53 protein-coding genes and 4 pseudogenes (2 of these 57 only partly in view) are annotated in these 57,032 nt (G+C 61.3%); 27 read left to right on the forward strand and 30 right to left on the reverse strand.

Annotated features, from left to right (window positions below; genetic code table 11):
* The 3 genes from AB7M23_RS07985 to AB7M23_RS07995 all read left to right on the forward strand — a co-directional run.
* Positions 1-487, forward strand: the final stretch of a protein-coding gene (locus AB7M23_RS07985) for a glycogen/starch/alpha-glucan phosphorylase (protein WP_454240571.1). Its footprint begins 1,964 nt before the window's first position; the window shows 487 of its 2,451 coding nt (coding positions 1,965-2,451); the start codon falls outside the window, past its left edge; it ends in the stop codon at positions 485-487.
* Positions 488-629: 142 nt separating this feature from the next.
* Complete coding sequence (locus AB7M23_RS07990; protein ID WP_065760634.1) at positions 630-1,640, forward strand: class 1 fructose-bisphosphatase; 1,011 nt, start codon at positions 630-632, stop codon at positions 1,638-1,640.
* A gap of 4 nt (positions 1,641-1,644) precedes the next feature.
* On the forward strand, positions 1,645-2,241 hold the full coding sequence (locus tag AB7M23_RS07995) for a DUF924 family protein (protein WP_065760635.1): 597 nt from the start codon (positions 1,645-1,647) through the stop codon (positions 2,239-2,241).
* Positions 2,242-2,277: 36 nt separating this feature from the next.
* Here AB7M23_RS07995 and AB7M23_RS08000 read toward each other — a convergent pair whose 3' ends face one another.
* Both AB7M23_RS08000 and AB7M23_RS08005 read right to left on the reverse strand, forming a co-directional pair.
* Entirely contained in the window at positions 2,278-3,108 is an 831-nt protein-coding gene (locus AB7M23_RS08000; RefSeq protein ID WP_371918252.1) for a methyl-accepting chemotaxis protein, read from the reverse strand.
* Positions 3,109-3,132: 24 nt separating this feature from the next.
* Positions 3,133-4,170, reverse strand: a pseudogene (locus AB7M23_RS08005) (HAMP domain-containing protein); the annotation flags it as partial.
* Between the two features lie 225 nt (positions 4,171-4,395).
* Between AB7M23_RS08005 and AB7M23_RS08010 the strand changes: the two are divergent.
* Positions 4,396-4,650: a hypothetical protein gene (locus tag AB7M23_RS08010; protein ID WP_065760637.1), complete on the forward strand. Its 255-nt coding sequence runs from the start codon at positions 4,396-4,398 to the stop codon at positions 4,648-4,650.
* Positions 4,647-5,219 carry a lipocalin family protein gene (locus tag AB7M23_RS08015; RefSeq protein WP_099773356.1) on the forward strand — a complete coding sequence of 191 codons (573 nt, stop codon included), beginning with the start codon at positions 4,647-4,649 and terminating at the stop codon, positions 5,217-5,219. Before AB7M23_RS08010 ends, AB7M23_RS08015 begins: the two co-directional genes overlap by 4 nt.
* Positions 5,220-5,255: 36 nt before the next feature.
* Here the strand turns inward: AB7M23_RS08015 and AB7M23_RS08020 are convergent, their stop codons facing one another.
* On the reverse strand, positions 5,256-6,620 hold the full coding sequence (locus AB7M23_RS08020) for a formimidoylglutamate deiminase (RefSeq protein WP_454240572.1): 1,365 nt from the start codon (positions 6,618-6,620) through the stop codon (positions 5,256-5,258).
* A 143-nt stretch (positions 6,621-6,763) separates the two neighbouring features.
* On the opposite strand from AB7M23_RS08020, the gene hutC reads away from it, so the two are divergent.
* From hutC to AB7M23_RS08090, 14 genes are all read left to right on the forward strand, one after another.
* On the forward strand, positions 6,764-7,474 hold the full coding sequence (gene hutC, locus AB7M23_RS08025) for a histidine utilization repressor (RefSeq protein ID WP_176717445.1): 711 nt from the start codon (positions 6,764-6,766) through the stop codon (positions 7,472-7,474).
* The gene (locus AB7M23_RS08030) at positions 7,471-8,043 is read left to right on the forward strand and encodes a HutD/Ves family protein (protein ID WP_454240573.1); all 573 of its coding nucleotides are present in this window, start codon (positions 7,471-7,473) and stop codon (positions 8,041-8,043) included. Before hutC ends, AB7M23_RS08030 begins: the two co-directional genes overlap by 4 nt.
* 369 nt (positions 8,044-8,412) lie before the next feature.
* Complete coding sequence (gene hutU, locus AB7M23_RS08035) at positions 8,413-10,077, forward strand: urocanate hydratase (protein WP_176717446.1); 1,665 nt, start codon at positions 8,413-8,415, stop codon at positions 10,075-10,077.
* Between the two features lie 67 nt (positions 10,078-10,144).
* Positions 10,145-11,677, forward strand: a complete 1,533-nt coding sequence (gene hutH, locus AB7M23_RS08040) for a histidine ammonia-lyase (protein WP_065760642.1) — start codon at positions 10,145-10,147, stop codon at positions 11,675-11,677.
* An 85-nt stretch (positions 11,678-11,762) separates the two neighbouring features.
* Positions 11,763-13,166, forward strand: a complete 1,404-nt coding sequence (locus AB7M23_RS08045) for an amino acid permease (protein ID WP_330522250.1) — start codon at positions 11,763-11,765, stop codon at positions 13,164-13,166.
* Positions 13,167-13,181: 15 nt separating this feature from the next.
* Positions 13,182-14,387 carry an imidazolonepropionase gene (gene hutI, locus AB7M23_RS08050; RefSeq protein ID WP_099773360.1) on the forward strand — a complete coding sequence of 402 codons (1,206 nt, stop codon included), beginning with the start codon at positions 13,182-13,184 and terminating at the stop codon, positions 14,385-14,387.
* Between the two features lie 11 nt (positions 14,388-14,398).
* Positions 14,399-15,202 (forward strand): N-formylglutamate deformylase, encoded by an 804-nt coding sequence (hutG, locus tag AB7M23_RS08055; protein ID WP_330522251.1) that lies wholly within the window; start codon positions 14,399-14,401, stop codon positions 15,200-15,202.
* Between the two features lie 101 nt (positions 15,203-15,303).
* Complete coding sequence (gene pip, locus AB7M23_RS08060; protein ID WP_102052686.1) at positions 15,304-16,275, forward strand: prolyl aminopeptidase; 972 nt, start codon at positions 15,304-15,306, stop codon at positions 16,273-16,275.
* Entirely contained in the window at positions 16,272-16,709 is a 438-nt protein-coding gene (gene dtd / locus AB7M23_RS08065; RefSeq protein ID WP_330522252.1) for a D-aminoacyl-tRNA deacylase, read from the forward strand. Before pip ends, dtd begins: the two co-directional genes overlap by 4 nt.
* Positions 16,710-16,972: 263 nt before the next feature.
* Entirely contained in the window at positions 16,973-18,685 is a 1,713-nt protein-coding gene (locus AB7M23_RS08070) for a glucan biosynthesis protein G (RefSeq protein ID WP_454240574.1), read from the forward strand.
* Positions 18,678-21,251: a glucans biosynthesis glucosyltransferase MdoH gene (gene mdoH, locus AB7M23_RS08075; protein WP_454240575.1), complete on the forward strand. Its 2,574-nt coding sequence runs from the start codon at positions 18,678-18,680 to the stop codon at positions 21,249-21,251. Before AB7M23_RS08070 ends, mdoH begins: the two co-directional genes overlap by 8 nt.
* A 229-nt stretch (positions 21,252-21,480) precedes the next feature.
* Positions 21,481-22,278 (forward strand): transporter substrate-binding domain-containing protein, encoded by a 798-nt coding sequence (locus AB7M23_RS08080; RefSeq protein ID WP_176717448.1) that lies wholly within the window; start codon positions 21,481-21,483, stop codon positions 22,276-22,278.
* A 74-nt stretch (positions 22,279-22,352) separates the two neighbouring features.
* Positions 22,353-23,315 (forward strand): amino acid ABC transporter permease, encoded by a 963-nt coding sequence (locus AB7M23_RS08085; RefSeq protein ID WP_065760651.1) that lies wholly within the window; start codon positions 22,353-22,355, stop codon positions 23,313-23,315.
* Entirely contained in the window at positions 23,308-24,042 is a 735-nt protein-coding gene (locus AB7M23_RS08090; RefSeq protein WP_065760652.1) for an amino acid ABC transporter ATP-binding protein, read from the forward strand. The genes AB7M23_RS08085 and AB7M23_RS08090 overlap by 8 nt, the downstream gene beginning before the upstream one ends.
* A 183-nt stretch (positions 24,043-24,225) precedes the next feature.
* Here AB7M23_RS08090 and AB7M23_RS08095 read toward each other — a convergent pair.
* From AB7M23_RS08095 to ubiE, 13 genes and pseudogenes are all read right to left on the reverse strand, one after another.
* Positions 24,226-24,976 (reverse strand): annotated as a pseudogene (locus AB7M23_RS08095) (methyl-accepting chemotaxis protein); the annotation flags it as partial.
* A pseudogene (locus tag AB7M23_RS08100) lies at positions 24,959-26,059 on the reverse strand (methyl-accepting chemotaxis protein); the annotation flags it as partial. The pseudogenes AB7M23_RS08100 and AB7M23_RS08095, both read right to left, overlap by 18 nt.
* 236 nt (positions 26,060-26,295) lie before the next feature.
* A complete protein-coding gene (locus tag AB7M23_RS08105) occupies positions 26,296-27,168 on the reverse strand; it encodes a methyl-accepting chemotaxis protein (RefSeq protein ID WP_454242157.1) in 873 nt (290 codons plus the stop codon).
* Positions 27,151-28,212, reverse strand: a pseudogene (locus AB7M23_RS08110) (methyl-accepting chemotaxis protein); the annotation flags it as partial. The gene AB7M23_RS08105 and the pseudogene AB7M23_RS08110, both read right to left, overlap by 18 nt.
* Before the next feature lie 78 nt (positions 28,213-28,290).
* Positions 28,291-28,998, reverse strand: a complete 708-nt coding sequence (locus AB7M23_RS08115; RefSeq protein ID WP_330522257.1) for a 16S rRNA (uracil(1498)-N(3))-methyltransferase — start codon at positions 28,996-28,998, stop codon at positions 28,291-28,293.
* Positions 28,995-29,786, reverse strand: coding sequence for a twin-arginine translocase subunit TatC (tatC, locus tag AB7M23_RS08120; RefSeq protein WP_065761271.1), 792 nt, complete (start codon positions 29,784-29,786; stop codon positions 28,995-28,997). The genes AB7M23_RS08115 and tatC overlap by 4 nt, the downstream gene beginning before the upstream one ends.
* The gene (tatB, locus tag AB7M23_RS08125; protein ID WP_099773364.1) at positions 29,783-30,169 is read right to left on the reverse strand and encodes a Sec-independent protein translocase protein TatB; all 387 of its coding nucleotides are present in this window, start codon (positions 30,167-30,169) and stop codon (positions 29,783-29,785) included. Before tatB ends, tatC begins: the two co-directional genes overlap by 4 nt.
* Positions 30,170-30,172: 3 nt before the next feature.
* A complete protein-coding gene (locus AB7M23_RS08130; RefSeq protein WP_065761269.1) occupies positions 30,173-30,430 on the reverse strand; it encodes a twin-arginine translocase TatA/TatE family subunit in 258 nt (85 codons plus the stop codon).
* A 17-nt stretch (positions 30,431-30,447) separates the two neighbouring features.
* Positions 30,448-30,789 carry a phosphoribosyl-ATP diphosphatase gene (locus AB7M23_RS08135; protein ID WP_065761268.1) on the reverse strand — a complete coding sequence of 114 codons (342 nt, stop codon included), beginning with the start codon at positions 30,787-30,789 and terminating at the stop codon, positions 30,448-30,450.
* Between the two features lies 1 nt (position 30,790).
* Positions 30,791-31,183 (reverse strand): phosphoribosyl-AMP cyclohydrolase, encoded by a 393-nt coding sequence (gene hisI / locus AB7M23_RS08140; protein WP_065761267.1) that lies wholly within the window; start codon positions 31,181-31,183, stop codon positions 30,791-30,793.
* A gap of 72 nt (positions 31,184-31,255) precedes the next feature.
* Positions 31,256-32,863 (reverse strand): ubiquinone biosynthesis regulatory protein kinase UbiB, encoded by a 1,608-nt coding sequence (ubiB, locus tag AB7M23_RS08145; protein WP_454240576.1) that lies wholly within the window; start codon positions 32,861-32,863, stop codon positions 31,256-31,258.
* Positions 32,860-33,483 carry a ubiquinone biosynthesis accessory factor UbiJ gene (locus AB7M23_RS08150; RefSeq protein WP_065761265.1) on the reverse strand — a complete coding sequence of 208 codons (624 nt, stop codon included), beginning with the start codon at positions 33,481-33,483 and terminating at the stop codon, positions 32,860-32,862. Before AB7M23_RS08150 ends, ubiB begins: the two co-directional genes overlap by 4 nt.
* Complete coding sequence (ubiE, locus tag AB7M23_RS08155) at positions 33,483-34,253, reverse strand: bifunctional demethylmenaquinone methyltransferase/2-methoxy-6-polyprenyl-1,4-benzoquinol methylase UbiE (protein ID WP_065761274.1); 771 nt, start codon at positions 34,251-34,253, stop codon at positions 33,483-33,485. Before ubiE ends, AB7M23_RS08150 begins: the two co-directional genes overlap by 1 nt.
* A 130-nt stretch (positions 34,254-34,383) precedes the next feature.
* Here ubiE and AB7M23_RS08160 point away from each other — a divergent pair, with 130 nt between their 5' ends.
* The 3 genes from AB7M23_RS08160 to AB7M23_RS08170 all read left to right on the forward strand — a co-directional run bounded on the left by AB7M23_RS08160 (position 34,384) and on the right by AB7M23_RS08170 (position 36,035).
* The gene (locus AB7M23_RS08160) at positions 34,384-34,659 is read left to right on the forward strand and encodes a polyhydroxyalkanoic acid system family protein (RefSeq protein ID WP_065761264.1); all 276 of its coding nucleotides are present in this window, start codon (positions 34,384-34,386) and stop codon (positions 34,657-34,659) included.
* Positions 34,660-34,846: 187 nt separating this feature from the next.
* A complete protein-coding gene (locus tag AB7M23_RS08165; protein WP_065761263.1) occupies positions 34,847-35,269 on the forward strand; it encodes a phasin family protein in 423 nt (140 codons plus the stop codon).
* Positions 35,270-35,279: 10 nt separating this feature from the next.
* Entirely contained in the window at positions 35,280-36,035 is a 756-nt protein-coding gene (locus AB7M23_RS08170) for a phasin family protein (protein WP_099773366.1), read from the forward strand.
* Positions 36,036-36,102: 67 nt separating this feature from the next.
* Here the strand turns inward: AB7M23_RS08170 and AB7M23_RS08175 are convergent, their stop codons facing one another.
* The 14 genes from AB7M23_RS08175 to gshB form a co-directional block, all read right to left on the reverse strand.
* The gene (locus AB7M23_RS08175) at positions 36,103-36,717 is read right to left on the reverse strand and encodes a TetR/AcrR family transcriptional regulator (RefSeq protein WP_454240577.1); all 615 of its coding nucleotides are present in this window, start codon (positions 36,715-36,717) and stop codon (positions 36,103-36,105) included.
* Between the two features lie 13 nt (positions 36,718-36,730).
* A complete protein-coding gene (phaC, locus tag AB7M23_RS08180; RefSeq protein ID WP_330522259.1) occupies positions 36,731-38,413 on the reverse strand; it encodes a class II poly(R)-hydroxyalkanoic acid synthase in 1,683 nt (560 codons plus the stop codon).
* A gap of 122 nt (positions 38,414-38,535) precedes the next feature.
* Positions 38,536-39,387: a poly(3-hydroxyalkanoate) depolymerase gene (phaZ, locus tag AB7M23_RS08185; RefSeq protein WP_065761259.1), complete on the reverse strand. Its 852-nt coding sequence runs from the start codon at positions 39,385-39,387 to the stop codon at positions 38,536-38,538.
* Between the two features lie 61 nt (positions 39,388-39,448).
* Positions 39,449-41,128 (reverse strand): class II poly(R)-hydroxyalkanoic acid synthase, encoded by a 1,680-nt coding sequence (phaC, locus tag AB7M23_RS08190; RefSeq protein ID WP_454240578.1) that lies wholly within the window; start codon positions 41,126-41,128, stop codon positions 39,449-39,451.
* Positions 41,129-41,477: 349 nt separating this feature from the next.
* A complete protein-coding gene (locus tag AB7M23_RS08195) occupies positions 41,478-41,855 on the reverse strand; it encodes a gamma-butyrobetaine hydroxylase-like domain-containing protein (RefSeq protein ID WP_065761257.1) in 378 nt (125 codons plus the stop codon).
* A gap of 45 nt (positions 41,856-41,900) precedes the next feature.
* Positions 41,901-43,238: an ATP-dependent protease ATPase subunit HslU gene (gene hslU, locus AB7M23_RS08200; protein ID WP_099773368.1), complete on the reverse strand. Its 1,338-nt coding sequence runs from the start codon at positions 43,236-43,238 to the stop codon at positions 41,901-41,903.
* Between the two features lie 77 nt (positions 43,239-43,315).
* The gene (gene hslV, locus AB7M23_RS08205; RefSeq protein ID WP_065761255.1) at positions 43,316-43,846 is read right to left on the reverse strand and encodes an ATP-dependent protease subunit HslV; all 531 of its coding nucleotides are present in this window, start codon (positions 43,844-43,846) and stop codon (positions 43,316-43,318) included.
* Between the two features lie 234 nt (positions 43,847-44,080).
* On the reverse strand, positions 44,081-45,352 hold the full coding sequence (locus AB7M23_RS08210; RefSeq protein ID WP_065761895.1) for a dihydroorotase: 1,272 nt from the start codon (positions 45,350-45,352) through the stop codon (positions 44,081-44,083).
* Complete coding sequence (locus tag AB7M23_RS08215) at positions 45,349-46,353, reverse strand: aspartate carbamoyltransferase catalytic subunit (RefSeq protein ID WP_065761896.1); 1,005 nt, start codon at positions 46,351-46,353, stop codon at positions 45,349-45,351. The genes AB7M23_RS08210 and AB7M23_RS08215 overlap by 4 nt, the downstream gene beginning before the upstream one ends.
* Before the next feature lie 12 nt (positions 46,354-46,365).
* A complete protein-coding gene (gene pyrR / locus AB7M23_RS08220) occupies positions 46,366-46,887 on the reverse strand; it encodes a bifunctional pyr operon transcriptional regulator/uracil phosphoribosyltransferase PyrR (protein ID WP_065761897.1) in 522 nt (173 codons plus the stop codon).
* 51 nt (positions 46,888-46,938) lie between these two features.
* Complete coding sequence (gene ruvX / locus AB7M23_RS08225) at positions 46,939-47,379, reverse strand: Holliday junction resolvase RuvX (RefSeq protein WP_163935928.1); 441 nt, start codon at positions 47,377-47,379, stop codon at positions 46,939-46,941.
* Positions 47,379-47,948, reverse strand: a complete 570-nt coding sequence (locus AB7M23_RS08230) for a YqgE/AlgH family protein (protein WP_330522263.1) — start codon at positions 47,946-47,948, stop codon at positions 47,379-47,381. The genes ruvX and AB7M23_RS08230 overlap by 1 nt, the downstream gene beginning before the upstream one ends.
* Positions 47,949-48,000: 52 nt before the next feature.
* On the reverse strand, positions 48,001-48,906 hold the full coding sequence (locus tag AB7M23_RS08235) for an energy transducer TonB (protein WP_099773369.1): 906 nt from the start codon (positions 48,904-48,906) through the stop codon (positions 48,001-48,003).
* A 101-nt stretch (positions 48,907-49,007) separates the two neighbouring features.
* Positions 49,008-49,961, reverse strand: a complete 954-nt coding sequence (gene gshB, locus AB7M23_RS08240; protein WP_065761333.1) for a glutathione synthase — start codon at positions 49,959-49,961, stop codon at positions 49,008-49,010.
* 201 nt (positions 49,962-50,162) lie between these two features.
* Here gshB and pilG point away from each other — a divergent pair, with 201 nt between their 5' ends.
* The 5 genes in view from pilG to AB7M23_RS08265 are tightly spaced (at most 45 nt apart) and all read left to right on the forward strand, a layout consistent with a single transcriptional unit that may run on beyond the window.
* Positions 50,163-50,573, forward strand: a complete 411-nt coding sequence (pilG, locus tag AB7M23_RS08245; RefSeq protein WP_065761331.1) for a twitching motility response regulator PilG — start codon at positions 50,163-50,165, stop codon at positions 50,571-50,573.
* Between the two features lie 45 nt (positions 50,574-50,618).
* Positions 50,619-50,984, forward strand: coding sequence for a twitching motility response regulator PilH (gene pilH / locus AB7M23_RS08250; protein WP_065761330.1), 366 nt, complete (start codon positions 50,619-50,621; stop codon positions 50,982-50,984).
* Positions 50,981-51,535, forward strand: a complete 555-nt coding sequence (locus AB7M23_RS08255; protein WP_065761329.1) for a chemotaxis protein CheW — start codon at positions 50,981-50,983, stop codon at positions 51,533-51,535. Before pilH ends, AB7M23_RS08255 begins: the two co-directional genes overlap by 4 nt.
* 15 nt (positions 51,536-51,550) lie before the next feature.
* Positions 51,551-53,584, forward strand: a complete 2,034-nt coding sequence (locus tag AB7M23_RS08260; RefSeq protein ID WP_454240579.1) for a methyl-accepting chemotaxis protein — start codon at positions 51,551-51,553, stop codon at positions 53,582-53,584.
* Positions 53,585-53,604: 20 nt separating this feature from the next.
* Positions 53,605-57,032, forward strand: the 5' portion of a protein-coding gene (locus AB7M23_RS08265; RefSeq protein ID WP_454240580.1) for an Hpt domain-containing protein. The gene runs 1,885 nt beyond the window's last position; only the first 3,428 of its 5,313 coding nucleotides appear in the window; the start codon lies at positions 53,605-53,607; its stop codon lies beyond the right edge, outside the window.

Below are 57,032 nucleotides of genomic sequence, written 5' to 3' on the forward strand. Positions count from 1 at the left end.
CGGTTATGAGGCGTCTGGCACCAGCAATATGAAGTTCGGCCTCAATGGCGCCTTGACCATCGGCACGCTGGATGGCGCCAACGTCGAGATGTCCGAGCAGGTCGGTGCCGAGCACATGTTTATCTTTGGCCTCACCGCCCAGCAGGTCGAAGCACGCAAGCGCAGTGGCGATTTCAGCGCCCATGCCACTGCAGCCGCCTCACACCGCCTCAATGATGTGCTTCATGCCATTCGTGGCGGAGTGTTTTCGCCGGATGATCCATCGCGGTACGTCGGGTTGATCGACTCGCTGCTGGCCTATGACCGCTTCCTGGTGTGCGCTGATTTTGACGCCTACTGGGAGGCGCAGCGGCGCGTAGAGGCGTTGTGGCGCGAACCTGAGCTGTGGTGGCGTTCGGCGGTACTCAACAGTGCGCGCATGGGCTGGTTCTCTTCGGATCGGACCATTCGCGAGTACGCCACCGAGATCTGGCATGCGCTGGAGTGAGTGGCTGCATGTGGCCCGAGGGGATGAACTCTCGGGCCAATGTGCCGTCTGATCAGTCGAGCCCGTCCTATTGCTCGCTAGCGCTTCACTCTCCCTGTAAACTGCGTGGGTTTTTTACTACCCCCTTCCTTCGGAGCCTTACATGTCCCGCGTTACCCTGAGTCGCTATTTGATTGAGCAGACCCGCAGCAACAGTACCCCTGCCGATCTGCGCTTCCTGATCGAAGTGGTGGCGCGTGCGTGCAAGGAGATCAGCCACCACGTCTCCAAAGGCGCCCTGGGCGGCGTCCTCGGCAGCATGGGCACTGAAAACGTGCAAGGCGAAGTCCAGAAGAAACTGGACGTGATTTCCAACGATATCCTGCTTGAGGCCAACGAGTGGGGCGGCCACCTGGCCGGCATGGCGTCCGAGGAAATGGACAACGCCTACCAGATCCCGGGCAAATACCCGAAGGGTGCCTACCTGCTGGTGTTCGACCCGTTGGACGGATCTTCGAACATTGACGTCAACGTGTCGGTCGGCACCATCTTTTCGGTACTGCGTTGCCCGAATGAGTACCTGAGCCAGAACGAAAGCCTGAACGAGAAAGCCTTCCTTCAGCCAGGCACCAAGCAGGTTGCTGCCGGTTACGCGATCTATGGCCCGCAGACCATGCTGATCCTGACCCTGGGCGATGGCGTCAAAGGTTTCACCCTGGATCGCGAGCTGGGCAGCTTCGTCCTGACTAACGAGAACATCAGCGTGCCGGAAAGCACCGCCGAGTTCGCCATCAACATGTCCAACCAGCGTCACTGGGAAGCCCCGGTACAACGCTATGTCGGCGAGTTGCTGGAAGGCGAAACCGGCCCGCTGAAAAAGAACTACAACATGCGCTGGATCGCGTCGATGGTTGCCGATGTGCACCGCATCCTGACCCGTGGCGGCCTGTTCATGTACCCACGTGACTCCCGCGAGCCTTCCAAGCCGGGCAAGCTGCGCCTGATGTACGAAGCCAACCCGATGTCGTTCATCATCGAGCAGGCCGGTGGCGCCGCCACTGACGGTCATCAGCGTATCCTCGACATTCAGCCAGACAGCCTGCACCAGCGCGTTGCAGTGTTCCTCGGCTCCAAGCAGGAAGTCGAGCGCGTGACCGGCTACCACAAGGAGTAATTCCATGCTCGCACCTTGGCAGCCGTTACTGGAGTGGTGGTTCGGTTGGGGCACCAGCCCTCAAGACGTGGCTGACGAGAAGAGCACCTTGTGGTTCGGCAAGCACCACGATGCCGAGGCGCATGAGCGCTTCGGTGATCTGGTCGAGCAGGCACTGGCTGGCGGCCTGGATGAGTGGTTGCAAAGCCCTCAGGGGTGGTTGGGCCTTGTGTTGTTGCTGGATCAACTGCCGCGGATGATCTATCGCGATACGCCGCGAGCTTTCGACGGCGACCGGCGCGCACAGGTGCTGGTGATGCAGGGCCTGGACAAGGCCTGGGATTATCAGCTGTTGCCGATCCAGCGGGTGTTCATCCTACTGGTGCTGGAACATGCCGAAGTGCTGGACTGGCAGAATATCTGCGTCGAGCGTTACCGGCTGTTGCTGGCGGCCCAGCCTGAGTCTGATCGTCGCCTGTTCGAGGGTTTTCTCGATTATGCCGAGCAGCATCAGCGCGTCATAACCCGTTTCGGGCGCTTCCCGCACCGCAACCTGGTACTCGGTCGGCCCAGCACCGACGAGGAAATGGACTTCCTGCTGGAGCCGGGCTCTCGGTTCTAAGGCACATCGCCGGCCTGGCCGGCGATGCAGCGCTGTTTAGATCCTGAAACTGCCGACCAGATGCTTCAAGCGCGTGGCCTGGTGTTCCAGGTCATTGCACGCCTGCAGAGTGGTTTGCAGGTTTTGCACCCCTTCCTGATTCAGCGTGTTGATCTCGGTGATGTCGACGTTGATCGATTCCACCACGGCGGTCTGCTCCTCGGTGGCCGTAGCGACCGATTGATTCATGCCATCGATCTCGCTGATCCGCTGGGTCACGCTGCCCAGGCGCTCACCGGCCTGGTTGGCGATACCGACACTGCGTTCACTCTGGCTCTGGCTTTCGGTCATGGTGTTGACCGCATCCCGCGCCCCGCTCTGCAGTTCTTCGATGATGCGTTGTACCTGCTGTGCTGAGTCCTGGGTACGGTGGGCAAGGTTACGCACTTCATCGGCCACCACCGCGAAACCACGCCCGGCTTCACCGGCACGCGCTGCTTCGATGGCAGCGTTAAGCGCCAGCAGGTTGGTCTGTTGGGAAATGCCACTGATGACGTCGAGGATTTGCCCGATGTTCACCGTGTTGGCGTTCAGGGTTTCGATATTGCCGCAGGAGTCGCTGATCTTCGTCGACAGCTGATTCATCACCGAAATGGTTTGATCAACCACCTGCTGACCGTCTTCGGCCAGGTTGCGCGCTTCACTGGAGTGTTGCGACGCTAGCGCGGCGTTTTGCGCGATCTCCTGTGCGGCGGCGCCGAGCTGGTTGATGGCCGCAGCAACACTGTTGGTCCGGCTGGCCTGCTGGTCGGCATTCTGAATCGAGGCGTTCGAGGCGCTGACCACGCGGGTGGCTACTTCATTGACCTGACCGGTAGCCGAGGACACTTCGCGGATCGACTCGTGGATACGTTCGACAAAGCGATTGAACGACTGCCCCAATGCACCGAATTCGTCCTGAGCATGGATGCGCAGCCGCTTGGTCAGGTCGCCTTCACCTTCGGCAATGTCGTGCATCGCACGGCCCATCACATGCAACGGCTCCATCAGCACGCGAATCAGCATGCCGAGCAGGCCGATGATGATCAGCACGGCAATCGCCATGGCAATCATCGCCGAGGTGCGGAACTCGCCGAGCATGGCAAAGGCCGCCTCTTGGTCCAGTTCCAGTGCGACGTACCAGTTGACCGACGGAATGCCGCTGACCTGTGTGAAACTGATGAACTTCTTGTGCCCATTGACTTCAACCTCCTTGAGCCCGCTGCCAATAGTCGGTGCACCTTGTGGGTACACATCGGCCAGTGTCTTCAGGTTCAACGAGCTGTCCGGGTGGATCAGGATCTTGCCGTCGCTGCCGACGATGAACGCGCGGCCATGCCCATCGAAGTTCAAGGCGTTGATGATCGAGCTGATGGTGTCCAGGCCTGTATCGGCACCCGTCACCCCAACCCGCCGGCCATCATGCTGCACCGGGGTCGCAATGGTAATGACCAGCTTGCCCATGGAGGCCGATACATAGGGCTCGGTGATAATGGTGCTGTTGGCGTTGCTGGCAGCCTTGTACCAGCCACGGGCGCGTGGGTCATAGTCGGCAGCACGGTTTCCGGCAGGCACTGACAACATGCTGCCATTCTCGCCACCGAAGTAGGTCATCAAGAAGTTATCGCCATAGACCGGCAGCTCAATGCTGCGCGTCAGGCTGTCTTTTTGGGTGCCGTCCACGGCAATTTGCTGAGCCAGAGAATTCAGGATCTGAATACGGCTGCCTAGCCAGTTCTGGATGTTGCTGGTGGTCAGGCTGCCCAGTTCCTGCATCGATGCTTCGGTGCTGTCGCGCAGGGCCTCGCGTTGCCGGTAATCGTTGAACAGGATGAAGCCGGAGAAGGCGACGACGACCACAAGGGCGGCAGCGAGAAGGATCTTGTGGCTGAACTTCAGGTTTTTGGTCATTACGAGGTCTTTTTACGCAAGGCGAATCAATGGTGAGGGCGCGGCAAAAGGTCGCAGCGCACTCTAGGTGTCGTCCAAGCGGCAAAAAAGATTAATGCTCATTTCACCTGAGCTGACCAACGTCATCGATCAATGTTCTACTGCGGGGAACCACAGGGGCTTTTCCCCTTCTAAGCTGATGGCAGGCTATCCGCCCAGCCCCCTCATGTTCAGGAGTGACCTTTCATGTCGTTGCGTTCCCTCGCTCTGTTGTCCTTGTGCGTGTTTCTGACTGCGTGCAACAAAATCAATCAGGAAAACTACTCACGGCTCAAGGCGGGCATGGCAAAGGTCGACGTTGAAAAGCTGCTCGGCAAGCCAACTGATTGCTCAGGTGCGTTGGGCATCTCCAGCTGTACCTGGGGTGACAAAGACACCTTCATCAGTATCCAGTTTGCGGGTGACAATGTGTTGATGTACTCAGGACAGGGGCTCAAATGAAACGACTCTCTCACCTGCTGGGGCTGAGCGCGGCTCTGCTTCTTGGCGGTTGCGCGCACTCTGATAGCGGGCCACTGCCGCCCAAGACAGTCGAGCGTGTCGACCTCAAGCGCTACCAGGGCACGTGGTATGAACTGGCGCGTTTGCCCATGTTCTTCCAGCGTGATTGTGCGCAATCTGAAGCGCATTACAGCCTCAAGCCAGATGGCAATGTCGGCGTTCTCAATCGCTGTCGCACCTTAGAAGGGGAGTGGCAGGAGGCAAGCGGTACCGCCACGCCACAGGTGCCAGGCAAGACTGACAAGCTCTGGGTCGAGTTTGATAACTGGTTCTCGAGACTGCTGCCGGGCGTCGCCAAGGGCGACTATTGGGTGCTGTACCTCGACGATGACTACCAGACCGCACTGGTTGGCAACCCGAACCGGCGTTACCTCTGGCTGCTCTCGCGCAAGCCGACGGTGCCGGCCTATGAGCGCGAAAGCCTGCTGGCCAAGGCACGCCAGCAGGGGTACGACACGACGCGCTTGATTTGGCGGGTGTCTGATCAGGATATTGCCAGGCAGCCGTGATTGCTTGCCTGGCTGGCCCCTGCATCAACTCCAGCGTCAGCCCAACAGTTCTCTCAGCACACGGGTAAAGGCCTGGGCGGTCTGTTCTTCGGCGGCATGATGGCCTTGGCGTACCACCCATTTGCCGTTGACCATCACATCGCGGACCTGACGATCGCCTCCGGCAAACAGCCAGCGATTGAGGATGCCATCGCCCTTGGCCGTTGCCAGGTAGGGGTCGTTGCCATCGAGCACCAGCCAGTCGGCGCGGTGACCTTCTGCCAGCGTGCCCACCGGCTGCCCTAATGCTTGTGCTCCGCCACTGAGGGCTGCATCGAACAGCGTGCGCCCAACCATCGGCTGCTCCGCGCGGTACAGTCGGTTGCGTCGCTGGTCGCGCAGGCGTTGGCCGTATTCGAGCCAGCGCAGTTCTTCCACCACGCTGAGCGAAACATGGCTGTCCGAGCCAATACCCAGGCGACCGCCACGGGCCAGGTAGTCGACTGCAGGGAAGATGCCGTCGCCCAGGTTGGCCTCGGTGGTCAGGCACAATCCAGCTACCGCGCCGCTGGCCGCCATCAGCGCGACTTCGTCGGCTTCGGCGTGGGTGGCATGGACCAGGCACCAGCGCTGATCAACCTCGGTGTTCTCGTACAACCATTGCAGTGGGCGTCGGCCGCTCCAGGCCAGGCAGTCGTCGACTTCTTTCTGTTGCTCGGCAATGTGTATGTGCACAGGGCAGTGCGGGTCGCTGGCGGCCATGACCTGAGCGATCTGTTGCGGGGTGACGGCGCGCAGCGAGTGGAAGCACAGCCCCAAATGTTGCGCGGGTTGCTGCGCCAGCAGCGGTGCCAGGCGCTCGTGTAGCCGCAGATACTGCTCGGTGCTGTTGATAAAACGGCGCTGCCCATCGGTGGGCGCTTGGCCACCGAAACCTGAGTGGCTGTAGAGCACGGGGAGCAGGGTCAGGCCGATGCCGCTGTGGCTGGCAGCCTGGCTGATACGCTGGGACAGTTCAGTCGGGTCGGCATAGGGAGTGCCATCAGCATCGTGGTGCACGTAGTGGAACTCGGCGACCGAGGTGTATCCGGCCTTGAGCATCTCGATGTACAACTGGCGGGCAATCACTTCCAGTTGTTCCGGGCTGATCTGGCCGACCATGCGGTACATCAGTTCGCGCCAGGTCCAGAAGCTGTCATTGGGGTTGCCAACCACTTCAGCCAAGCCAGCCATGGCGCGCTGGAAGGCATGTGAGTGCAGGTTTGGCATACCCGGCAGCAGTGGGCCTGCCACGCGTTCGGCGCCCTCGGCCGAGGCATCGGTATGGACGCGGCCGATTCGGCCGTCGGTACCGACCTCGATGCGGACATTGTTGGCCCAGCCGGTAGGCAGCAAAGCACGTTCGGCAAAGAAGACGGACATCGACACGGCACCTCGTTTTGTTTATTTGTATATACATATACAGACGTTTGCCTGCTGGGTAAACTCCGGCAATCTATGGAGTACTCATTTTGAACAAGGATCTCGACGTGCCGACACCACCTGTCTCCGCGCTGGTTGCCCAGATGGGCGAGGGGCCGGCGCCGCTGTATGCCCGGGTCAAGCAAATGATTGCCCAGCAAATCAAGAACGGTAGCTGGCCGCCGCACCACCGTGTGCCTTCGGAAAGCGAACTGGTCAGTGAGCTGGGCTTCAGTCGCATGACCATCAACCGCGCACTGCGCGAGCTGACAGCCGAGGGGCTGTTGGTGCGCATGCAGGGCGTCGGGACCTTTGTTGCCGAGCCCAAGACCCGTTCCGCATTGTTCGACGTCAATAACATTGCAGACGAGATCGCCGCGCGGGGGCACAAGCACACCTGCAAGGTGGTGACCCTGGCTGAAGAGGCTGCCGGCTCCGAGCGGGCGCTGGCACTGGATATGCGCGAAGGTCAGCGGGTGTTCCATTCGTTGATCGTGCATTACGAGAACGACATTCCGGTGCAAATCGAAGACCGCTTCGTCAATGCCCAGGTTGCACCTGACTACCTCAAGCAGGATTTCACCGTGCAGACCCCTTATGCCTACCTGTCCCAGGTGGCACCCCTGACCGAGGGCGAGCATGTGGTCGAGGCGATTCTGGCTGAGCCGGAGGAATGTCGCCTGCTGCAGATCGAGCAGGGCGAGCCGTGCCTGCTGATTCGCCGTCGCACGTGGTCCGGCCGTCAGCCGGTGACGGCGGCACGTTTGATTCACCCTGGTTCCCGTCATCGTTTGGAAGGACGTTTCAGTAAATGAGTCAGATGCAGGTACTTCGCGCGGTCAATTATCCCCGCATGCCCTGGAAGAATGGTGGTGGCAGCACCGAAGAAATCGCCCGTGACGCCGGAGAGGGGCTTGAGGGCTTTGGCTGGCGCCTGTCGATTGCCGATATTGCCGAGTCGGGTGGCTTCTCCAGCTTTGCCGGATACCAGCGGATCATCACCGTGCTGCAAGGTGATGGCATGGTGCTGCAAGTCGATGGCGAGGCAAGTCGTGCACTGCTGCCCTTCGATGCCTTCATGTTCTCGGGTGAAAGTCAGGTGAGCTGCCGCTTGTTGGGTGGGCCGATCCGCGATTTCAACCTGATCTATGCGCCGCAGCGTTACCGCGCACGCCTGCAATGGCTTGATGGCGAGAGTCGTCTCTTCAGTTCGGCGCAGACGCTGTTGGTCTTCGCTGCTGGCGAGCAGGTTCGTGCCGCGTTGGGCGGGCATGCGGTGCAGACGCTGTCGCGCCACGACTGCGTGCAGGTCGAAGGAAATGCGGGGTTGCAGGCGCTTGAGCTGAGTGGCCACTGCTGCCTGATCGAGCTGAGCCACTGCTGAGATTGTTACCGCGGTTACTGATGAGTTGCGCGCGGGTGTGTTACTGATTGACCCAAGGTGGTGCAACGCCACCTTGTCTGACGGCGTTGTTCTGCACCCCTGTCCCCCTCCCATACGTTTTCTTTTGCTGCCATAACCCCGGATTTCTTGCGCTGCGTTGGCCGTGGCGTGCCTCTGTGGCAGTTCGTCGGAGAAGTTGGCACTTCAATTGCCTATGCTTGTACATACAAGTAAATATGTGTTTGTATGAGTGTGCATGGCAGCCCTGCTGCCATCCCGAATTTGCCTGCCACCGCTGGCACGCTCGCCCACAGCCTGGGTTGGGCGGGATCGATCGCTTGAGGAGCCGTTACCGTGACTGACAAGAACATGAACAAATTCCGTGACGTCGAAATTCGCGCCCCGCGCGGCACTACGCTGACCGCCAAAAGCTGGCTGACCGAAGCGCCGCTGCGCATGCTGATGAACAACCTCGACCCTGAAGTCGCGGAAAACCCGAAAGAGCTGGTGGTGTACGGTGGCATTGGCCGTGCGGCGCGTAACTGGGAGTGCTACGACAAGATCGTCGAGAGCCTGACCAACCTGAACGACGACGAAACCCTGCTGGTGCAGTCCGGCAAGCCGGTCGGCGTGTTCAAGACCCACGCCAACGCCCCACGCGTGTTGATCGCCAACTCCAACCTGGTGCCGCACTGGGCCACGTGGGAGCACTTCAACGAACTGGATGCCAAGGGCCTGGCCATGTACGGCCAGATGACTGCTGGCAGCTGGATCTACATCGGTAGCCAGGGCATCGTTCAAGGCACCTATGAAACCTTCGTCGAGGCCGGCCGCCAGCACTACAACGGCAGCCTCAAGGGCAAGTGGGTACTGACCGCCGGCCTGGGTGGCATGGGTGGCGCGCAGCCGCTGGCTGCAACCCTGGCCGGTGCCTGCTCGCTGAACATCGAATGCCAGCAGAGCCGCATCGACTTCCGCCTGAGCACCCGCTATGTCGACGAACAGGCCAACGACCTGGACGACGCCTTGGCGCGCATTGCCAAGTACACCGCTGAAGGCAAAGCCATCTCCATTGCCCTGCACGGCAACGCGGCTGAAATCCTGCCCGAACTGGTCAAGCGCGGTGTGCGTCCAGACATGGTCACCGACCAGACCAGCGCCCATGACCCGCTCAACGGCTACCTGCCAGCAGGCTGGACCTGGGAACAGTACCGTGACCGCGCACAAACCGAGCCGGCTGCCGTGGTCAAGGCGGCCAAGCAGTCGATGGCCGTACACGTGCAGGCCATGCTCGATTTCCAGAAGCAGGGCATTCCGACCTTCGACTACGGCAACAACATCCGTCAGATGGCCAAGGAAGAAGGCGTAGAAAACGCATTCGACTTCCCAGGCTTCGTACCGGCCTATATTCGCCCGTTGTTCTGCCGTGGTATCGGCCCGTTCCGCTGGGCGGCCCTGTCGGGTAACGCCGAAGACATCTACAAGACCGACGCCAAGGTCAAGGAACTGATCCCGGACGATGCGCATCTGCATAACTGGCTGGAAATGGCCCGTGAGCGCATCAGCTTCCAGGGCCTGCCAGCACGTATCTGCTGGGTTGGTCTGGGGCAGCGCGCCAAGCTGGGTCTGGCCTTCAACGAGATGGTTCGCCGCGGCGAGTTGTCGGCACCGATCGTGATTGGTCGTGACCACCTGGACTCAGGATCTGTGTCGAGCCCGAACCGCGAAACCGAATCGATGATGGATGGCTCCGACGCTGTGTCCGACTGGCCATTGCTCAACGCACTGCTCAACACCGCCAGCGGCGCGACCTGGGTTTCGCTGCACCACGGCGGCGGTGTCGGCATGGGCTTCTCGCAGCACTCCGGCATGGTCATCGTCTGTGACGGTACCGACGAGGCTGCCGAGCGAATCGCTCGCGTTCTGACCAACGACCCGGCCACTGGCGTGATGCGCCATGCCGATGCCGGTTATCAGATCGCCATCGATTGCGCCAAGGAACAAGGCCTGAACCTGCCGATGATTACGCGCTGATTGGCGCGCAATGGTTGATACTGAATTAACGACAGGCGTAATCGCCTCTCTGTAGCGGAGCAACAACGTGACTGAATTGACCCTGAAGCCTGGCACCCTGACCTTGGCTCAGCTGCGTGCCATCTACAAGAACCCGCTGAAACTGAAGCTGGATGCCAGCGCCGACCAGCAGATCGACGACAGCGTTGCCTGCGTCGAGCAGATTCTTGCGGAAAACCGTACCGCCTACGGCATCAACACGGGTTTTGGCCTGTTGGCGTCGACCCGTATCGCCAGCCATGACCTGGAAAACCTGCAGCGCTCGCTGGTGCTGTCTCACGCCGCAGGTGTCGGCGAGCCGATCTGCGATGAGCTGGTGCGCCTGATCATGGTGCTCAAGGTCAACAGCCTGAGCCGTGGTTTCTCGGGCATCCGCCGCAAGGTCATCGATGCGCTGATCGCGCTGATCAACGCCGAGGTTTACCCGCACATCCCGCTCAAGGGTTCGGTGGGGGCATCCGGTGACCTGGCGCCGCTGGCGCACATGTCGCTGGTTCTGCTGGGCGAGGGCAAGGCTCGTCATAAAGGCCAGTGGCTGTCGGCGACCGAAGCACTGGCAGTAGCAGGGCTTGAACCGCTGACCCTGGCTGCCAAGGAGGGCCTGGCCCTGCTCAACGGTACCCAGGCGTCCACGGCCTACGCGCTGCGTGGCCTGTTCCAGGGTGAAGACCTGTTCGCAGCGGCCATGGCCTGCGGTGGCCTGACCGTTGAAGCCGTGCTCGGTTCGCGTTCGCCTTTCGACCCGCGGATTCACGCCGCCCGTGGTCAGCGCGGTCAAATCGACGCAGCGGCCTGCTACCGTGACCTGCTGGGTGACGGCAGTGAAGTCTCGGCGTCCCATGAGCATTGCGGCAAGGTCCAGGACCCATACTCGCTGCGTTGCCAGCCTCAGGTCATGGGGGCTTGCCTGACCCAGTTCCGTCAGGCGGCCGAAGTACTGGTCATCGAAGCCAACGCCGTATCGGACAACCCACTGGTATTCGCCAAAGAGGGCGACGTGATTTCCGGCGGCAACTTCCACGCCGAACCGGTGGCCATGGCTGCCGACAACATGGCCTTGGCCATTGCCGAGATCGGCTCGCTGAGCGAGCGCCGTATCTCGCTGATGATGGACAAGCACATGTCGCAGCTGCCACCGTTCCTGGTGGCCAATGGTGGGGTCAACTCCGGCTTCATGATCGCGCAGGTCACGGCAGCAGCGCTGGCCAGCGAGAACAAGGCCCTGGCCCACCCGCACAGTGTCGACAGCCTGCCGACCTCGGCCAACCAGGAAGACCACGTGTCGATGGCGCCGGCTGCTGGCAAGCGCCTCTGGGAAATGGCTGACAACGTTCGCGGCATCCTCGCCGTGGAATGGCTGGCCGCCTGCCAGGGCCTGGACCTGCGTGAAGGGCTGAAGACCTCGCCGAAGCTGGAAACGGCTCGTCAACTGCTGCGCAGCAAGGTCGCTTATTACGAAAAGGACCGGTTCTTCGCGCCGGACATCGAGGCAGCCAGCGCCTTGCTGGCTGAAGGGCACTTGAACGGTCTGCTGCCGGCTGGCGTTCTGCCGAGCCTCTGATCCGTTGGGCTGATATCGCCTTTGCCGTACGGGCCCGAAAGGGCTCGTACCGCTTTTCGCCTACAAAAATAATCAGGACCGCGAAATGCAATCTCAATCGCAAGGACTCAAACGCGGGCTAACGGCTCGCCATATTCGTTTCATGGCCCTGGGCTCGGCCATTGGTACGGGCCTGTTCTACGGCTCTGCTTCGGCGATCCAGATGGCGGGCCCGGCAGTGCTGCTGGCCTACCTGATCGGCGGTGCTGCCGTCTTCATGGTCATGCGCGCCCTGGGGGAAATGGCCGTACACAACCCGGTTTCGGGCTCGTTCGGTCAATATGCCTCCACCTATCTGGGGCCGATGGCCGGGTTTGTGCTCGGCTGGACCTACGCATTTGAAATGGTCATTGTCTGTTTGGCCGACGTGACGGCCTTCGGCATTTACATGGGCTTCTGGTTCCCCGAAGTCGCGCGCTGGATCTGGGTGCTGGGTATTGTCTTCCTGATCGGCGGGCTGAACCTGTGCAACGTCAAGGTCTACGGCGAGATGGAGTTCTGGCTGTCGCTGCTCAAGGTCGTTGCCATCGTCGCGATGATCCTGGCCGGCTTCGGCATCATGCTCTTCGGGCTGGGCAGCGCCAATGGCGACACGGTCAGTGGTATCGCCAACCTGACGGCCCACGGCGGCTTCATGCCCAATGGCGTGAGCGGCCTGATCGCCTCGTTTGCTGTGGTGATGTTTGCCTTTGGCGGTATCGAGATCATCGGTATCACTGCCGGTGAAGCGAAAGACCCTCAGCGCGTGCTGCCCAAGGCGATCAATGCTGTTCCGCTGCGGATACTGCTGTTCTATGTGCTGACCCTGTTCGTCCTGATGTGCCTCTACCCGTGGCCGCAGATCGGTACCCAAGGTAGCCCGTTCGTACAGATTTTCAGCAATCTGGGGATCGGTTCGGCTGCAGCTGTACTGAATATTGTGGTGATCTCGGCGGCGGTATCGGCGATCAACAGCGATATTTTTGCCGCTGGGCGCATGATGTACGGCTTGGCTCAGCAAGGTCAGGCACCGAAGGGGTTCGCCAAGGTTTCCCGTCAAGGTGTGCCATGGATGACCGTACTGGTCATGGGTGTGGCACTGCTGAGCGGCGTCGTGCTGAACTACCTGATCCCGGAAAACGTCTTCCTGCTGATCGCCTCCATTGCCACGTTCGCCACGGTATGGGTCTGGCTGATGATCCTGGTGACCCAGGTCGCCATGCGTCGCAGCATGAGCCGTGAAGAAGCCGCACAACTGAAGTTCCCGGTACCGTTCTGGCCCTATGGTCCAGCGGCAGCGATCGCCTTCATGGTGTTCATCTTCGGTGTGCTGGGTTATTTCCCGGATACACAGGCAGCGCTGCTCGTCGGCGTGGTCTGGGTGGTGTTCCTGGTTGCCTCTTACCTGCTCTGGTGCAAGCCGCGCGTGGCTGTGGCGCCTGCTCAGGTATTGTCCAACACTCAACGATAGTCACGGAGACGGTGCATGAAAACCCTCTGGCAGCACTGCCATGTGGCAAGCATGGCGCAAGGTGTTTACTCGATCATCGAGGATGCGGCGATTTTGACGTCCGGCGAGCGGATCGAATGGATCGGCCCGCGCCAGTCCCTGCCGGTCACGGCAGATGCCAGGGTGGTCGAGCTTAACGGTGCCTGGGTAACCCCGGGCCTGATCGACTGCCACACCCATACCGTGTTCGGCGGTAACCGCAGTGGCGAGTTCGAGCAACGCTTGCAAGGTGTCAGCTATGCCGATATCGCCGCCCAGGGTGGTGGTATCGCCAGCACCGTGCGCGCTACGCGCGCCGCTACGGAAGAACAGTTGTACGCCAGCGCTCGGCAACGCCTGCAGGCCTTGTTGCGCGATGGCGTGACCACCGTCGAAATCAAGTCCGGGTATGGCCTGGACCTGGCCAGTGAGCGCAAGTTGCTCCGGGTCATTCGTCGGCTGGGCGCTGAGTTGCCGGTGACGGTGCGCGGTACCTGCCTGGCGGCGCACGCCATGCCGCCGGAGTTCGCCGGTCGGGCAGACGACTACATTGAACACATCTGCACTGAAATGCTCCCGGCTCTGGCCGCTGAGGGGCTGGTCGACGCCGTGGATGCGTTCTGTGAATACCTGGCGTTTTCCCCGGCCCAGGTCGAGCGGGTGTTTATAAAAGCCCGTGAATTGGGCCTGCCGGTCAAATTGCATGCCGAACAACTGTCGTCGCTGCACGGCTCCAGCTTGGCGGCGCGCTATCAGGCATTGTCGGCGGATCACCTGGAGTTCATGACCGAGGAGGACGCCATCGCCATGGCGGCAGCCGGCACCGTTGCGGTGCTGTTGCCCGGCGCTTTCTACTTCCTGCGTGAAACCCAGCTGCCGCCGATGGACGCTTTGCGCAAGCACGGTGTGAAGATCGCCATCGCCACCGACCTCAACCCCGGGACCTCGCCAGGGCTGTCGTTGCGTCTAATGATGAACATGGCCTGTACGCTGTTCCGCATGACGCCGGAAGAAGCCCTGGCCGGGGTGACCCTGCATGCTGCCCGCGCCCTTGGGCTGGGCGACAGTCACGGGTCGCTGGAAGTGGGCAAGGTCGCCGATTTCATTGCCTGGGACATCGAGCGTCCTGCCGACCTGTCCTATTGGTTGGGCGGCGACTTACCCAAGCGGGTCATTCGCCATGGCCTTGAAACCCATTTTTGAAGAGCGTCTTTATGGATAAGGTTCTGAACTTTCACCAAGGCACCTTGCCGCTATTGATCAGCATGCCCCATGCCGGCGTGCGTTTGACACCGGCAGTCGAGGCCGGCCTGATCGAACCGGCACGCAGCCTGCCGGATACCGATTGGCACATTCCACGGTTGTATGACTTTGCGGTGAGCATGGGCGCCAGCATTGTTTCCGCCGAATATTCGCGGTTTGTCATCGACCTCAACCGTCCAGACGATGACCAGCCGCTGTATACCGGTGCCACCACCGGGCTGTACCCGGCCACCCTGTTCGACGGTACGCCGTTGTTCAAGGACGGGCTGACGCCATCGGCCCGCGAGCGAGCTGACTATCTGGAGCGTATCTGGCGCCCGTATCACGACACCTTGCGCCAGGAACTGGCGCGTCTGCGTGAGCAGTTCGGCTACGCGCTGCTGTGGGATGCCCACTCGATCCGCTCGCACGTCCCGCACCTGTTCGACGGCACGCTGCCGGACTTCAACCTGGGCACGTTCAATGGGGCCAGCTGCGACCCGCAACTCGCCGAGCAGTTGCAAGCGGTGTGCGCTTGCGCCGAGGGTTACAGCCATGTGCTGAACGGGCGCTTCAAGGGTGGGCATATCACCCGTCACTATGGTGACCCGGCCAGGCACATTCATGCGGTACAGCTGGAGTTAGCGCAGACTACCTATATGGAGGAAGTCGAGCCGTTCCATTATCGCGAGGATCTGGCGCAACCCACCCAGCAGGTGCTGGAACGCCTGCTCAACGCAGCAGTGGCCTGGGGCAAGGCGCACTACGCAGTGTGAACGGTTTTATGCGGTGTCAGATGTTGCGGGGGGCATGCTCAAAGCGCAATTCGGGTTTATGATGCCCAACGGCAGAATAATTCCCCCACACGGAGTGCGTAATGCAGACCTTGTACCCGCAGATCAAACCCTACGCCCGACACGATCTGGCCGTGGAGGCGCCGCATGTGCTGTATGTTGACGAGAGCGGTTCGCCCGAGGGGTTGCCGGTGGTGTTTATCCACGGTGGGCCGGGAGCAGGGTGTGATGCACAGAGTCGCTGCTATTTCGACCCGAACCTGTACCGCATCATTACCTTCGATCAGCGCGGCTGCGGGCGCTCGACACCGCATGCCAGCCTTGAGAACAACACCACCTGGCATTTGGTCGAGGACCTTGAGCGCATTCGCAAGCACCTGGGTATCGACAAGTGGGTGGTGTTCGGTGGCTCCTGGGGGTCGACCCTGGCCTTGGCCTATGCCCAGACTCACCCCGAACGCGTACAGGGTTTGATCCTGCGCGGTATCTTTCTGTGCCGCCCGCAGGAAATCGAGTGGTTCTACCAGAGTGGCGCCAGCCGCTTGTTCCCTGACTACTGGCAGGACTACATCGCGCCGATTCCGGCCGAGGAACGCGGCAACCTGGTCCAGGCTTTCCACAAGCGCCTGACCGGCAATGATCAAATTGCCCAGATGCATGCCGCCAAGGCCTGGTCGACCTGGGAAGGGCGTACCGCTACCCTGCGGCCCAACCCGTTGGTCGTCGACCGCTTCTCCGAGCCTCAGCGCGCGTTGTCTATTGCGCGGATCGAATGCCATTATTTCATGAACAATGCATTCCTTGAGCCCGACCAACTGATTCGCGACATGCCGAAGATCGCCCACCTGCCTGCAGTGATCGTGCATGGTCGTTATGATGTCATCTGCCCATTGGATAATGCTTGGGAGCTCCATCAGGCCTGGCCAAACAGCGAGCTGAAGGTGATTCGCGATGCAGGGCATGCGGCGTCTGAGCCGGGTATCACCGATGCGCTGGTGCGTGCTGCCGACCAAATGGCCCGGCGTTTGCTGGACTTGCCACTGGAAGAAGCGTGAAGGGCCTGTTGCAGCGCGTGCGTAGCGCACGCGTTGAGGTGGGCGCAGAGATTGTCGGGGCGGTCGACCAGGGATTGCTGGTGCTGGTTGCAGTCGAGCCGGGCGATACCCGCGCCCATGCCGACAAGCTGCTGCACAAACTGCTCAATTACCGCGTGTTCAGTGATGAGCAGGGCAAGATGAACCTGTCGCTCAAGGACATTCAGGGCGGCTTGCTGCTGGTCTCGCAGTTCACCCTGGCGGCTGATACACAGAGCGGATTGCGCCCGAGCTTCTCCAGCGCTGCACCACCGGCGCTGGGTGCCGAGCTTTTCGAGTACTTGTTGGGGCAGGCGAGGGCGTTGCACGGTACAGTTGAAAGCGGGCGTTTCGGTGCCGACATGCAGGTACATCTGGTCAATGATGGCCCTGTAACATTTATGTTACAAATATAAGGCTGAAAACCTCCTTTTTTGCAGGAAAAAAGGGGGGTTCTAGCAGAAATAGTTGTGTTGCCCTGATGCGTTGTAGCGCTGCCTGCTAGATAATCGCGCGCTACCAAGATCGGCGTTCGCCGATTTGTTTTACTTTAACTTGAGAACTGTCTGACGCCGTTTAGGGAATCATTACGCCCTTTCGGAGTCCGAACAGTGCTCGCCAACCCGGCAAACGATGGCTGGCCGTTGGTTCTTTGATCTGTTTTCGGCGAGGGTTGCTCGTGATTGTAAGTCCCTGTAATGCACCAAGAACTCCTGGCAATCGGCTGCGCAAGGCTCTGGCAGCCGGCTCGGCGCTCGTCTGCCTGCTCGGCGCAGGCCAGCTCTGGGCGTTCAACCTTGACGATGTAGCGGCCAAGGCGAAGGATCTTGCCGGGCAGAAGTACGAGGCGCCGAAGAGCAACCTGCCAGCAGTGTTCCGCGAAATGAAATTCGCGGACTACCAGAAAATTCGCTTCCGCGAGGACAAGGCCGAGTGGGCCAAGGCCAAGACGCCGTTCAAGCTGTCCTTCTATCACCAGGGCATGCACTTCGACACCCCTGTGACGATCAACGAGGTTGTCGGCAGCAAAGTCCACGAAATCAAGTACGACGCCAGCCGCTTTGACTTCGGTGACCTGAGCTTTGACAGCAAGGCCACTGAAAAGCTCGGTTACGCCGGCTTCCGCGTGCTGTACCCGATCAACAAGGCTGACAAGCAAGACGAAATCATGACCTTGCTGGGCGCCAGCTATTTCCGCGTGGTTGGCAAGGGGCAAGCCTATGGCCTGTCTGCCCGTGGTCTGGCTATCGACACGGCACTGCCGTCTGGCGAAGAGTTCCCACGCTTTACTGAGTTCTGGATCGAGCGTCCAAAGGCAACCGACAAGCAACTGGTCATCTATGCGTTGCTCGACTCGCCACGTTCCACCGGTGCTTACCGTCTGACCCTGCGTCCGGGTAGCGACACCATCGTTGACGTCAAGTCCAAGGTGTTCCTGCGTGACCGTGTCAGCCGCCTGGGCATTGCCCCGCTGACCAGCATGTTCCTGTTCGGTGGCAACCAGCCATCGAAGGTGCTCAACTACCGTCCTGCACTGCACGACTCTGAAGGCCTGTCGATTCATGCCGGCAACGGCGAATGGCTGTGGCGCCCGCTGAACAACCCGAAACATCTGGCCGTCAGCAACTTCAGCGTGGAAAACCCACGTGGTTTTGGCCTGTTGCAGCGTCAGCGCGAGTTCAGCCAGTTCGAAGACCTGGATGACAACTACCATAAGCGCCCAAGCGCCTGGATCGAGCCTGTTGGCGACTGGGGCAAGGGCACGGTCGACCTGGTGGAAATTCCAACCGCCGACGAAACCAACGACAACATCGTTGCGTTCTGGAGCCCGGAAAAGCTGCCTGAGCCTGGCACTGCTGCCGAGTTCGAGTACCGTCTGCACTGGACCATGGATGAGTCCGAACTGCATTCGCCGAAGCTGGGTTGGGTCAAGCAGACCCTGCGTTCGACCGGTGATGTCAAGCAATCCAACCTGATCCGTCAGCCTGACGGTAGCGTGGCCTTCCTGGTCGACTTTGAAGGCCCGGTGCTCAAGGCGTTGCCGGAAGACACCGCTGTACGTAGCCAGGTCAGCCTTGGCGACAACGGTGAGCTGGTCGAGAACAGCCTGCGCTACAACCCGGAAATCCAGGGCTGGCGCCTGACCTTGCGGTTCAAGGTCAAGGACCCGAACAAGTCCACTGAAATGCGTGCTGCGCTGGTACGTGACGTTCCTGTTGAGCCGGCCAAGCCGACCAAGCAGGAAAAAGCCGCTGCCAAGCAGGCCAAAGACAAGGCCGAGAAAGCGGCCGCACAGCCAGCCGCCGATGCGGCATCCACCACCACGGCTCCGGCCACGACCGAACAAGTCCTGACCGAGACCTGGAGTTATCAGTTGCCTGCCGATGAGTAAACACTCTGCACAACCAGGGTCGCTGAGCGAATACCTGGAACACCTGCCACTGAGCGACGAGCAGCGGGCCGAACTGGCCAGCTGCACCTCGTTCAGCGAGCTGCATCAACGCTTGTCCGCACAACCGTCTGCCGGGGAGGCCGAGGCCGCCCAGGCGTCGGTTGCTGGTCGCCTTACCTTGGGTACGGCTGAGGAACTGGAGGAGGCCGAAATGCTCGGCCTCGATGCCAGCGGTCGGTTGTGCCTGAAGGCTACCCCGCCAATTCGCCGCACTCGGGTGGTTCCTGAACCGTGGCGGACCAATATCCTGATTCGCGCCTGGCGTCGCTTGACCGGCCGGACAAACGCCCCTGCGCCCGAAAAGCGCGATCTACCGGCTGCACGCTGGCGCTGGGTCGGTTCGGTGCGCCGCTACATCCTGCTAACGCTGATGCTGGGGCAGACCATCGTCGCCGGTTGGTACATGAAAGGCATCTTGCCTTATCAGGGCTGGTCATTCGTCGACCTCGACGAGGTCCTGAACCAGCCGCTGCTGACCACCGTCCAGCAGGTCTGGCCGTATGCATTGCAGACCAGCATCCTGGTCTTGTTCGGTATCCTCTTCTGCTGGGTATCTGCTGGTTTCTGGACGGCCTTGATGGGCTTCCTTGAGCTGCTGACCGGGCGCGACAAGTACCGTATCTCTGGCAGCAGTGCTGGCAACGAGCCGATTGCGCCGCAGGCGCGTACTGCGATCGTCATGCCGATCTGTAACGAAGATGTCCCGCGTGTATTTGCAGGGTTGCGGGCGACCTTCGAGTCGGTGGTTGCGACGGGCGATCTCGACCGTTTCGATTTCTTTGTGCTCAGTGACACCAACGACACCGATATTGCCGTGGCCGAGCAACAGGCCTGGCTGGAGGTTTGCCGCGAGGCCAAAGGCTTTGGGCGGATTTTCTATCGACGCCGTCGTCGCCGTGTGAAGCGCAAGAGTGGCAACCTGGACGACTTCTGCCGCCGTTGGGGTGGGGACTACCGTTACATGGTGGTACTCGACGCCGACAGCGTCATGAGTGGCGAATGCCTGACCAGCCTGGTGCGCTTGATGGAAGCCAATCCGGACGCCGGTATCATCCAGACCGCGCCAAAAGCCTCGGGCATGGACACGCTGTATGCGCGCATGCAGCAGTTCGCCACCCGCGTCTATGGCCCGCTGTTCACTGCCGGCCTGCACTTCTGGCAGCTCGGCGAGTCGCACTACTGGGGGCACAACGCAATTATCCGGATGAAGCCATTCATCGAGCACTGCGCCTTGGCGCCGTTGCCGGGTAAGGGTGCCTTCGCCGGTGCGATCCTCTCCCACGACTTCGTCGAGGCCGCACTGATGCGGCGTGCGGGTTGGGGCGTGTGGATTGCCTACGATCTTCCGGGCAGCTACGAAGAACTGCCGCCGAACCTGCTCGACGAGCTCAAGCGCGACCGGCGCTGGTGCCACGGCAACCTGATGAACTTCCGTCTGTTCCTGGTCAAGGGCATGCACCCGGTACACCGTGCGGTGTTCCTCACAGGTGTGATGTCCTACCTGTCGGCGCCGCTGTGGTTCTTCTTCCTGGTGCTGTCGACGGCGCTGCTGGCAACCAACACCTTGATGGAGCCGCAGTACTTCCTCGAGCCACGTCAGCTCTACCCGCTCTGGCCTCAATGGCACCCGGAAAAAGCCATTGCGCTGTTTTCGACGACCATTGTGCTGTTGTTCCTGCCCAAGTTGCTCAGCATCATTCTGATCTGGGCCAAGGGCGCCAAGGAATTTGGCGGTCGCTTCAAGGTGACGCTGTCGATGCTGCTGGAGATGCTGTTCTCCATGCTGCTGGCACCTGTGCGGATGATTTTCCACACCCGTTTCGTGCTGGCCGCGTTCCTGGGCTGGGCGGCAACCTGGAACTCGCCACAGCGTGACGACGACTCCACGCCATGGAGCGAGGCTGTTCGCCGGCATGGCCCGCAAACCCTGCTGGGCGTTGCCTGGGCACTGTTGGTGGCATGGCTGAACCCGAGCTTCCTCTGGTGGCTGGTACCGATTGTCGGTTCGTTGATGCTGTCGATTCCGGTTTCGGTGATCTCCAGCCGGGTCAACCTGGGCCTGCGCGCCAAGGATGAACGCCTGTTCCTGATCCCTGAGGAATACGCGACACCGCATGAGTTGCTGGCGACTGATCAGTACACCCATGAAAACCGTTGGCATGCACTGAATGACGGTTTTGTCCGGGCCGTGGTCGATCCACAGCAGAATGCCCTGGCCTGTGCCCTGGCGACGGCGCGTCATGGTGTTGCCGCACCGATCGAGGCCCTGCGTGCCGAGCGTATCGCCAAGGCGTTGGAGGTTGGCCCTGGCGCACTCGACGGCAGTACCCGATTGGCACTGCTCAGTGACCCGGTAGCGTTGTCACGCTTGCATGAGCGTGTCTGGGCCGAGCAGAGTGCCGCCTGGCTGGACGTCTGGCGGCAATCGATTGCCAGCAACCCGCATTCGCCGTTGTTGCCGTTACACCCGCAGTCGCAGGAGTTGCCATCGCTGGCTAATGCCTGATCGTTGAGCTGCGCTGCAACCATCGCCGACAAACCTGAGTGCCCTACATGGGGCTTGGGCTTGCCGGCGATGTCGTTTCTGCCGACAACACATAACAAAGTGCTTATCGCCTATATGTGCCTTGCGGCGCATGGGGTAGCATCGCGCACTTCGATACAGTGCGTCGTCCATCAGGGCGATCTGCGATCACAATAAAATTCGAGCTTTCCTGTTGGGGGATCTGGTGATGATGAAAAAGTACCTGTCGATGCTGCTGGCCGGCGTCGCGGCACTGGCTACAGTGGCAACGGCCCAGGCCGGGGCAATTGACGACGCAGTCAAGCGCGGCACCCTGCGCGTGGGTATGGACCCTACCTACATGCCGTTCGAGATGACCAACAAGCGTGGCGAAATCATCGGCTTCGAAGTCGACCTGCTCAAGGCCATGACCAAGGCCATGGGCGTCAAGCTGGAGCTGGTGTCCACCAGCTATGACGGTATCATCCCGGCGCTTCTGACCGACAAGTTCGACATGATCGGCAGCGGCATGACCCTGACCCAGGAACGCAACCTGCGTCTGAACTTCAGCGAACCCTTCATCGTGGTCGGCCAGACCCTGCTGATCCGCAAGGAGCTCGCAGACAAGGTCAAGTCGTACAAAGACCTGAACACCGACGAGTACCGTATCACCTCCAAGGTGGGTACTACCGGTGAACTGGTCGCCAAGAAGCTGATCGGCAAAGCCAAGTACCACGGCTACGACAACGAGCAGGAAGCCGTGATGGACGTGGTCAACGGCAAAGCCGATGCGTTCATTTACGATGCCCCCTACAACGTGGTTGCGGTGAACAAGGCCGGTGCTGGCAAGCTGCTGTTCCTGGACGAGCCGTTCACCTATGAGCCGCTGGCCTTCGGCCTGAAGAAAGGCGACTACGACAGCATCAACTGGATCAACAACTACCTGCACCAGATCCACAACGACGGCACTTACAAACGTATCCATGACAAGTGGTTCAAAGACACCGCTTGGCTCAAGGACATGGAATAAGGCCGTCGTTCGACTGGCTTGAAACCTGACGCGCAGGCTAGCCCTGCGCGTTCGCTTTTACGGAACTACCTTTCGTGATTAAACACAAGAAAGCTCAGTGGCCTTGGCACGGGCTGACCGCATTGGTGTTGGTCGGCCTGGCCGTCAGCCTGTATTACGCGACCTCGGTGATTTCCTACGAGTGGCGCTGGAGTCGGGTGCCACAGTATTTCGCTTACCAGGCTGAAGAAGCGCAGCGCGCGGCCGGCTACGGCAAGGTCGAAGCCATTGTGCAGCAGGGCAGCATGGCCAAGGTCACCCTGCGCGACGAAGACGGCGGCGAACAAGTGCTGGACGTCGAGCAGAACAGCCTGCAGCTGTCCAAGGGCGACGATGTTGCTGAAGGCGATCTGGTGGGTGTCACTCGGCACTGGACCGCAGGGCCGCTGGCCTGGGGCCTGTGGACCACCGTATGGATTTCGCTGGCCTCCGGTGTGCTGGGCCTGCTGGTCGGCCTGGTGGCCGGTTTGTGTCGGCTCTCGAACAACCCGACCCTGCGCGACCTGTCGACGGTGTACGTCGAGTTGGTGCGTGGTACGCCGTTGCTGGTGCAGATCTTCATTTTCTATTTCTTCATCGGCACGGTGCTCAACCTGTCTCGAGAGTTCGCCGGGGTGGCGGCCCTGGCGCTGTTTACCGGTGCCTACGTGGCCGAGATCGTGCGTGCGGGGGTTCAGTCGATTGCCCGTGGCCAGAGTGAAGCCGCCCGCTCGCTGGGGCTGAGCGCGAGCCAGTCGATGCGCCATGTGGTGCTGCCACAGGCATTCAAACGTGTCCTGCCGCCGCTGGCAGGGCAATTCATCAGCCTGGTCAAAGACACGTCGCTGGTCTCGGTCATTGCAATCACCGAATTGACCAAAAGTGGCCGTGAGGCAATTACTACCTCGTTCTCGACCTTCGAGATCTGGTTCTGCGTTGCCGGCCTGTACCTGCTGATCAACCTGCCGCTGTCGCATTTCGCCAGCCGGCTTGAGCGGAGGCTCGCGCAAAGTGATTGAAGTTCGCGATCTGGTAAAAGTCTTCGATACCCGTGGTCAGGTGGTACGAGCTGTCGACCACGTCAGCACCGACGTAGCCAAGGGCGAAGTATTGGTAGTGCTCGGTCCTTCGGGGTCGGGCAAGTCGACCTTCCTGCGCTGCCTCAATGGCCTGGAAAGTTTTGATGAGGGCTCGGTGGCCATTGACGGCTTGCAGTTGAACGACCCGAAGACCGACATCAACGCCTATCGTCGTGAAGTCGGCATGGTGTTCCAGCACTTCAACCTGTTCCCGCACATGACCGTGCTGGAGAACCTGTGCCTGGCACAGAAGGTGGTGCGCAAGCGCAGCAAGCAGGAGCGCGAGGCCAAGGCGCGGGCATTGCTGGAGAAGGTCGGTATCGGTCAGAAGGCCAACGAGTACCCCTCCAGGCTCTCGGGTGGCCAACAGCAGCGCGTGGCGATTGCCCGGGCACTGTCGATGGACCCGAAGGTGATGTTGTTTGACGAGCCGACCTCGGCACTCGACCCGGAAATGGTCGGTGAAGTGCTGGACGTCATGAAGACCCTGGCTGTGGAAGGCATGACCATGGTCTGCGTCACCCACGAGATGGGCTTTGCCCGCGAAGTTGCGGACCGGGTGCTGTTCTTCGATCACGGCAAGCTGCTGGAGGACTCGCCACCCGAGGCGTTCTTCACCTCGCCAAAGGACCTGCGTGCCCAGGCGTTCCTGCGCCAGGTGCTGTAGCGCTTGTGTCATGGGCGCTGGTTCGCCAGCCCCCATGCTCGGGTCATTCCTTGCGCCAGGCTCAGATGCCGAATCGGCCGACCATCGTCGTCAATTGATTGCCCAGTTTCTGTAGCTCCACGCTCGATCGGGTGATCTGTGTGCTGGCCGATGCGGTTTCCTCGGCAACATCGCGCACATTGATCACGTTGCGGTTGATCTCCTCGGCGACTGCGCTTTGCTCTTCGCTGGCTGTCGCGATCTGCTGGTTCATGCCCTGGATGTTCGAGACGCTGTGAGCGATCTGGGCCAGGGCCGCGCCAGCTTTTCTGCTGAGGGCAACGCTGTCCTGGGTCAGGTTCCTGCTGCTGTCGAGCAGTTCAACGACCTGAGCGGTACCGTTATGAAGGTTGGCGATCAGTTCCTCGATTTCCTCGGTGGACTGCTGCGTGCGTTGTGCCAACCCTCGTACCTCATCGGCAACTACGGCGAAGCCTCGTCCAGCCTCACCTGCCCGGGCCGCCTCAATGGCGGCATTGAGTGCCAGCAGGTTGGTCTGCTCCGAGACCGACTTGATCACATCCAGAATGCTGCCAATGCGCTCGCTTTCCTGCGCCAACTTGCCCATTGCCTGGATTGAACGGTTGACTTGATCCGCCAGCTGTTCGATTTGTGCGACGGCTTCTGCGACGACCTGATCGCCCAGTTGGGCCTGATGGTCGGCATCACAGGCTGCAGCCGAAGCCTGCTCGGCATTGCGAGCCACCTCCTGTACCGTTGCGGCCATCTGGTTCATGGCGGTCGCCACCTGATCGGTTTCCTCCTTTTGGCTGCTGACACCGCCATGTGTCTGAGCGGCTACGGCCGAAAGCGTCTGTACGGCGTCCGACAGTTGGGAGGTGCTATGACCAATACCGCCGATCAACTCGCGCAGGCTTAAGGTCATGCGGTGCATGCTGCGCTGCAACTGGCCCATTTCATCCCGGCGCGTCACCTCGCTATCGCCGCTAAGGTCGCCCTGAGCAATCCGTGCGGCCAGCTCCAGGGTGTGTCGCAGGGGCGTGGTGATCTGCAGGGTGATAATCCACGCAGCCAGAATACCGACCAGCAGAGCCAGCGCGGAGACGCTGCTGAGGGCGGCTTGTGCGGCATGTGCCTCTTGATCTTGAACACTGAGTTGATGGTCGGTCAGGCGTTGGCCGACTTCACGCATCTGCTTGCCAAGGGTTTCCAGATCATTCTGTACATTTTCGGCTGCAATGGCTGCATTACGGTACTGATCCAGCGCCTGGCCATAGCGGCTCAGCGCTGAGCCGCTCGCCTGCAGTACCGAGGTGTCCGTCAGCCGGAGTTGGGTCAGTGCCGTGCCCAACTGAGCGAAGACCGACTCGGCAGCGGTCATCGCCTGCTTGCCGACATTGGCAAAGGCGCTGGTAGGGTTGGACATGTAGGCTGGCACCTGACGTTGCTGGCTGACATTGTCGATCTGCCGCCCCAGGTTTTCCAGCAGCGTCAGTGCTTTGGAGCGAGCCGTCTGGTTATGCTCCGTCTCCTGCAGGAGCAGGAGCTGCTTCTCGATGGCATCAATCGTGTCGAGGACCTGCTGTTCCTGAGCCTCCAGTGCTTGCAAGTGCGTCATGCGCAATGTGACGGCTTTTTGCAGGGTGTCGAAGTCGCGCTGGTAGGTGTGCACGAGCTGTTGCTCGTCGTTCAGCAATTTCAGTTCTACGGGGTCGTCGAACTGCGGCAGCATGAGTTCCAGCATGTGCTGCATGTCGTTCAAGGCCTTGAGTACCTGGCCCTTGCTCTCATCGTCAGCCAACACCCGGAAGGTGATGCGCTCGGCGCGCAGATCCTTATTGAGCTCGCTGAGTCGGGCAATGCTGGACAGTCGCTTTGAGCTCTCAATGGCATCACCCAGCGCGGTCCAACCGAACAGGGTTATGGCCAGTGTCAGCGACAGAACCATGGCAAAACCGGCGGCGAGTTTGAGCTTGACGCTCAGGTTGCTAAGCAGGCGGGACAAGGGTCCGAACATGGCGGTTCTCCTGAATGATGAAGGGCTTCGCGCCTGAAGGGGGAGACGCGGCCATTGTGCTCATCGGCCGGAGAACGAGGACCTGAACCTGTGAGTGATGTAGGAAATTTCGCCTAAGTTTGCGTGAAATTGGAGTTTTTTGCGTTATTTGTAGGGCTTTTCTTTCGTGCATACATGCGCGCGCCGCCCGAGGCCAGAAAGCCAGGGGCGGCGCGCGTTCACAGGGTGTTTAATGACTACAGACGAAACTTGCCGACCAGCGTCTGCAAGTGAGTGCCCAGGCGCGCCAGCTCGACGCTGGAGGCTGCGGTCTCCTCACTGGCAGCGGAGGTCTGGTCGGAGACGTCGCGTACATTCATCACGCTGCGGTTGATCTCTTCTGCCACGGCGCTCTGTTGTTCTGCCGCTGCTGCGATCTGCTGGTTCATCGACTGGATGGACGACACGGTACGGGTGATCGTCTCCAGCGAGGTGCCGGCACGGCGGGTCAGTTCGACGCTGCTTTCGGTCAGGCCGCGGCTGCTGTCCATCACGTTGGCCGCTTGCTGGGTGCCGTGTTGCAAGCTGGCGATCAACGCTTCGATTTCCTCGGTCGAGTGCTGGGTGCGTTGTGCCAGGCTGCGCACTTCGTCGGCCACTACGGCAAAACCACGCCCGGCTTCACCTGCTCTGGCAGCCTCGATGGCTGCGTTGAGGGCCAGCAGGTTGGTTTGCTGGGCCACGGCCTTGATCACGTCGAGGACGCTACCGATCTTGTCGCTTTCGGTCTTGAGCTGGTTCATGGCTTCGCTGGAGTGTTCCACTTCGGTCGCCAGGCGCTCAATCTGGGCGATGGCTTCGCCCACCACCCGATCTCCTTCGCGGGCCTGCTGGTCGGCCATTACCGCGGCTTCGGAGGCTTCCTCGGCGTTGCGTGCCACTTCCTGCACGGTTGCGGCCATCTCGTTCATGGCCGTTGCGACCTGGTCGGTTTCAACCTTCTGGTTGTTGACCCCGGCGCTGGTCTGCTCAGTGACAGCCGACAGCTGTTCGGCTGCGCTGGCAATCTGCGTAACCCCATCGCCGATACCACCGATCAGTTCGCGCAGGTTGTGGGTCATGCGTTGCATGCTGCGTTGCAACTGGCCCAGTTCGTCGCTGCGTTCGACGTTGACGTGTTGGCTCAGGTCGCCGTCGGCAACACGGTCGACCACGGTCAGCGTATGGCGCAAGGGTACGATGATTTGTCGCGTGATGGCCCAGGCGGCGATAACACCCAGCAGCAGTGCCAGGCCTGTGGCGAGCGTAAGCATCAGCTTGGCGTGCTGCGACTCGTCATCGCGCTGCTGGGTTTGCGACAGCGTCAGTTCGTGGCTCAGGTCGAGCAACACCTGGCCTTGCTGTGCCATGCGCTGCAGGGCGTGTTCGCTGGCCAATTGGGCGTCACGGTAGAGGCCAACGGCTGCGCGGTAGCCGGCCAGTGCCTGGCCGGCGTTGGTCAGTGACTCAGTGTGCTCGGTCGGCAATTTGTCGATCAGGGCCTTGAGCTGGGCTGCAGCCTGATCGATGGCAGCGGTGGCGGTTTGTTCAAACTCTGGCTTGCCGCTGTAGGTGTAGCCGCGGACTTGAAAGCGCGCATTCTGCAGCAGCTTGTCAACGGTCATTGCGCTGTTGAACTGGCTCAGGCTTTCACTTTTGAGCAATTGCTGCTCAATCTGCTCGAGCGGGCCGGCAGCGCGGTCAGCGCTCGTACCCAGTTGCTCACGGCTATGCTCGCGATCCTGTGCCGCCTGTTTGAGGTCGGTAAAGGCTCGCCGGTACTCGGCTACGGCATTGATCTGGCGACCGAGGCGGTCGTTGTCCTGGCTGTCGTTGATGCGCGTGCGCACGTGTTGCAGGTTGTCATCCAGGGTCGCCAAGGCTTTTTCCACATTGGCTGCAGCCTCTGCCGTACGCTCTTTTTCATAGTTCAGGCGCTGATTGCGTAGCTCCTGGGTCTGCTGGCTCACACGGGAGATTGCTGCAAGCTTGTCGCCGCGGTCGATAACCCCCTGCAAGCCCTGCCAGCCGGTGAAGGTGATGATCAGGGTTAACAGCAGCACCAGGCCAAAGCCAATCCCGAGTTTCAGGTTAACGCTGAGATTGCCGAGTTGATGGGAGAACCAACGGTACATGGTGCGACTCCTTGCCAGCGGTCGAGGCGATTCATTGTTCTAATGCCAATGCATCGGCCTCGATCATTGAACCTGAAGTCAGAAAAGTCTGGCGAGCAATGCGGTTACTGCCGTTTCCACGCGTAGGATTCGGTCACCGAGCTGTACCGGCGTCAGGCCGGCCTTGTTCAGTAGGTCGATTTCATAGGGGATCCAGCCACCCTCCGGGCCAATGGCCAGGGTTACCGGCTCGTCCAGGCCACGTGGGCAGGGGGGATGATTACCGGGGTGACCGACCAGCCCGAGGGTGCCGGCACTGATGGCCGGCAGGCGATCTTCGACAAACGGCTTGAAGCGCTTCTCGATGATCACTTCGGGCAGCACGGTGTCGCGCGCCTGTTCAAGGCCGAGAATCAACTGCTCGCGAATGGCGTCGGGCTCAAGGAACGGCGTTTGCCAGAAGCTCTTCTCGACCCGGTAGCTGTTGACCAGGATCAGTTTCGGTACGCCCATGGTCGCAACGGTCTGGAACACCCGGCGTAGCATCTTGGGACGAGGCAGTGCCAGCACCAGGGTGAGCGGCAGCTTGGCCGGTGGTGGCTGGTCGAAGGTGACCTGCAACTCCGCCTCATGCCCTTCCAGTCGCAGTACCTGAGCCTGGCCCATTTGCCCGCCAAGGCGGCCAACCCGCAGGTTGTCACCGACCGCTACCCGGTGAATTTCCTGCATGTGGGTAAAGCGGCGGTCGCCCAGCACCACCCGGTCAGCCGCAACGAAGTCGGCTTCCTCAAGTAACAGCAGGTTCACGCTTGGGTCGCTGGCGGCTGGTCGTTGTGGTCTTGCTCGGGTGCCTCAGGGTGTTCGCTGCGCTTGCGGATCAGGCCGCCGAACAGTACGCCAATCTCGAACAGCAGCCACATGGGCACTGCCAGCAGCGTCTGCGAGAAGATGTCTGGCGGGGTCAGGATCATGCCGACGACGAAGCAGCCGATGATCACGTAAGGGCGTATCTTCTTCAGGTACTTGACGTCGACCACGCCGATCCAGACTAGCAGCACCACCGCCACCGGAATTTCAAAGGCAACGCCGAAGGCGAAGAACAGGGTCATGACGAAGTCCAGATAACTGGCGATGTCCGTCATCATCGAGACGCCTTCCGGTGTCGCACTGGCAAAGAAACCGAAAATCAGTGGGAATACCAAAAAGTAGGCGAAGGCCATGCCGGCATAGAACAGCAGGATGCTCGATACCAGCAGGGGCACGGCGATGCGCTTTTCGTGGCGATACAGGCCGGGCGCGATAAACCCCCAGATCTGATGCAGGATCAGCGGGATCGCCAGAAACAGCGAGACGATCATGGTCAGCTTGAACGGCGTCAGGAACGGCGAGGCCACATCGGTGGCGATCATCGTTGCGTTGGCCGGAAGGTGTGCGCGTAACGGTGCCGACACCAGGGTGTAGATCTGCTGCGCGAAGGAGAACAGCCCGGCGAAGATCAGGAAGATGGCCGCAACACAACGCAACAGGCGTGTGCGCAGTTCAGTGAGGTGTGAAACCAGCGGCATTGGCTGGTCGTTTTCCGGGATATCGCTCATGGGGCTCGCGGCGGTTGTGGCGAATCGTTGAGAGGCGCAGGCGCAGCCGGTGCGTCCGTGGCAGCTGGCGTCAGGCTCGGCGCTGGCTGTGCGGGGCTGCTTTCAGCCGGTGGCTGGAAAGGCTGGGGCGCTACGCTCTGCGGATTGAGGATCTTGCGTGCTTCTTGCTCCATCGAGAGGATGTGCTCGTTGTGCAACTGGCGACGAATTTCGTCGGCGCCGATCTCACGCTCCACTTCCTGCTTGATTGAATTGAAGCTGCGCTTGAGCCGCCCGATCCACAGGCCCGCAGTGCGCGCCGCGCCGGGCAGGCGTTCTGGGCCAAGTACCAGCAAGGCAACCAGGCCGACGAGCAGCAGCTCGGAGAAGCTGATCCCGAACATGGGTTAGTCCTTCCGGACCGGTTCTTGCCGGACGGGTTCTTCGACCTTGTGTGCCTGGCCGTCGATGGTTTGCGATGAGTGTGCCTGGGTAGGTTGGGCAGGCGCTGCATCGGCGGGCTTGTCTTCCTCGTTCATGGCCTTGCGAAAGCCCTTGATCGATTCGCCCAGGTCGCTGCCGAAGTTCTTCAGCTTCTTGGTGCCGAACACCAGCACCACGACGACCAACAGTACGATCCAGTGTTTCCAGTCAAAAATACCCATGGTGCACTCCTTCGAATTTATTCAGTCAGGTCTGGCTTGCGCGCAGCTTTTTCGGCATGCCCGGACAGGCCAAAGCGACGGTCCAGTTCGTCCAGTACCGCTTGGGGGTGCTGTCCCAACGAGGCCAGCATTACCAGGCTATGGAACCACAGGTCTGCGGTTTCGTAGATAACATCGCTGTAGTCGCCACTGGCAGCAGCATCCTTGGCAGCAATGATAGTCTCGATCGATTCTTCGCCGACCTTTTCCAGGATTTTGTTCAGGCCCTTGTGGTACAGGCTGGCGACGTAGGAGCTGTCGGGTGCTGCGCCTTTGCGCGCCTCCAGCACTTCGGCCAGACGGGTCAGGGTGTCGCTCATGTCAGTGTCCTGCGCTGTAGATGGCTTGTGGATCCTTCAGAACCGGGTCGACGGTTTTCCATTCGCCGTTCTCGAAGACACGATAGAAGCAGCTTTCACGGCCGGTATGGCAGGCGATATGGCCCAACTGCTCGACCATCAGGATGATCACGTCGGCGTCGCAGTCCAGGCGCATTTCGTGCAGTTTTTGCACGTGCCCCGACTCCTCACCCTTACGCCACAGTTTGCCACGCGAACGCGACCAGTAGATGGCACGCTGCTCAGCGGCAGTCAGGGTCAGTGCTTCGCGGTTCATCCAGGCCATCATCAGTACGCGCCCGGTCTTGTGATCCTGGGCGATCGCCGGTACCAAACCGTCGCTGTTCCAGTTGATCTCGTCCAGCCAGTCTTTCATGAAAAACTCCAAAACCACACTCGATCTTATGTCGAATGTTTTCGCTAGTTTGCCAGCCAGGTGCCTGGCTGGCTATCGACGCACGATCAGGTAGAGCCCAGCGGCGAGCATCAGCCAGGCCGGCCAGGCTGCGGGAGCACTGAGGCTGATGGCTCCCGCGGCGAGGGTTGCGCCACCGGCGAGCAGGCCGGCGCCCAAAAGGCGCAGCGCCCAGCTGTCGGCGTTCTGGCGCCGGGCCGTTGATTGCTCGCTGGCATGCGGTTGCGACAGGCGCTCGAGCAGGTCACGGGCCATACCGGCCAGATGGGGTACCTGTTCAACCTGGTTGTGCAGGTTCTGCAGCAACGATTTCGGGCTGACGCGATCACGCATCCAGCGCTCCAGGAACGGCTGTGCGGTGCTCCACAGGTCTAGCTCGGGGTAGAGCTGACGGCCCAGGCCCTCGATGTTCAGCAGGGTTTTCTGCAGCAGTACCAGTTGAGGCTGGACTTCCATGTTGAAACGCCGGGCCGTCTGGAACAAGCGCATCAGGACCTGGCCGAAGGAGATGTCCTTCAGCGGTTTCTCGAAGATCGGTTCGCACACGGTGCGGATCGCCGCCTCGAACTCGTTCAGCTTGGTGTGCGCAGGCACCCAGCCCGAATCGATATGCAATTGCGCGACGCGGCGGTAGTCACGCTTGAAGAACGCGAACAGGTTGCGCGCCAGGTAGTCCTGGTCCTCGGGGGTCAGGCTGCCGACGATGCCGCAGTCGATGGCGATGTACTTCGGGCTCCACGGCTTCACGGTACTGACGAAGATGTTGCCGGGGTGCATGTCGGCATGGAAGAAACTGTCGCGAAATACCTGGGTAAAGAAGATTTCGACGCCGCGCTCGGCGAGCATTTTCATGTCGGTGCGCTGATCGGCCAGGGTCGCCAGGTCTGTAACCTGAATGCCGTAGATGCGCTCCATGACCAGCACTTTCGGCCGGCACCAGTCCCAGTACACCTGCGGAACGTACATCATTTCCGAACCTTCGAAATTGCGCTTGAGCTGGCTGGCGTTGGCTGCCTCGCGCAACAGGTCGAGTTCGTCGTAGATAGTCTTTTCGTAGTCGCTGACCACTTCCACAGGGTGCAGCAGGCGGGCGTCGGATGAGAGCCGCTCGGCCGCGCGGGCAATCAGGAACAGCCAGGCCAGGTCTTGGGCAATGATAGGTTTGAGGCCCGGGCGTACGACCTTGACCACCACTTCTTCGCCACTTTTCAGCTGCGCCGCATGTACCTGGGCCACAGAGGCCGAAGCCAAGGGCTCGACGTCGAAGCGCCTGAACACTTCGCTGATTTTCGCCCCGAGTTGTTCCTCGATCATGGCGATGGCTTTTTGCGGATCGAACGGCGGTACGCGGTCCTGCAGCAACATCAGCTCATCGGCAATGTCTTCGGGCAGCAGGTCGCGGCGGGTCGACAATAACTGACCGAACTTGATGAAGATCGGCCCCAGATCCTGCAACGCCAGGCGCAGGCGTGCGCCACGGCTCAGCGCCACGGGCTTGCGTGGCAGCCAGCGCCAAGGCATGACGAAACGCAGCGCCATCAGCCACCAGGGCAACGGCAGGGCGAACAGCAGGTCATCGAGACGGTAGCGGATTACGACGCGCTGGATGCGCAACAGACGGCGGACGGCAAGCAGCTTCATGCGTTATCGCTGGATTCAAGGGATCGGGCAAGGCGCTCAATACGCGCCTCGAGACGTTCTATATCGACTTTGAGTGTGTCGAGCTCGCTGAAGCGCACCTCTGCTTCGCGCTGCCCAACCAGTGTCCGGGCCTCTTCGGCCAGGTACTCGGCGATGTTCTGGTTGAGGCTGGACAGGCCTTGGCGGGTCCACTGGGCGCGGCTGCGCAGGTGACCGCTGATCAGTTGCGTAGCCACCGGCCCGAGCCAGCGAGAGACTTCATACTCCCAGTCCAGTTCAAGGTCTTGTAGCACTGCAACCAGGTCCAGCAGTGCTCCACTGTCACCGTCGAGTTCGACCTCCGGGCTGTGCAGCACGGCGGTCTTGTCCTTGCTCATGGCCAGGCGCATCAGGCTTGAAGCCGGTGCACGCAGGGTGCAGTCGGCGTCGTTTGCCCAATGCGCAGCGAACAGCAGGCCTTCATCGCTGGGCAGGATGAACAACTGCAGCGCTGGCTGGCGACAGTCGATGGCAATCACCTTGCCCTCGAGCCGTGCCAGGCGTGGCAGTGCCGTGCTGTCCAGGCGCAAAACACGGTTGACCCCGTGTTCGACACTGGCGAGAAGGCCGCTCAGCAACATCAGGGTTTGATGCCGCGGTGCAGGGCAACGATGCCGCTGGTCATGTTGTGATAGGTCACGCGGTCAAAACCGGCTTCAACCATCATCGCCTTGAGGGTTTCCTGATCCGGGTGCATGCGGATCGATTCGGCCAGGTAGCGGTAGCTCTCGGCGTCGTTGGTGATCAGCTTGCCCATCAGCGGCATGAAGGCGAACGAATAGGCATCGTAAACCTTGGACATCACCTTGTTGGTCGGCTTGGAGAACTCCAGCACCAGCAGACGGCCACCGGGCTTGAGCACTCGCAGCATGGAGCGCAGGGCGTCTTCCTTGTGGGTGACGTTGCGCAGGCCGAAGGCGATGGTGACGCAGTCGAAATGGTTGTCCGGGAAGGGCAGCTTCTCGGCATCGGCCTGGACGAACTCGACGTTGCCAGCCACACCCAGGTCGAGCAGCCGATCACGCCCGACCTTGAGCATCGAGGCGTTGATGTCGGCCAGTACGACCTGACCGGTCGGGCCGACCAGGTGGGAGAACTTGCGGGTCAAATCGCCGGTACCGCCGGCGATGTCGAGGACGCGGTTACCGCTGCGAACGCCCGACAGTTCAATGGTGAAGCGCTTCCACAGGCGGTGCATGCCGCCGGAAAGCACATCGTTCATCAAGTCATACTTACCCGCCACCGAGTGGAAAACCTCAGCGACCTTTTCCGCCTTCTGGCTTTCCGGCACGCTCTGGTAGCCGAAGTGAGTGGTGGTTTCGGCGTTTTCGCCTTTGCGCTGATCGTTCATATCGCTGTCACCGGAAAAAATTACCGCCATTCTAGGGCGTGCGGCGTGATTTGTCTTGGCGGGCTGTGTCGCAGGAGGGGGGCGGGCTAATATAGGCCGCCAGTATGCCTTCTTAGCCAGGATTGATTGAATGACCCAGATCAGCGTTGAACGTAGACACAGCCTAGGCCGCGAGGCGGCCCGGCAGAAGGCCGAAGCCCTGGTGGAGCGCCTGGCCCGTGAGTATGACCTCAAGGCACAGTGGGAAGGCGACACTGTCCAGGTCAAGCGCAGTGGCGCCAATGGCAGCATTCAGATCGGTGACGACAGCATTCGCGTCGAATTGAAACTGGGGATGATGCTGTCGATGATGGGCGGGACCATCAAGGCTGAAATCGAGCGGGCGCTGGACAAGGCCCTGGCCTGACATCTCGGTGCTCTTCGCCTGCAACGCCGGTACCTGTCATCGTCACAGGCGTCGGCTTTGCCGCCAAGGGCGTAGTGCGGTTATCTCGCCTTAGGGTGAGCATTCTAATTTTTCCCCCTACCTTGTGCACAAGCCCCGACCTCGTGGGCAGTTTCTCCATTTCCGCGATCAACGTGAGGTGCAGAGCATGGCCAAGGTTTCCCTGAAGCAAAAAGAGCATGCCCAGAGCGGCACGCTGGGTGAGGTGCGCGGTTACGCGCGCAAGATCTGGCTGGCAGGCCTGGGAGCCTATGCCCGGGTCGGGCAGGAAGGTGCCGACTATTTGAAAGAGTTGGTCAAGGCGGGCGAAGGTATCGAAAAACGCGGCAAAAAGCGTATCGACCATGAGCTCGACGCGGCCAACAGCCAGATCGATTCGGTCAAGGATGAGATCAGTGGCGTCAAAGGCAAGGTCGAAGTGCAGCTCGATAAAATCGAGAAGGCATTCGACACGCGCGTCGCCAGCGCCTTGAATCGTATCGGCATTCCGTCTAAACATGACGTGGAGACACTTTCTGCCAAGCTCGATGAGCTGACAGCATTGCTCGAACACGTTGCACGTAAACACTAAGGAGAGCGGGATGGCTGGCAAGAAGAAAGTAGAAAAAGAAGGCAGCTCCTGGGTCGGCGAGGTCGAAAAGTACTCCCGTCAGATCTGGCTGGCAGGCTTGGGCGCTTACTCAAAGATCAGCAACGATGGCAGTAAGTTGTTCGAAACCCTGGTCAAGGATGGCGAGAAAGCCGAGAAGCAGGCCAAGACCCGGGTCGACGAGCAGGTAGATGCTGCAAAGAGTTCGGCAAAGTCCGCGAAATCACGGGTTGGCGATGTGAAGGAGCGGGCGCTGGGCAAGTGGAGCGAGCTCGAAGAAGCCTTCGACAAGCGCCTGAACAGTGCGATTTCGCGTCTGGGGGTGCCTAGCCGCAATGAGGTCAAGGCACTGCATCAGCAGGTCGATACCCTGACCAAGCAGATCGAGAAGCTCACCGGCGCCTCGGTCAAGTCGGTTTCGGCCAAACCTGCTGCGGCCAAACCTGCCACTGCCGCCAAGCCACTGGCCAAGGCCGCGCCGAAAGCCGCTGCCAAATCTACAGCCAAACCCGTAGCCAAGGCTGCAGCGGCTAAACCGGCTGCCAAGCCTGCAGCTGCAAAAGCCGCGGCCAAGCCTGCTGCTGCCAAGCCGCCCGTGGCAAGAAAACCGGCCGTGAAAAAGGCACCGGCGACCAAGCCTGCTGAAACCGTGAACGCCGCTCTGGCCGCCACGCCAGCAGCAAGCGCGGCGCCAGCGCCGGTCAGCGGTACGCCCTCGGCGACCCCGGCATCTACCAGCCAGGCCTGATCGAGGCGGCTGTCGACAAGCGCCCGGCCTGTGTGCCGGGCGTTTTCAGTTCTGGCCGGTGAGGCTGTCAATCGTCCAGATAACGCAGCGCGAGCTGTTCGGCCGCATGCCGTGGCGCAGGCTCAAGGTGCGGTGCGACCAGCATCATCACCTGATAGACGACGATGCCGACCTGGCTGTCGCGAGCCAGGATGCGCTGGTAATCCATCGAGAACAGCAGGGTCAGGGTGATCTGCTCGACCAATTGGCCGAGGGTGCGCGTGTCGCCCTTGATCTGGTCTTGCGCCTTGAGGCTGGACAGCAGGGCGGCGAGGGTGCGCTTGAGCGCGTTGAGCAGGTTGCGGATACCGCGTGCCAGGCGTGGCAGGCGTCCGGCCAGGTTCGACAGGTCCTGGAACAGGAAGCGGTACTGGGCCATGCGTTCGACGATCAGGTGCAGAAACAGCCAGTAGTCCTCGGCATCCAGGCGCAGGTCGACCGGTGGATCGAGCAGCGGCGTCAGTTCTTCCTCGAAACGCTCGAACAGCCCGAGTACCAGGGGCTCCTTGCCATGGAAGTGGTAATACAGGTTGCCCGGGCTGATGCCCATTTCATTGGCGATCTCCAGAGTCGAGACGTTGGGTTCACCCTGTTGGTTGAACAGTTGCAGGGCACACTCAAGGATACGGTCGCGGGTTTTCATCCGTTCTTCTTGTTCAGCGCACCAGCACGTAGGTGCCGGGTGCGGGGTCCATGGGGGGAAAGTTTGGGTTGCCGAGTACATTCAGGGTTTCGCGTTGCGTCCCGGAGCGTTTCTGTATCCATTCCAGCCACGTCGGCCACCAGCTGCCATCGACCTGCTTGGCGTCATAGAACCAGGCGCGTGGGTCACTGCTCAGTTTCGGGTTTTCCATGAACCAGGCCTTGGGATTGCCCGGCGGGTTGATGATGCTCTGGATATGCCCGCTGTTGGCCAGCAGGAAGCGCCGTTCACCGCCGAGCAGCAGGGTCGAGCGATAGACCGCATCCCATGGGGTGATGTGGTCGTTGTCGCCGGCCACGGTGAAGCTGTCGAGCGTAACCTTCTGCAAGTCGATGGGGGTGCCGCACACTTCCAGGCCAGCGGCGTGGGCTAGCGGGTTGTGCTTGTAGAAGTCCAACAGGTCGCCGTGCAGCGCGGCGGGCAGGCGGGTGCTGTCGTTGTTCCAGTAGAGGATATCGAACGCCGGTGGCGACTTGCCCAGCAGGTAATTGTTGATCCAGTAGTTCCAGACCAGATCGTTGGGGCGCATCCAGGCGAACACGCGGGCCATTTCGCGCCCGTCGAGCACACCGTGCTGGTAGGAGCGTCGTTTGGCGGCTTCCAGGGTCTGTTCGTCGATGAACAGGCTGGCCGGGCTGTCGAATTGGCTGTCGAGCAGGCTCACCAGGTAGGTGGCGCTGTGTACCCGACGCAACTGGCGCTTGGCTTGCAAATGGCCCTGTAGCGCGGCCATGGTCAAACCACCTGCGCAGGCCCCCATGAGGTTCACGTCTCGGCTGCCGCTGATGGCTCGGCAGGCGTTGGTGGCTTCTTCCAGGGCCTGCACGTAGCTGGACAGGCCCCACTCACGATGGCGCGGGTCTGGGTTGCGCCAGCTGATCATGAACACCTGCAAGCCATTCTTGAGCATGTACTGGACGAAGCTGTTGTGCGGGCTGAGGTCGAAGATATAGAACTTGTTGACCTGAGGAGGCACCACCAGCAAGGGCCGGGCGTACTGTTTCTCGCTTATTGGCTTGTACTGGATCAGCTCCAGCAGTTCGTTGCGAAACACCACGGCGCCGGGTGTGGTGGCCAGTGTCTTGCCGACCTCAAAGGCCTCCCGGTTGACCTGCCGGGGCATCCCGTCATTGTGCCGCAGGTCATCAAGCAGATGGTTCAGGCCACGCAGCAGGCTCAGGCCGCCGGTGTTGAACAGCTCCTTTACCGCAAGCGGGTTGAGCAGTGAGTTGCTCGGGGCCAGGGCATCGTTGATCAGTGAAAACAGAAAGTGCGCACGGGCGCGGTCGTCATGGCTCAGTTGGCTGCCGTCGATCCACTGGCTTGTCTGCTTCTGCCAGCTCAGGTAGGCCTGCAGGCCACGCCGATAAAAAGGGTTTTGGCGCCAGGTCGGATCGTTGAAGCGCTCGTCGCGAGGGCCGGGTTGATGAGGCGTATCGCCCAGCAGCACCCGACCCAACTGTCCGCCCAGAGCCAGCATGTGTTTGGCTGTGTACAGCGGGTGGCGCAAACCATGGCGACTGACACTGCGCAAGGTCGAGATCAAGTCGCGGCCGCGCAATCCGGTGATCGCGTTCTGCGCGTTGATATAGGTGGCGGGGGCCGGTGGTACGCCCTTCGCGGGTCTGTCTTTCATCAGGCAACACTCCGTCGTCAAGCCATCAACACACTCATCCATGCAAGTGCGGCACCAATTGCGCTTCGCGGTTCTGGCGGAGCCTTTCTGCCACGCACGCAAGCGACAGGCCAGGGCTCCGCTCAACCGCCAGGTGCAGGCCGAGGATGCATCACGGCCCGCTGGCGCTCCTGCTGGAGGAAATTCATGATGATCGGTGCGACGGCCTCGGCCCGGGTGACAAGGAACAGATGGCCGTCGTCGATTATGTGTAGCTGGGCATTGGGAATTCGCCAGGCCAGCAGGCGCATATTGATCAGTGGGATCAAGGGGTCGTCGTCACCGGCCAGCACCAGGGTTGGCTGCTGGATCTTGTGCAGCCAGTGGATGCTGGTCCAGCCAAGCCCGGCGAACAGTTGCCAGTAATAGCCCAGCTTGCCCGAAGAGCGCACCTTGGCCGCGTGTGACAAGGCCAGGTCCGGGTCGCGGCGAAATGCGCCGCCATAAATGTCCGGGGCAATGCGGATGACATGGGAGGGCTGTATGTAGCGCCTCGGGCTGGCCATCAACCACAGCACCTTGGGCTTGCCGGGGACCATGACCGCACCGGCAGCGGTCGCCGCCAGTACCAGTTTCTTGCAGCGTTCCGGGTAGTCATGGGCGAACTGTTGCGCTAGGGCGCCACCCCAGGAAACCCCGATGACATTGACCTGGCCATAGTCCAGGTAATCGAGCATGCGTGCGGTCAGTTTGGCCAGGCCTGGAAAGCGGTACGGGCGGCGCGGGGTGGAGGAGCCGCCGACACCGGGCACGTCAAAGGCGATCACTTCCAGGTCCGGGTCCAGCGCCTGGATGAATGGAAACACCAGTTCCAGGTTGGCCCCAATGCCGTTGAAGATCAGCAAGGGCGTCAAGTGCGATTTGCCGGGGCGAACTGCCGTTCGGATGGATTGACCATCCAGATCGACAGTTCTGAAAACGTACGGTTGCGGCATGCGCGAGCCCCTGTGATGGATAAAGCGCCGCGCCCCTCAGCTGGCCACGGCGGCGGGTGTATCAACGCTCGTGAACGTAGGTGCCCGGTGCGGCTTCGCCTGCGCTATAGGCTTTGCTGCCAAGGCGTGTCGGCGCTTTTTTCAGCGCCCCCGAGCGCTCTGTCAGCCAGTTTTGCCAGTGCAGCCACCAGGAGTCTGGGTGCTTGATGGCGTTTTCCTGCCATTCGCTGGCCTGTGACAACAGCTCACCTCCCGTCAGGTAGCGTGCCTTGGGGTTGCCCGGCGGGTTGAGGATGCTCTGGATATGGCCGCTATTGGACAGCACGAACTCCACGTTGCCGCCGAACAGCTGTGCGGATCTGTAGCAGGACTGCCACGGTGTGATGTGGTCGGCAGTACCGGCGACGTTGTAGATGTCGCTGGTGACTTTCTTCAGGTCGATAGGGGTACCGCACACTTCCAGTGCATCGGCGCGGGTCAATGGGTTGTTCTTGAACATTTCGATCAGGTCGCCGTGAAAGGCAGCCGGCAGGCGCGTGGTGTCGTTGTTCCAGAACAGAATGTCGAACACGGGAGGTTCATTGCCCAGCAGGTAGTTGTTGACCCAGTAGTTCCAGATCAGGTCGTTGGGCCGCATCCAGGCGAATACCTTGGCCATGTCGCGGCCTTCCAGTACGCCGGCCTGGTAGGAATGTCGCTTGGCGGCTTCCAGGGTCTGCTCGTCGACGAACAGTGCGACCTGATTGTCGAGGGTGGTGTCGAGTACGCTGACCAGCAGGGTCAGGGCATTGACCTTGTTCTCGCCCAGCGCCGCATAATGGCCGAGCAGCGCGGTGCACGTAATCCCACCGGAGCAGGCGCCGAGCATGTTCAGGTCTTTGCAGCCGGTAATCGCCAGCACGGCGTCGACGGCTTCTTTCAGTGCATCAATGTAGGTCGACAGGCCCCATTCGCGTTGAGCCTTGGTCGGGTTTCGCCAACTGACGATAAAGGTCTGCACGTTGGAGCGCAGGCAGAAGCGTGCCAGGCTTTTCTCCGGGCTCAGGTCAAAGACGTAGAACTTGTTGATCTGCGGCGGTACCACCAGCAGCGGGCGTTCAAGCACTTGCTCGGTCGTTGGCTGGTACTGGATCAGTTCCAGTACTTCGTTGCGGAACACCACGGCGCCTTCAGTGGTGCCCAGGTTCTTGCCAACCTCGAAGGCGTCCATGTTGACCTGGCTGGGCATGCCGCCGTTGTTCACCAGATCCTTGGCCAGGTGGGACAAACCATCCAGCAGGCTCTTGCCGCCCGTTTCGAAAAAGCGCTTCACCGCAGCCGGGTTGGCAGCCGTATTGGTCGGGGCCATGGCTTCGGTCATCAGGTTGATAACGAAGTGGCCACGGCTGATGTCCTGTTCCGACAGATTGCTGTCGCCGATCCAGTCGTGCAACTCCTTGCGCCAGGCCAGGTAGGTCTGCAGGTAGCGGCGATACAGGGGGTTCTGGCTCCAGGCCGGGTCGTTGAAGCGACGATCATCGCTCTCCGGTTGCAAGCTGGACTTCCCGAAGAGGACATCCTTGAGTTCCATGCCGAAGTGCGCGACATGCTTGGCACTGTGCAGCGGCTGGCGGATGGCCTGGCGCAGCACCATACGGGCAGAAGTCAGCAAATCCTTACGGCGCAAGCCCACTACAGGGTTTAAGCCCAGGGTGTTTTCCGAGGCTTGGCGCTGCAGGTCATCGTTGTTCTTGTTGCTCATCTACGACGCTCCGTTGTCCTGAGACGAGTACCGGTTTTGGCTGTGGCGGTGGCACAGGAGAGGCCGGTACTACTGCTCGGGTGACCAGTGATAACGAACTGCGTACAGCGTGTCTGGATGAAAACGAAGGCGCGTCGTGCGGGTGGTCTTTGCGTGAGAAGACAGCCTGCGCTCGCTCGCGACTTCGGCATCTCGACTAGAGCCTGCAAAAAAACCGATGCAGGGAACTTGCCAGATCCATTGGTAACCCGACGTTAAGGTGTTGCGCACGCCAGCCATCCATTGGCTGTGCAGAGGCATTCAAGCAGATCAAATTAGAAAATGCGCTCTAAAACACAAGAGTGCCTGATTAGAGCATCAGTTTGATGACAGACTCGGAAGGGTCGCGGGATTTGCCGGCTTTGGCCAGTTCCTCCAGGTACTCGGCCCAGAGCTGTTCCTGACGCAGGCACAGCTGTTCCAGGTATTCCCAGGTGAACAGACCGCTGTCATGGCCGTCATCGAAGGTCAGTTTCAGTGCGTACTGGCCGGCCGGTTCGATCGCGCTCAGGCCGACCCCGAGCTTGCCGAATTGCAGGATGGGGGTGCCGTGGCCCTGGACCTCGGCGGAGGGGGAGTGCACGCGCAGGAACTCGGCGGGCAGGTGGTAGACCTCGTTGGGCCCATAGCTGAGGCTCAGGGTCTTGGAGGCTTTGTGCAGATTGATTGCGGTGGGGAGTCGAGTCATAAGCGATCAGGGCCGCGAACGGCCCTGCCTGTAAGAGGGTGAGGCTTACAGAATATAACGAGACAGGTCTTCGTTCTGCGCCAATTCGCCCAGGTGGCTGTTGACGTAGTCGGCGTCGATCTGGATCGGTGTTTCGCTGTGGGCACTGGCCAGGTCGCCAGCGCTGAACGACACCTCTTCCAGCAGACGCTCCAGCAGCGTGTGCAGGCGACGGGCACCGATGTTCTCGGTCTTCTCGTTGACCTGCCAGGCGATCTCGGCAAGGCGCTTGATGCCTTCCGGGGTGAACTCGATGTTCAGGCCTTCGGTCTTCAGCAGTTCGCGGTACTGTTCGGTCAGCGACGCATGTGGCTCACTGAGAATGCGCTCGAAGTCTTGCGGGCTCAGGGCCTTGAGTTCAACACGAATCGGCAGGCGGCCTTGCAGTTCAGGAACCAGGTCGCTTGGCTTGCTCAGGTGGAACGCCCCCGAGGCGATGAACAGGATGTGGTCGGTCTTGACCATGCCCAGTTTGGTGTTCACCGTGCAGCCTTCAATCAGCGGCAGCAGGTCGCGTTGCACGCCCTCACGGGATACATCGGCACCGCCGACGTTGCCACGCTTGGCGACTTTGTCGATTTCGTCGATGAACACGATGCCGTGCTGCTCGACGGCTTCCAGGGCCTTGGCCTTGAGTTCTTCTTCGTTGACCAGGCGCCCGGCTTCTTCGTCGCGCACCAGCTTCAGGGCTTCCTTGACCTTGAGCTTGCGGCTCTTGCGCTTGCCCTTGCCCATGTTGGCGAACAGGTTCTGCAACTGGTTGGTCATCTCTTCCATGCCCGGCGGCGCAGAAATGTCGACGCCCATCGCCTCGGCGACTTCGATCTCGATTTCCTTGTCGTCCAGTTGGCCTTCACGCAGGCGCTTACGGAACAGCTGACGGGTATTGGAGTCCTGGCTCGGGGCGGCGTCTTCGTTGAAACCTGTGCGTGCCGGTGGCAGCAGGGCGTCGAGGATGCGCTCTTCGGCGGCGTCCTCTGCGCGATGGCGTACGCGCACCATTTCCTGTTCGCGCAGCAGCTTGATGGCGGCATCTGCTAGGTCGCGGATGATCGACTCGACGTCTCGGCCCACATAGCCGACTTCAGTGAACTTGGTCGCTTCGACCTTGATGAACGGTGCGTTGGCCAGCTTGGCCAGACGCCGGGCGATCTCGGTTTTACCGACGCCGGTCGGGCCGATCATCAGGATGTTCTTCGGGGTCACTTCAACGCGCAGCTCAGCAGGCAGCTGCATCCGGCGCCAGCGGTTGCGCAAGGCAATGGCGACGGCGCGCTTGGCATCGTCCTGGCCGATGATATGGCGGTTGAGTTCGTGGACGATTTCGCGGGGGGTCATGGACATGGTGATAGGTGGTCCTTTAACGATGAGTTCAGCGTGGAAAAGCCCAGCGATGAAATGCTGGGCGCCAGAACAGCTGGTTACTCCGCCAGGTCCTCTTCCTCGATGGTCAGGTTGTGGTTGGTGAACACGCAGATATCGCCGGCGATACCCAGGGCCGTCTCGGTAATTTCGCGGGCCGACAGGTCGGTCTTCATCAGCAGCGCGCGTGCGGCGGCCTGGGCAAAGTTGCCGCCGGAGCCCATGGCGATCAGGCCATCTTCCGGCTCGACCACGTCACCGTTGCCGGTGATGATCAGCGAGGCATCTTTGTTAGCGACCGCGAGCATGGCTTCCAGGCGGCTCAGGGAGCGGTCGGTACGCCACTCCTTGGCCAGTTCGACGGCAGCGCGGATCAAGTGGCCCTGGTGCTTTTCCAGTTGGCCTTCAAAACGCTCGAACAGGGTGAACGCATCGGCGGTGGCGCCGGCGAAGCCAGCGAGCACCTGGCCGTGGTACAGGCGACGAACTTTCTTCGCGTTGCCTTTCATCACGGTGTTGCCGAGTGAAACCTGGCCGTCGCCGCCCATGACGACTTTGCCGTGGCGACGTACTGAAACGATGGTGGTCAAGGGGAGAGTCTCCACGCAGCGGGCGAAAATGCCGATGCAGACTCATATGGGGGTGATGACGGGTATTTCAACTGCTACGGATGAGCGGTTGTTTTGCTGGCGGGTCTTGCCGGCTTCCCATGTGCCGTCTCAGGCGAGTCGTCAGGGGGCGCTACGGTCTTACGCTGTCGTTGGCTTAAAAAGAACCCCCGCTAAAAAGCGGGGGTTCTTCAGCAGACTGAGGTGTCAGCAGGATCAGGCTTCGTGGCTGATGTGCCCGTCGACCAGGGTGTAACGTACGGCGCCTGGCAGGCAGTGGCCGATGAACGGGCAGTTTTCACCCTTGGAGCGCCATTGTTCGCCCGCGACAGTCGAGGCCTTCGGATCGAACAGCACCAGGTCGGCTGCTGCCCCCACCTTCAGTTCACCAACCGGCAGGCGCAATGCGTGCGCCGGGCCGCTGGACAGGCGCTGGAGCAGGGTTGGCAGGTCCAGCAGGCCGTCTTCGACCAGCGTCAGGGCCAGCGGCAGCAGCAGTTCGACACTGCTGATACCTGGCTCGGTGGCGCCGAACGGTGCCAGCTTGGCGTCACGTTCGTGAGGCTGGTGATGGCTGGAAATGGCCTGGATTACACCGGCTTTCACGGCCTCGCGCAGGCCTTCGCGGTCGGCCCGGGTGCGCAGCGGTGGCTGGACGTGGTAAAGGCTGGAGAAGTCCACCAGCGCTTCATCGGTGAGGATCAACTGGTACAGGGCGACATCGGCGGTCACGGGCAGGCCCCGGGCCTGGGCCTGGGCAATCAGCTCGACGCCGCGGGCACTGGTCAGTTGGCTGAAGTGTGCGCGCACGCCGGTTTGTTCAACCAGCAGCAGGTCACGCGCCAGCGCCACGGTCTCGGCGGTTTCGGGAATACCCGGCAGGCCGAGGAAACTGGCCATTGCGCCTTCATGGGCGAGGCCGCCCTGGGCTAGGTCGCGGTCCTGGGAGTGGAAGATCACCGTCAGGTCGAAGGTGGCGGCGTATTCCAGTGCGCGGCACAGGGTGCGGGTGTTGGCAAAGCCGCTCAGGCCATTGCCGAAGGCCACGCAGCCCGCATCTCGCAGGGCTATCAGTTCAGCCAGTTGCTCGCCTTCCAGGCCTTTGCTCAAGGCGCCGATCGGGAACACTTTGGCATGCCCGGCTTCACGGGCGCGGTCGAGAATCAGCTCGGCGACTGCCGAGGTATCCAGTATTGGCTTGGTCCGTGGCGGGCAGCACAGGCTGGTGACGCCACCGGCTGCAGCAGCACGGGTTTCACTGGCAATGGTGCCTTTGCGGCTGTAACCCGGCTCACGCAGGGCGACGCTGAGGTCGACGAGGCCCGGCGCAGCCACCAGGCCTTGGGCATCCAGGCTGCGCGCAGCGTTGAAGCCGGCCGGGGCGGCGCCGATGGCAACGATCTTGCCCGCGTCGATGTGCAGGTCGTTGACCTGGTCCAGGCCGCTGACCGGGTCGATGATCCGGGCGCCGAGAATGCTGAGGGTCACTGGGCGTTCTCCTGCTCGAATTGACGTTGTGCGGTCTGGCCACTCATGGCCATGGACAGTACGGCCATGCGCACGGCAATGCCGTAGGTGACCTGATTGAGGATGACCGAGTGGGCACCATCGGCCACGGCCGATTCGATCTCTACCCCACGGTTGATCGGCCCCGGGTGCATGACGATGGCGTCCGGTTTGGCGCCGGCCAGGCGCGCGGTGGTCAGGCCGAACAGGCGGTAGAACTCGCCCTCGCTCGGCAGCAGGCCACCCTGCATGCGCTCACGTTGCAGGCGCAGCATGATCACCACGTCGACGTCTTTCAGGCCTTGCTCCAGGTCGGTGTAGACCTTCACGCCGTACTGCTCGATGCCCACTGGCAGGAGGGTTTTCGGGCCGATCACGCGGATGTCCGGGCAGCCCAGGGTTTTCAGCGCAAGCATGTTCGAGCGGGCGACCCGCGAGTGCAGGATGTCGCCAACGATAGCCACCGAGAGGTTCTCGAAGCTGCCCTTGTGCCGACGGATGGTCAGCATGTCGAGCATGCCCTGGGTCGGGTGTGCGTGACGGCCGTCGCCACCGTTGATGATCGCCACGTCCGGGCACACGTGCTCGGCAATGAAGTGTGCGGCACCGGAGTCGGCATGACGGACCACGAACATGTCGGCCGCCATGGCCTCGAGGTTGCGCAGCGTGTCGAACAGCGTCTCGCCCTTGCTGGTCGAGGAGGTCGACACGTTCAGGGTGATCACGTCCGCCGAGAGTCGCTGGGCAGCCAGCTCGAAGGTGGTACGGGTACGGGTGGAGTTCTCGAAGAACACGTTGCACACGGTTTTACCGCGCAGCAATGGGACCTTTTTCACGGCCCGGGCACCGACTTCCAGGAAGGAGTCGGCGGTATCGAGGATTTCGGTCAGCAGTTCGCGGGGCAAACCGTCGAGCGAGAGAAAGTGGCGCAGCTGGCCCTGATCATTGAGCTGCAGCGGGCGCTTGGCGTCGATTGGCGTCATCGCGGGGGACTCTTAAAGTGCGGAAACGGTGGCGAGGTCCTGGCGCTCTAGGGCGAGCGGGGCGGGGCCGAGCAATTTTACCCGTTCATGGGCAGCCAGGGACAGGGTTGCACCGACCACATTCGGACGGATCGGCAGTTCGCCAGCGTCCAGGTCGAGCAGGCAGACCAGGGTGACACTGGCTGGACGGCCGTAATCGAACAGTTCGTTGAGGGCGGCGCGGATGGTACGACCGCTCATCAACACGTCATCCACCAACACCAGGTGCTGGCCTTCGATCTCGAAGGGCAGCTCTGACGGGCGCACTTGCGGGTGCAGGCCGTTCTGGCTGAAGTCGTCGCGGTAGAACGATACGTCCAGTGTGCCGAGCGCGGCGTCCTGTTGGCCAAGGGCTTCAAGCAGGGCCTGGGCAACCCATACACCGCCCGTGCGGATGCCAATGTAGCGCGGCTCGGTGATGTTACGGCGGGCCAGATGCGCCTGCAGGTCGCTGGCCATCTGCCGGATCAGTTCGGCGGGGTTGGGTAGGCTCATGCTTGCTCCTCAAGAGGCCGGGCGCTAATACGGTCCGGCTTGAATCCGTGATCAGGGTTGCATCAGCCCGGCATTGGCTTCCAGCCACCCTTGCAGCAGCAGGGCGGCGGCAATGGCGTCGACCGGGTTGTCGCGGTAGCTGCCGCGCTGACCGCCACGGGCCATGCGCTCGCCCTTGGCTTCAAAGGTGGTCAGGCGTTCATCGTGGGTATGCACAGGCAGGTTGAAGCGGCCATTCAGGCGGCGGGCGAATTTCTCGGCGCGGGCGCTCATTTCGCTGGGCGTGCCGTCCATGTTCAACGGCAGGCCGACGACAATTGCATCGGGCTGCCATTCCTTGATCAGTTTTTCCACCTGGGCCCAGTCCGGTACGCCGTTCTGCGCTTTCAGCGTGCACAGTTCGCGGGCTTGCCCGGTGATCATCTGGCCAACGGCCACGCCAATCTGTTTGCTGCCATAGTCAAAACCCAGCAGGAGCCTTGGTGCACTCATCAGGCGTGCCCCGCCTGGCTGGTTAGCAGGCTGAGGTTGATCCCCAGGCTGGCGGCGGCCGCTTCAAGGCGCAGGTCACTGGCCAGGCCGAAGATGATCTCGGGATCGAATGGGCAATTGAGCCAGGCATTGTCCGCGAGCTCTGCCTCAAGCTGCCCGGCTTCCCAGCCGGCATAACCCAGGGTGATAAGGCTGTTTTCCGGGCCTGTACCGTCGGCAATGGCGAACAGGACGTCCTGCGAGGTGGACAGCGACAAGCCTTCGAGCTCGATGGTTGCTTGGTAGGTCGGGCCGCGGCTGTGGAGCACGAAACCGCGGTCGGTTTGTACCGGGCCACCCATGTAGATGGGTATCTGCAGGCAGCGCGTTGGCGTTTCGGTGTCCGGTCGCAGTTGCTCGAGGATATCGGCCAGGTTCAACTCCTGTGGCCGGTTGACCACCAGGCCCATGGCGCCGCTCTCGTTGTGTTCGACGATGTAGGTCAGGGTCTGGGCAAAGTTCGGATCGGCCATGTGCGGCATGGCAATCAGAAACTGGTGCTTGAGGTAGGTCGGGGCGATGTTCTTCATGACCCTTAGTGTGGCGTTGAGGCGCCCTACTGACAAGCCTGAGGCACGCCCTTTAATTGCTCGAAAGGCGGTCGCCGCGGGCGAAGCGCCAGGTGCGGATGATCTCCAGCCGGTCGATGTCGGCAAGATCCCCGGTGAAGGGCGCAAATGGCGCCGCCAGGCGCACGATACGCTGTGCTGCCTGATCGAGCAGCGGTTGCCCGGACGACTCCAGTACCAGCACCTCATAGAGCGAGCCGTCGCGGTTGATCGAGACCATCAGGCGCAGGCTGCCATAGATCTGCTGGCGGCGCGCTTCGTCGGGGTAATTGAGGTTGCCAATGCGCTCGACCTTCTTGCGCCATTCCTCTTTGTACCAAGCGCCTTTGTCGCGCATGGTCGAGGCGGCATTGAGCCGATGAATGCGTGGGCGCTTGGCGTAGGCTTGCTGTTCATGGGCCAGTTCGGCCTCAAGGCTGGCGATCTGGCTGGACAGTTCCGAGCTGTCGAATTCCGGTACCGCCACCTTGGGTTTTGGTTGCGGTTTGACTTCCTTGGGCCGGGTTTCGACTTTCTGCGGTTTTGCGGCCTGGGTGGTGACCACGGCCTTGGGCGGTGTCGGCTGCGGCAGCACTTCCTGCCGTGCGGCGGGCGGTGGCGTTACCTTGTTGATCGTGCTGTCCTGGAAGGGCGCCAATTCAGTGGTCTTGGGCACCGCTTTCTTGTCCAGGGTGCCGCTGCCTTTCTGGTTGTCCTGAGCCAGGAAGTCCGCCTTCTTTGGTGGCGCTTCACTCTTGAACGTGGCCAGGGTGATTTCCAGGGTCCGCCGAATTTCTTCGGGTTTGGCAAAGGTAAAACTCAGGCCCAGGATCAGCGCCAAGTGCAGCAGCGCCGCCAGAAAAAGGGTAAAGCCGAGCCGGTCCGCCGGGCGAACGCGGGGCGGGGCAAAGTCGGCGGGGATGTCGGCGGGGAGCGTCATGGGTTATCCAGCAGCCGGGGTGAAACCGGCAAAGCGGGCGGCCAGGTCGAAAAAAGGACCGGCATCATAACCCACTCTGCGCAGTTTCCCTGCCTCGACTGTCAGCGTGCCTTGAGCTTGCGATCAATGGCGTCCATCAACTGCACGCCAATCCGGGTACCGAAGGCGTTATCGATTTCGCGGATGCAGGTCGGGCTGGTGACGTTGATTTCGGTCAGGTGCTCGCCAATCACGTCCAAGCCGACAAACAGCAGGCCTTTCTCGCGCAGGGTTGGGCCGACCTGTGCGGCGATCCAGCGGTCGCGCTCGGTCAACTCGCGGGCTTCGCCACGTCCGCCGGCAGCCAGATTACCGCGTGTTTCGCCGCTGGCCGGAATCCGCGCCAGGCAGTAGGGCACTGGCTCGCCGTCGATCATCAGGATGCGCTTGTCGCCATCCTTGATGGCCGGCAGGTAGGCTTGCGCCATGATCTGCTGGGTGCCATGGGCCGTCAGTGTTTCAAGGATCACCGACAGGTTGGGGTCACCCACGCGGTGGCGGAAAATCGACGCACCGCCCATGCCGTCCAGCGGCTTGAGGATGACGTCACCGTGCTCGGTGGCAAAGTCGCGCAGGATATCCGGGCGGCGGCTGACCACGGTCGCCGGCGTGCAGTGCGGGAACAGGGTGGCGAACAGCTTTTCGTTGCAGTCACGCAGGCTCTGTGGGCGGTTGACCACCAGCACGCCCGCGGCCTCGGCCTGCTCCAGCAGGTAGGTGCTGTAGACGAACTCCATGTCGAAGGGCGGATCCTTGCGCATCAGGATGACGTCCAGGTCGCTCAGGGCGCCGTCGGTTTCCGCTTCCAGGTCGAACCAATGCTCGGGGTCGGCAAACACACGCAGTGGGCGCATCCGTGCCCGGGCCTGGCCCTCGCGTTGGTAAAGATCCTGCTGCTCCATGTAGAACAGCGACCAGCCGCGTTCCTGGGCGGCCAGCAGCATGGCCAGCGAGCTGTCCTTCTTGTAGGAGATGCGCGCAATGGGGTCCATGACAATCCCGAGGCGAACGCTCATGGGGTATATCCTCTCGGCGGCAACAGGCCGCAGTGGCTCAAATGAAAAGTGGCGTCAGGGTGGCGCCGGCGACGCTGGCGGTCAAGCGGAAAACGCATCGTGGGCGACCCCGGCGCAGGCCGATGGAATGCACCTTGAGAGTGTGCTAAAAAGGCCTGGCATGTGGCCTGCACGGCCCTTCCAGGCGATGGTAGAGCAATTATGGGACAGCCCGAAGCGGCATTGAAGGTGATGGTCATCGACGACTCGAAGACGATTCGTCGTACCGCGCAGATGTTGCTCGGCGAAGCCGGTTGCACCGTCATTACCGCCACTGACGGTTTTGACGCCCTGGCCAAGATTGTCGACCACCATCCCGATATCATTTTCGTCGATGTGTTGATGCCGCGCCTGGACGGTTACCAGACCTGCGCAGTGATCAAGCACAACAGTATGTTCAAGGATACGCCGGTGGTCATGCTGTCATCCCGTGATGGGCTGTTCGACAAGGCCCGCGGCCGGGTTGTCGGCTCTGATCAGTTTTTGACCAAGCCTTTCAGCAAGGAAGAACTGCTGGACGCGATCAAGGCGCATGTGCCGGGTTTCGCCGCAGAAGCACAACACGCACCCTGATGCTGCGCACCTGGCGCGGCATCCTTTCCTTCGATGGGGAATAGCATGGCCCGAGTTCTGATCGTCGATGATTCGCCGACTGAAATGTACAAACTGACCGGAATGCTCGAAAAACACGGGCATCAGGTGCTCAAGGCTGAAAATGGCGCCGACGGTGTGGCACTGGCGCGCCAGGAAAAACCCGACGCGGTACTGATGGACATCGTCATGCCAGGCATGAACGGCTTCCAGGCGACCCGCCAACTGAGCAAGGACCCTGAGACCAGTGGTATCCCGGTGATTATCGTGACCACCAAGGACCAGGAAACCGACAAGGTCTGGGGCACGCGTCAGGGCGCCCGCGACTACCTGACCAAGCCGGTGGATGAGCAGACCCTGATCAAGACCCTCGACGGCGTACTCAAGGGTTGACCACCCGGCCCAAGGGCGAGTCGCTGACGGCATTTGAACTGCTGTTGGACATCGACCGCCGCTGCCGCCTGTTGGCGGCCGACCTGCCGTTACAGGAGACCCGCCTGCAGAGTTGGAGCGGGATCGGCTTTCGTATCGCTGAACAGTGGTTTGTCGCGCCGATGCAGGAAGTTGCCGAAGTGCTGCAGGAGCCCCGCCTCAGCCGTATCCCCGGGGTCAAGCCCTGGGTGCTTGGCGTCGCTAACCTGCGTGGGCGGCTGTTGCCGGTGATGGACCTGTGTGGTTACTTCGGCCTGGCCCAGAGCGGTTTGCGCAAGCAGCGCCGCGTACTGGTGCTGGATCACCAGGAGGTGTTTGCCGGGCTGCTGGTCGATGAAGTTGCCGGTCTGCAGCACTTTCCGCTGCGCAGCCTGGACCTCTCCGTGCCGTCGCCGCTGTTGGCCGGGGCAGGGCCCTTTGTCCAGGGCCACTTTCAACGTGAGCGTTGCTGGGGAATCTTCAGTCCATTTGCCCTGTCGCAGGCAACGGGCTTTCTCGATGTGGCGCTGTAAAGGAATGTCGAACCCGTGACCAAGACCTTTCCCTCGGTACAAGGCTCTCGCAGCAGCGCGCAGATTGCCGTGCTGTTTATCGTGCTGATCCTGTCGATCATCCTGTTGTTCGCCAATTTCGCCTACCTCAATACCCAGGCCAATTACGACAAGCAGTACATCGGGCATGCCGGCGAGTTGCGCGTGTTGTCCCAGCGTATTGCCAAGAACGCCACTGAAGCGGCTGCAGGCAAGGCGCGGGCCTTCAAGTTGTTGAGTGATGCACGCAATGACTTTGAACAGCGTTGGGGCTATTTGAAGAAGGGCGACCACACCACCGGCCTGCCCTCCGCTCCGCCTGCCGTGCGCAGCGAAATGGAGGCCGTGCTGAGTGACTGGGAAAACCTGCGCAAATACACCGATACGATCCTGGCCAGTGAGCAGACTGTATTGTCGCTGCACCAGGTGGCGGCAACCCTGTCCGAGACGGTTCCGCAGTTGCAGGTCGAATACGAGAAGGTCGTGGAGATCCTCCTCAAGAACGGCGCCCCGGCCAGCCAGGTCGCGGTGGCCCAGCGCCAGGCGCTGTTGGCCGAACGCATTCTCGGCTCGGTCAACACAGTGCTGGCCGGCGATGACACCTCCGTTCAGGCCGCCGATGCCTTTGGGCGCGATGCGACGCGCTTTGGTCAGGTCCTTGAGGGCATGCTGGCGGGCAACCCGTCGATTCAGCTGACCCGTGTTCAAGACCCCGATGCCCGTGCTCGCCTGACTGAAATCGCTGAACTGTTCCAGTTCGTCGCGGGCTCCGTGGACGAAATTCTCGAGACGTCCCCCGAGTTGTTCCGGGTGCGTGAAGCGGCCAGCAACATTTTCAACCTGTCGCAGACGTTGCTCGATGAGGCCTCGCGTCTGGCCAATGGCTTCGAGAACCTGGCCGCAGGGCGCACGCTGGACACCGTTGGCGGCTATGCGTTGGGTCTGCTGGCACTGGCCTCGATCATTCTGATCGGCCTGGTGATGGTGCGTGAAACCCATCGCCAACTGCATGAGACGGCAGAAAAAAATGAGCGCAACCAGCAGGCAATCATGCGCCTGCTGGATGAAATCGAAGACTTGGCCGACGGCGACCTGACCGTCACCGCCTCGGTCACCGAGGACTTTACCGGAGCGATTGCCGACTCGATCAATTACTCGATCGACCAGCTTCGCGACCTGGTGGCGACGATCAACCAAAGTGCCGAGGAAGTTGCCAGCGCGGTGCAGGATACTCAGACCACAGCCCGTCAGTTGGCCAAGGCGTCCGAGCACCAGGCTCAGCAGATCAGTGATGCGTCGATGGCCGTCGGTGACATGGCTGAGTCGATCGATCGGGTTTCGACCCACGCCTATGAGTCGGCCAAAGTGGCGGAGCGGGCGGTGGCGATTGCCAACAAGGGCAACGAGGTGGTTCACAACACCATCCACGGCATGGACAACATCCGTGAGCAGATTCAGGACACGGCCAAGCGCATCAAGCGCCTTGGCGAGTCTTCCCAGGAAATCGGCGATATCGTCAGCCTGATCGATGACATTGCCGATCAGACCAACATTCTTGCGCTCAACGCTGCGATTCAGGCGTCCATGGCCGGTGAGGCTGGACGCGGTTTCGCCGTGGTCGCTGATGAAGTGCAGCGCTTGGCTGAGCGCTCGTCTTCGGCGACACGGCAAATCGAGGCCCTGGTGCGAGCGATTCAGGCCGATACCAACGAAGCCGTGATTTCCATGGAGCAGACCACCGCCGAGGTGGTCCGTGGTGCGCGCCTGGCCCAGGATGCCGGGGTGGCCCTGGCAGAAATCGAAGGGGTGTCGCAGACCTTGGCCGAGCTGATTCTGAGCATCTCCGACGCCGCCCAGCTGCAAACGTCTTCGGCCGGGCAGATCTCCCATACCATGGCGGTGATTCAGCAGATCACCTCACAAACCTCGTCCGGCTCGACCGCGACTGCCGAGAGCATTGGCAATCTGGCCCGTATGGCCAGTGAAATGCGGCGTTCGGTGTCGGGCTTTACCTTGCCGCCGGCTCGCTGACCCTGACTACTGGAGGGCTTATGGTTGATCGTCACGCTACTGTTGCCCTGGTCTGGGTCAATGCCGCCATTGCCGAGTGCCTGGGTGCTGCGCGCAAGGCGCTGGAGCATTTTGCCGCTGAACCGGGGGATATCGAGGTACTGGCCGACGTTGTCGAGCCGATTCATCAGGTTGTGGGTTGTTTGCAGATGCTCGAATTGCAGGGGGCTGTGCTGCTGGCCGAGGAGGTGGAGCAACTGGGCCTGGCCTTGCAGCAACGGCGCGTGGCCGCCCGCGGTGAAGCGCTGGGCGCCTTGTTCCGGGGGCTGGATCAGTTACCCCTGTACCTGGAGCGTCTGCGTGCTGCCGGGCGTGACCTTCCGTTGGTGCTTCTGCCGCTGCTCAACCCATTGCGTACGGCTCGCGGTGCCGAGCCACTGCTGCAACCCCCGTTGAATGATGTGCCGCCGAGCGAGCCTGACGTTGCCCAGGGGCACGGCAACCTGGAGTTGTCCCTGAGTGGGCTGCGCGACCGCTTGCAGGTCGGCTCGGACCGTGATGCCTTGCGCTCGGTGGTCGCCGCTGTCTGTGAAGACTTGCGATGGGCCAAGGAGCGCCTGGACCTCTTTGTGCGCGGCGACCGTCAGCAGGTCGATGAGCTGGAGGCGCTGCTGGCGCCCTTGCGACAGACGGCCGATACCCTTGCGGTGCTCGGCTTTGGCCAGCCGCGCCGGGTCATCATCGACCAGGTTTCGGTCTTGCAGGGGCTGGCACGCGGGCAGCGCGCCCCGGACGATGCCGTATTGATGGATGTGGCGGGTGCGTTGCTGTATGTCGAGGCGACGCTGGCCGGCATGGTCGGTTCGATTGATTCGCCTGGGCAGGCCCAGCCGCCGGGTGCCGATCTGGCTGAAGTACGCCAAGTGGTCTTTGATGAATCTCATGGGGTGCTGCAGCAAGCCAAGGAACTGATCGCCGATGCCTTGGAGGGCGGTTGGGAGCGCCAGCGCCTGGAGCCATTGCCAGGGCTCTTCACGCAAGTTCGTGGTGCCTTGGCGATGCTCATGCTGCCGCGTGCGTCGCGCCTGTTGCGCTACTGTGGCGACTATGTCGAAAGCCGCTTGCTCGGCAGTGAGCAACTGCCGGATGCCAGTGCCCTGGAGCCTTTCGCCGACGCCATCTGCAACCTTGAATGTTATCTGCAGTACCTGAGCGCTGATCCTCAGGCACAGGTCGAGCGCTTCCTTGAGCAGGCTGAGCGTAGTTTTACGGTGCTGGGGTATGTGCTCGAGTCACCGCGTGCCGAGACGTCGGCACCGGTCGAGGCAGCCGACGCGACGATCGATGACGAGCTTCGCGAGGTGTTTCTCGAAGAGGCCGAGGATGTTCTTCAGCACTTGAATGAGCAGTGGGTCCAGTGGCGCCGTGATACGCGCTTGCGACCGGTGTTGGTCGAGCTGCGTCGAGGCTTTCATACCCTCAAGGGTAGCGGGCGGATGGTGCATGCTCTGGTCGTGGCTGAACTGGCGTGGTCGGCAGAGCATCTGCTTAACCGCATGCTCGAAGGCCGTGTGGCGCCGGGGGAGCCGGTACTGGCAAGCCTGGAACAGGCGTTGGCGCTGTTTCCAGCGTTACTGGCCGAGTACGCCGAAGGCCGGCCACTGATGAACGAGACGGTGGAGCAGTTATCACTGCACTTGCATGCCTTGGCCATGAACGATGTACCGCAGACCGACAACGCCGAGGCCATTGACCCGCAGTTGCTGGAGATCTTCCGCAATGAAGCGCAGGCCCATTTGGCCAGCCTTGATGCCTTCCTGCAGAGTGCCGATGAGCAACTGCCGCTGCCGGTCAGTGACGACCTGCAACGGGCCCTGCATACCCTCAAAGGCAGCGCGGCAATGGCGGGGGTGGTGCCGATTGCTGAGCTGGCGGCTGCCCTTGACCTGCTCGTACGTGAGTACAAGGCTCATCAATTGGGTGTTGATCTGGACGAGATCTACCTGCTGCAAACCGCTGATGCCTTGTTGCACCGGGGCCTGGAGCAGCTCGACAGCACACCGTTGGCACCGATCATGGGTGCCGAGTTGCTGATCGAACAGGTAGATCAGGTGGTGAAGACCCGTTTGCGGGCCTTGCTGGAAGCGCCTAGTGCAGGCCTGCGGGTCAAGCGTGACCCACAGTTGATTGCCAGCTTCCTGGCGCAGGGCATGGACATTCTGCTTGATGCCGAGTCGTTGCTGCTGCGTTGGCAGGAACACCCCGAGCAGCGTCAGGAGCTGAGCGCCCTGCTCGACGAATTGACCACGCTGGGGCAGAGCGCACACCTGGCGGACCTCTGGCAGGTGGATGAGCTCTGCGAGGCTTTGCTCGATCTCTACGGCGCTGTTGAGGAAAGCAGTGTTGTGGTCAGCCCGCGTTTCTTCGAGGAGGCGCAGCATGCCCATGAGGCGCTGATCGGCATGCTCGACCAGATCGCTGCGGGCCAGGAAGTTCAGGCCAGCCCTGAGCACCTGCGCGCCTTGCGTGAACTGTTGGAGGAGGGGCTGGACCCTGCCGCCATGGGCCTGGTTCGTAGTGCCGGTGGGCAGTCGCAGGTGCATGAGTTGGGCGAGGCGACGGCGGCCCTGGCCGAGCAGTTACCCGACGAAACGCTGGTGCAATTGTTCCTCGAAGAGGCCGTGGATATTCTCGAGGGGGCTGATCAGACCCTGGCACGCTGGCGTGTCGAGCCTGAAAACAGCGCCGCGCTGTCATCGCTGCAGCGCGATTGGCATACCCTCAACGGTGGCGCCCAGATGGCTGGCGTCAGTGCCGTAGCCGAACTGGCCCAGGCACTCGAAAGCTTCTATGAGGGCCTGGTGGATCGACGTTTCAATGCGTCGCCAGCACTGTTTGAACTGCTGCTCGACAGTCACGCATTGTTGGCCCGGATGCTCGGCCAGTTACAACAGGGCCAGATGCCGCTAACGGCGCTTGAAGCGCTCACGGCCTTGCGTGAGTTCCGCCAGGAGGAAGCCGGGCCTGCGCCGGTTCAGCCGGTGACACAGAAGCCGGCAGAAGAGGGCGACAAGGAGCTGCTGGAGATTTTCCTGGAGGAAGGTTTCGATATCGTCGAAAGCTCTGGGGCAGCCTTGTTGCGCTGGCAGGCTGAGCCACGCAATACGCTGGAAGTGGAGAACCTGTTACGCGATCTGCACACCCTGAAAGGGGGCGCGCGGATGGTCGAGATCGCACCGATTGGCGACCTCGCCCATGAGCTGGAGTTTCTGTTTGAGCAGTTGGCCGCCGGTCAGCTTCAGCCCAGTGCGGCGCTGTTCAGCCTGCTGCAGAACTGCCATGACCGCCTGGCACACATGCTCGATGCAGTACGCCTGCAGCAACCGCTGCCTGCCCCCACCGCACTGATCGACTACATCCGTAACTTCACCAGTGCTGCGGTCAGCGAAAGCCAACCACAAAGCGACAG

The organism is Pseudomonas sp. HLS-6 TE3448, assembly GCF_053629555.1.

Excerpts from the sequence above, each read along its gene's own strand:
- AB7M23_RS08235 (WP_099773369.1), bottom strand. The coding sequence starts at position 48,906 with ATGACGCTCCCCGCCGACATCCCCGCCGACTTTGCCCCGCCCCGCGTT.
- ubiE (WP_065761274.1), bottom strand. The coding sequence starts at position 34,253 with ATGAACGATCAGCGCAAAGGCGAAAACGCCGAAACCACCACTCACTTC.
- phaZ (WP_065761259.1), bottom strand. The coding sequence starts at position 39,387 with ATGCCGCAACCGTACGTTTTCAGAACTGTCGATCTGGATGGTCAATCC.
- phaC (WP_454240578.1), bottom strand. The coding sequence starts at position 41,128 with ATGAGCAACAAGAACAACGATGACCTGCAGCGCCAAGCCTCGGAAAAC.
- hutC (WP_176717445.1), top strand. The coding sequence starts at position 6,764 with ATGGGCGAGGGGCCGGCGCCGCTGTATGCCCGGGTCAAGCAAATGATT.
- pip (WP_102052686.1), top strand. The coding sequence starts at position 15,304 with ATGCAGACCTTGTACCCGCAGATCAAACCCTACGCCCGACACGATCTG.
- AB7M23_RS08130 (WP_065761269.1), bottom strand. The coding sequence starts at position 30,430 with ATGGGTATTTTTGACTGGAAACACTGGATCGTACTGTTGGTCGTCGTG.
- AB7M23_RS08230 (WP_330522263.1), bottom strand. The coding sequence starts at position 47,948 with ATGAAGAACATCGCCCCGACCTACCTCAAGCACCAGTTTCTGATTGCC.
- hslU (WP_099773368.1), bottom strand. The coding sequence starts at position 43,238 with ATGTCCATGACCCCCCGCGAAATCGTCCACGAACTCAACCGCCATATC.
- hisI (WP_065761267.1), bottom strand. The coding sequence starts at position 31,183 with ATGAAAGACTGGCTGGACGAGATCAACTGGAACAGCGACGGTTTGGTA.
- hutU (WP_176717446.1), top strand. The coding sequence starts at position 8,413 with ATGAACAAATTCCGTGACGTCGAAATTCGCGCCCCGCGCGGCACTACG.
- AB7M23_RS08105 (WP_454242157.1), bottom strand. The coding sequence starts at position 27,168 with ATGCAACGCATGACCCACAACCTGCGCGAACTGATCGGTGGTATCGGC.
- AB7M23_RS08160 (WP_065761264.1), top strand. The coding sequence starts at position 34,384 with ATGACCCAGATCAGCGTTGAACGTAGACACAGCCTAGGCCGCGAGGCG.
- tatB (WP_099773364.1), bottom strand. The coding sequence starts at position 30,169 with ATGTTCGGGATCAGCTTCTCCGAGCTGCTGCTCGTCGGCCTGGTTGCC.
- hutI (WP_099773360.1), top strand. The coding sequence starts at position 13,182 with ATGAAAACCCTCTGGCAGCACTGCCATGTGGCAAGCATGGCGCAAGGT.
- hutG (WP_330522251.1), top strand. The coding sequence starts at position 14,399 with ATGGATAAGGTTCTGAACTTTCACCAAGGCACCTTGCCGCTATTGATC.
- ubiB (WP_454240576.1), bottom strand. The coding sequence starts at position 32,863 with ATGAAGCTGCTTGCCGTCCGCCGTCTGTTGCGCATCCAGCGCGTCGTA.
- AB7M23_RS08215 (WP_065761896.1), bottom strand. The coding sequence starts at position 46,353 with ATGACGCCAATCGACGCCAAGCGCCCGCTGCAGCTCAATGATCAGGGC.
- AB7M23_RS08135 (WP_065761268.1), bottom strand. The coding sequence starts at position 30,789 with ATGAGCGACACCCTGACCCGTCTGGCCGAAGTGCTGGAGGCGCGCAAA.
- AB7M23_RS08020 (WP_454240572.1), bottom strand. The coding sequence starts at position 6,620 with ATGTCCGTCTTCTTTGCCGAACGTGCTTTGCTGCCTACCGGCTGGGCC.
- tatC (WP_065761271.1), bottom strand. The coding sequence starts at position 29,786 with ATGAGCGATATCCCGGAAAACGACCAGCCAATGCCGCTGGTTTCACAC.
- ruvX (WP_163935928.1), bottom strand. The coding sequence starts at position 47,379 with ATGAGTGCACCAAGGCTCCTGCTGGGTTTTGACTATGGCAGCAAACAG.
- AB7M23_RS07990 (WP_065760634.1), top strand. The coding sequence starts at position 630 with ATGTCCCGCGTTACCCTGAGTCGCTATTTGATTGAGCAGACCCGCAGC.
- pilG (WP_065761331.1), top strand. The coding sequence starts at position 50,163 with ATGGGACAGCCCGAAGCGGCATTGAAGGTGATGGTCATCGACGACTCG.
- AB7M23_RS08195 (WP_065761257.1), bottom strand. The coding sequence starts at position 41,855 with ATGACTCGACTCCCCACCGCAATCAATCTGCACAAAGCCTCCAAGACC.
- gshB (WP_065761333.1), bottom strand. The coding sequence starts at position 49,961 with ATGAGCGTTCGCCTCGGGATTGTCATGGACCCCATTGCGCGCATCTCC.
- AB7M23_RS08015 (WP_099773356.1), top strand. The coding sequence starts at position 4,647 with ATGAAACGACTCTCTCACCTGCTGGGGCTGAGCGCGGCTCTGCTTCTT.
- AB7M23_RS08080 (WP_176717448.1), top strand. The coding sequence starts at position 21,481 with ATGAAAAAGTACCTGTCGATGCTGCTGGCCGGCGTCGCGGCACTGGCT.
- pyrR (WP_065761897.1), bottom strand. The coding sequence starts at position 46,887 with ATGAGCCTACCCAACCCCGCCGAACTGATCCGGCAGATGGCCAGCGAC.
- mdoH (WP_454240575.1), top strand. The coding sequence starts at position 18,678 with ATGAGTAAACACTCTGCACAACCAGGGTCGCTGAGCGAATACCTGGAA.
- AB7M23_RS08010 (WP_065760637.1), top strand. The coding sequence starts at position 4,396 with ATGTCGTTGCGTTCCCTCGCTCTGTTGTCCTTGTGCGTGTTTCTGACT.
- AB7M23_RS07995 (WP_065760635.1), top strand. The coding sequence starts at position 1,645 with ATGCTCGCACCTTGGCAGCCGTTACTGGAGTGGTGGTTCGGTTGGGGC.
- AB7M23_RS08150 (WP_065761265.1), bottom strand. The coding sequence starts at position 33,483 with ATGTTGCTGAGCGGCCTTCTCGCCAGTGTCGAACACGGGGTCAACCGT.
- pilH (WP_065761330.1), top strand. The coding sequence starts at position 50,619 with ATGGCCCGAGTTCTGATCGTCGATGATTCGCCGACTGAAATGTACAAA.
- AB7M23_RS08170 (WP_099773366.1), top strand. The coding sequence starts at position 35,280 with ATGGCTGGCAAGAAGAAAGTAGAAAAAGAAGGCAGCTCCTGGGTCGGC.
- AB7M23_RS08030 (WP_454240573.1), top strand. The coding sequence starts at position 7,471 with ATGAGTCAGATGCAGGTACTTCGCGCGGTCAATTATCCCCGCATGCCC.
- AB7M23_RS08165 (WP_065761263.1), top strand. The coding sequence starts at position 34,847 with ATGGCCAAGGTTTCCCTGAAGCAAAAAGAGCATGCCCAGAGCGGCACG.
- AB7M23_RS08045 (WP_330522250.1), top strand. The coding sequence starts at position 11,763 with ATGCAATCTCAATCGCAAGGACTCAAACGCGGGCTAACGGCTCGCCAT.
- AB7M23_RS08175 (WP_454240577.1), bottom strand. The coding sequence starts at position 36,717 with ATGAAAACCCGCGACCGTATCCTTGAGTGTGCCCTGCAACTGTTCAAC.
- phaC (WP_330522259.1), bottom strand. The coding sequence starts at position 38,413 with ATGAAAGACAGACCCGCGAAGGGCGTACCACCGGCCCCCGCCACCTAT.